A 55,460-nucleotide genomic window follows, 5' to 3' on the forward strand; every position below is an offset into this window, starting at 1 on the left:
GGGGTGGTGAGTCGCTCGGTCTCGGCCTTTCCCCGGTGGCGCAGACCACGCTCACCCATGCGCGGGGCCCGGTGGCCGTGGTCCCCGGCTGACCGCCCTCCTTCCGGGTCCCGCACCGCCTTCGGCGCCGCCCGCGCACGGCCGTTCCCGGCCCGCCGGGGGGTGCACGACACTTGGCCCCTGACGCCCGCGGGCACAGACTGACCCGATGACGCAGCGCGTGGATCTCTCGACCGTGATGGACCGGATCTCCATCGATGCCGTGATCACCGGCTACGCGGTGGCGGTGGACGACGGCGAATGGACGGACTACCAAGCACTGTTCACCCCGGACGGCCGCGCCGACTACCGCACCGCGGGCGGCATCGAAGGGCCCGCCTCCGAGGTCGCGCAATGGCTCTCCCGGACGATGCTGCTCTTTCCCGTACGGCAGCATCTGATCGTCAACCGCCGCCTCGACCTCCAGGATCTCGGCGGCTACCCGGGTGACGGCGCCCAGGTGCAGGCCGACTACATGAATCCGATGCGGCTCGGGAACGACGCCGAGGGCGCCGGGAACGGCGGCGGCGAAGCCCCGCCGACCGCACCGAACTTCGTCTCGGGCGGGCGGTACGTCTTCGATCTGCTCCGTACGGAGAGCGGCTGGCGGATCCGGGGCGTGACCGTGCACGAGAAGTGGCGGAGCCTGTCGGGCACCCTTGTCACCGGCTGATCCGCGCCGGTCCGCTTCCGCGGCCCCACACTGGGGGAGAACAGGGGAACGGGTTCCCGAAGGACCCTGGGATGCGGGCAGGACGAGGAGGCACGGCATGCGGATCGGGGCCGGGCAGCGGCACGAGTGGGGCGAACGAGTACTCGGTTCCGCCGTGTGGCGTGGCATCGTCGCGCTCCTCGCCGGTGCGCTGCCGGCGCTCGCGTTCCCCGCTCCTTCGCTGTGGTGGTTCGCCTACGTCGCCCTGGTCCCCCTGCTGCTGCTGATCCGGTCCGCCGGTACGGGCCGCCGGGCGGCGATCGACGGGTGGCTCGGCGGCACCGGTTACATGCTGGCCGTGCACCACTGGCTGATGCCGAGTCTCCATGTGTTCATCGTGGTGCTGGCGGCGCTGCTCGGTCTGTTGTGGGCCCCGTGGGGCCTGCTGGTCTTCCGCCTGCTGGGCCGGCCGTTGTCCGGAGCCGCTGTGGTGGCAGCCGTGATCGTGGTGGCGTGCGGCTGGCTGATGATCGAACTGGTCCGCTCCTGGGATGCGCTCGGCGGTCCCTGGGGGCTGCTGGGCGCGAGCCAGTGGCAGGTGACACCCGCGCTCCGGCTGGCCTCGGTGGGCGGGGTCTGGCTGGTGAGCCTGCTGGTGGTGGCGGTGAACACGGCGATCACCGTGCTGCTGATGGCCTCTGCCGCCCGCACGATGGCCGTCGTCTCACTTGTGGTGGGCGCCGTGGTGGTGGGCGCGGTGTGGATGTGGGCGCCGCAGCCGGAGCGGTCGGGAGTGGCCCGGATCGCCGTCGTACAGCCCGGTGTCGTCGAGGGGCCCGGCAGTGTGCAGCGCCGCTTCGCACGCAGTGAGGAGCTGACGCGCTCGCTGGCGGGCCGGGACCTCGACCTGGTCGTGTGGGGCGAGAGCAGCGTCACGGTGGATCCGGTCCGGCGGCCCGCTGTCGCGGCCCGGATCGCGGCGCTGTCAAGCCTGGTGGGCGCGGATGTGCTGGTGAACGTGGACGCCCGGCAGACCGATGCCTCGGGCCGGACCGGAATCTTCAAGCGCGCCGTGCTGGTGGGTCCGCAGGGGCTGACCGGAGACCGCTACGACAAGATGCGGCTGGTTCCCTTCGGCGAGTACGTCCCGGCCCGTTCGGCGCTCGGCTGGGTCACCTCGATGGGCAGGGCGGCGGGCGAGGACCGGCTGCGCGGCACGCGGCAGGTCATCATGACGCTGCCCCGTGCGAACGCACTGCGCATCGGCCCGCTGATCTGTTTCGAGTCCGCGTTTCCCGATATGAGCCGTCAGCTGACCCGGCACGGTGCGCAGGTGCTCATCGCCCAGTCCTCCACCACGTCCTTCCAGCACAGCTGGGCGCCCGCCCAGCACGCCTCGCTCGGAGCTCTGCGGGCCGCCGAGAACGGCCGCCCGATGGTGCACGCCACGCTCACAGGTGTCAGTGCGGTGTACGGCCCGCAGGGTGAGCGGGTCGGCGCTCCGCTCGGCACGGACACGAGCGGGGCCGCTGTGTTCGCCGTACCCCTGGCACGGGGCACCACCCTGTATGTCCGGCTGGGTGACTGGCCGTTGTACGGCGCGCTGGGTGTCCTTGCCGCGTTCTGCGCCTTCGAAGGGGTGCGGTCCGTGCGCGGACCCGGCCGGTCCGCACCGGTGGGCGCCGTCGCCGCGGACGGCGGAGCGGCGTCCGTGCGGCCCGACTGCCCGGCATCGGAGTCCGATCCGCCCGACGGCTCGTGAGGTCCCCGCGCCACTCGTGAGTTCCCCGCGCGGCGGCTCATGAGTAGTGCGCGTTCAGAACACGTTCCGGCCAGGGCCGTTCACGGAGACGATGTCGCCCATGGCATCGACGGTGAGCGCGATCCGTTCGACCTTGTTGGTCACCCCCAGCACCAGCCACACCACACCCCACAGGAAGCAGCTGAAGACCGTCAGAACGGCGTGCAGCACATGGTTCAGGGGGCGGCCCCGGATCATGACGACCTGGGTCTCGGAGCGGGACTCCACACGCCAGCCGCCGGCGATCCGCTGACTGACCGCCCAGTCGAGGATCAGGGCACGCTGCACGGCGTCGGGAGGACGGCCGTCCGCCGAGTAGTAGCCGGGCGGGGGCTGGAGCGGACTCCAGCCCTGCGGCTCATGGTGGCGTTTCACGAGGTCACCTCCACGGGCCGGTGGTCCATCTCCTCACCCTGCATCGGCTCCGGGCCACACGCATCCCGAGGAGCGGCGGACGGGGTCAAGGGGCCGGCCCGCGCCCGACCCGGACGACCAGCCCCGCACACGGTCGTGCGAGCAGCGCTACGGACAAGCCCGATGCCCAGCCCTGCCCTCACGCACAGCCTCAGCCTTACGCACAGCCTCAGCCTTACGCGCAGTCGAGGTCGCGCAGGATGCGCTCGCACAGCTCATGCGTCTCCAGGGCATCCCGGGCGCTCAGCAGCTTCCCGGCCCGCACGGCGTCCAGGAACGACAGCACGCTCTGCTCGATGCCACGCTGGCGGGCCACCGGTACCCAGTCGCCGCGCCGCCGTATGCTCGGCTGGCCCTTGTGGTCGATCACCTCGGCGAGGTTGACGACTTCGCGCTTGGAGTCCTGGCCGGAGACCTCCAGCCGTTCCTCGGTCGAGCCGCTGAGCCGGTTCATCGCCCCGATGGCCGTGAAGCCGTCCCCGGACAGCTGGAGCACCACGTGGTGCATCAGCCCCTCGCGGATCCTGGCCCGTACGACGGTGTGCTCGACGGGCCCGGGCACCAGGAAGCGCAGGGTGTCGACCACGTGGATGAAGTCGTCGAGAACCATGGTCCGCGGCTCCTCGGGGAGCCCGACCCGGTTCTTCTGCATGATGATCAGCTCCCGCGGGTGCTCGACGCACTGGGCGTAGCCGGGCGCCACGCGGCGGTTGAAGCCGACGGCGAGACCGACACCACGTGCCTCGGCCAGCTCCACCAGCCGCTCGGACTCAGCGAATCCGTACGCGAGGGGCTTGTCGACGTAGGTGGGAACGCCCGCCTCGATCAGCCGGCCGGTGATCTCCGGGTGCACGGCGGTCGGAGCGTGCACGAACGCCGCGTCCAGCCCCTGGGCGAGCAGCGAGTCAAGGTCGGTGTGGCACTGCCCGGGAGGGATCCGGTGGGTCGCCGCGACCGCGGCCAGGGTTCCGGGGGTGCGCGTCTGGAGGTGCAGTTCGACCCCCGGCAGGGTGGTGAGCACCGGCAGATACGCCTTCTGCGCGATGTCGCCGAGCCCGATACAACCGACCTTCACAGGGTCTCCTCCTCGCTGTTCAACGCCGTGCGTCGCGGTCCTCGTCCGTGGTGGTCCACCGCGGTTGCGCCGACGCGCCGTTCGTCCCGGCAGCATACGTGTGCTGCGGTGGCCGCCAGTCGGCGAAGCCGTCGAAGGTGCGCAGGACGAGACCCGGTCCGAGCCGGAGACCGTGGACATCACGAAGTCGCGCACCGCGACGGTCGCGGGCCCGGACAGGCGCATCAGCCGGGAGACCCGTTCCGCCCTGCGGACGACGGCCGTGGTCCGGGACAGCCGGTCGGCGGTGTACGCGGCGAGGCCCGCAACCAGGTCCGTACCCGGTGCCACGTGGTGGGCGAGCACGATCCCGTCCTCGATGGCCTGGTTGCCGCCCTGCCCCAGGGTGGGCGCCATGGCGTGGGCGGCGTCCCCGACGAGTACCGTGCGTCCCCGGTGGAAGGCGGGCAGCGGGTCCGTCATCCGGTACACGTCGTGCCGGAGCACGCCTCCGGGGGTCGGCGGCGTCGATGATCGCGGGGATCGGCCGGTGCCAGTCGCCGAACCGGCGCTGCAGTTCCGCCCGCTCGTCGTCGGCGGCCCGTGCTCCCGCCGGGGCGACGGCCGCCGCGTAGGCGTAGATCCGGCCGTCCTTGAGCGGCTGGGTGCCCCAGAGCGCCCCGCGGCCCCAGGTCTCGTGCGGGGCGAAGGGCTCGGCGGGCGCGGGCGCCAGGATGCGCCAGGTGGTGAAGCCCGCGCAGGACGGGCCGGGGTGGTCGGGGAAGAGCGCGCCCCGTAGGCATGTTCTCGTGCGCGGCAGGCTCCTACAGCCGTTCCGTGCCGTCCGAGGCGGAGTCGCGCACCGGCTTCGGCGAGTTGTTGCGCGGGATGCTCGGGCACTGACACACGGGTTCCGCACAGCCGCCGGACAATCACCGAACAGCCGCTGCGCAAGTTGCGACACGCGGGGCACTGCGCTGACCGGGGTCACTCGTGCGGACCAATCCGAGGGTTCCGCCTCACTCAATGACGGTTCGGCACCGCAGAGTTGATCAGGTGCATCGAACCAGAACCATCGTGAAGCTCCTGGTCGCCGTGTCGGTCACGGCCCTGTCCGGGTGTGTGTCCGTGCAGCCGCCGCCGAGCGACCCGCCAAGTCCGGCGACCGGCCGGCCGGCCCAGGACCTGGCCCCGCAGATCGGCCTGCCCCCGGTCCGCGACACCCTGGAAGCCGTACCGGCCCCGAAGCCGTCCCCCTCTTCTTCTCCCTCCGCCGCGGCCGGCCGGGGGTCCGCCGCCCCTCCGGCAGCGCGGCATGCCGGACCCCGCGTCCCGCAGCCACGGAACCAGCCCGTCCCGGAGCGCCCGCACCCACGGCCGCGCCGGGCCGTGCCCGTCGTCCCCGCGCCGGTCCTTCCGGCGCCGGTCACCGGGAGGGATGTCTGCACGCTCGGACGGGGGTACGGGCACTGGCCCGCGGGCAGTCCGCAGTCGCGGATCTGCGACCACACCTACGGCCGCTGACCGGGCCGGCCGACGGGAGGACGGCCGGGCAGGACCCGTCGGCACGGGCTGCCCCGCCGCTCCTCCTCACAGCCCCGCCGCTCCCCCTCACAGCTCCAGCAGCCGCAGCTCCAGCCGACCGATGGCCGCCCTGACGCCGCCCCCGTAGCCGTCGTCGACCCCGTCGTCCGCGAGGACGACGGAGGCGTCCCGGGCCCGGTTCAGATGGATCCGGGCCGCCGCCGGACGCCGGAGCTTCACGTAGTCCGCCGCGAGATTGAGGTGGAGCGACGGGTAGAAGGCCCGCACCGCGAGCGCGTCCCGGTGATCCGCCCCCCGTTCGTCCGTCAGCGACTGGGCGGCGGTCAGCGCCCGCAGGTCCCAGGCCAGCTCGTCACCGGGATCGTCCTGGGTGTCCGCCATGTAGTGCGCGAGGGTGCACCGGTGCAGGGCGTCACCGTCCTCACCGATCTCCTCCCAGAGCAGGCCGAAGCGGTTACGGGCCTCCTCCCGGTCACCGCCGTGCAGCAGCATGATCGCCTGGCCGATTCTGGTCATGACGACGTCCCGCGACGCCTCCTGCTGCTCCGTCACTGCGGTCTCCCTCGCACCCGTTCGTCTGCGCCCGGCCGAATCCAATTGATTCCGGACGGTTCCGGATGGTTCCGGCCGGTTCGACGCTAACCGCCGCGACCCGCAATCGCACCCAGGCTCCGGCGCGCCATCAGCCCAGGTCGGGGATGCGCCAGTCGATGGGCTGGTGTCCCTGCGCCGCGACGGCCTCGTTGATCCGGGTGAACGGGTGGGACCCGAAGAACTTCTTGGCCGACAGCGGCGAGGGGTGCGCACCCTTCACCACCACATGGCGCTCCTCGTCGATCAGCGGAAGCTTCTTCTGCGCATAGTTGCCCCAGAGCACGAAGACGGCCGGGTCGGGCCGGGACGCGAGCGCGCGGATCACCGCGTCCGTGACCTTCTCCCAGCCCTTGCCCTTGTGTGAGTTGGCCTCGCCCGCGCGCACCGTCAGGACGGCGTTGAGGAGCAGCACGCCCTGCTCCGCCCACGGCATCAGATACCCGTTGTCCGGGACCGGCAGGCCGAGCTCCTCCTTCATCTCCTTGTAGATGTTGCGCAAGGAGGGCGGGGTCTTCACGCCCGGCCGCACGGAGAAGCACAGCCCGTGCCCCTGGCCCTCGCCGTGGTACGGGTCCTGCCCCAGGACCAGGACCTTCACCTTGTCGTACGGAGTGGCTTCGAGCGCGGCGAACACCTGTTCCCGAGGCGGATAGACCGGCCCCGCGGCCCGCTCCTCCTCGACGAACTCGATGAGCTCCTTGAAATACGGCTTCTGCAGCTCTTCGCCGAGGACGCCACGCCATGACTCGGGCAGCAGGTCGGTGTCGGTCACGTCAACAACCTCCGGTAAACAATCAGTTCTTGACCTCAGAACCTACCGGCGACCACTGACAACGGAGCCTGGAGCCTGCGCCGAAGCCGCTGGGGAGGCCCGAGGGGCGGGCCCGGGAGGGCTACCAGCTGGCCTTGCGGTACAGCTCCCACATCTGCATGACCGTCTGCGGGTCCAGCGCACGCTCGCCGCCGCCGATGTCCTCGCCCGCCGCCACATACAGCTTGCCCTGCCACAGCGGCAGCAGCCGGACGTCGTCGACCAGGATCTTCTGGGCCCGCTCGAACTGCTGGCTGACCGCACCCCGGTCGCTCTTCTTGCGGGTCTGGGGCAGCAGCTGCTTCGTGATCTCGTCCTTCGCGTACGGCATGCCCGTGACGCTGTCCTTGCCGACGAAGGGGGCGATGAAGTTGTCCGGGTCCGGGAAGTCCGGGAACCAGCCGCGGCCGAAGACGGGGTACTCACCCTTGGTGAAGCCCTCCTGGAACTTCTTCCAGGGCTGACTCTTCAGAGTGATCCTGAAGAGCCCGGAAGACTCCAGTTGGCGCTTGAGCTCGGCGAACTCGGGGGCCGTCGAGGAGCCGTACCGGTCGGTGGTGAACCAGAAGGTCATCGCGACGGGCTCGGTGATGCCGGCGTCGGTGAGGATCTTCCGGGCCTTCTGCTTGTTCGGGTCGCCGAAGGTGTCGAAGAAGCTGGTCGTGTGCCCCGCGATGCCCTTGGGCACCATGGAGTAGAGCGGCTCGGCGGTGCCCTGGTAGACCTTGGCCACCAGTGCGTCCCGGTCCACGAGCTGGGCGATCGCCCGCCGCACGGCCGGGTTCCCGGCGGCCGGGTCCTTGGGGTTGAAGACCAGGAAGCGGATGTCCGCGCCGACCGTCTCGACGAGCTGGAGATCGCTCTTCTTGTCCTCGTTGTCCTCCAGGCTGACGACCTCCTCGGCGGACAGCCCTCGGTAGGTGGCGTCGATCTCGTTCTCCTTGAGCGCCTTCACCATGGCGCCGGACTCCTTGAAGTACCGGATGGTCACGGCGTCGTTCTTCCGGTCGGCGAAGCCCTTGTAGTCGGGGTTGCGCACCAGCTTGGAGCGGTCACCCGGCTTGTACTCGTCCAGCAGGTACGGCCCGGACCCGGTGACCTTGCCGTCGTCGCGGATCTTGTGCTCCGAGTAGTCGTTGGGGGCCACCAGCGACATGGCGGGCGTGGCGAGCACGAACGGGAAGGTGGCGTCCGGCTTGCTCAGATGGAAGATGACCTCGTAGTCACCCTTGGTCTCCACCCGGTCCAGCGAGCCGAGCATGCCGTTGGGGCCACCCTTGACCGCGATCGCCCTGATCCGGTCGATGGAGTACTTCACGGCCTCGGCGTCGAGCTTGTCCCCGTTGGAGAACTTCAGGCCCTCGCGGAGCGTGCAGCGGTAGGCGGTGCTGGTGTTGTCGGTGAACTTGCAGTGATCCGCGGCATCGGGCTCGGGGCTCGTACTTCCGGTGGGAAAGCTGACCAGGGTCTGGAACACGTTGCGCATCAGCTCCCAGGAGCCGTCCCACGCCGCCGCCGGGTCGAGGGTGGAGGGTTCACTGGTAGTTCCGACAACCAGCTTCTGCTGCACGGCCGAACCGCTGTCGGACAACAGCCCGCAGCCGGCCAGCAGAGACAGGGAAGCAAAGGCTGCAGCAGCCTGCAGACTGGCCCGGTAGAACACGTGCACGCTCCTCGATCAGCCATGGGTCGGCAGACCATACCGCAGCGCCCCGTCGGGTCAATCCGCAGGCCCGACGGGGCACTTGAACCAATCAGGGCCAAACCGGCTCAGGGTGTTCTCAACCCACACCCGCATTCAGGAAAATCCCGCCGTCGACCACCAGGGTCTGTCCGGTGATCCAGTCGGACTGGTGCGACGTGAGGAAGGCGGCGGCGCCGCCGATGTCCTCGGGGACACCGAGCCGGCCCAGCGGGTAGGCCGCGGCCGCCTCCGCCTCACGGCCCTCGTACAGCGCCTGGGCGAACCTTGTCTTCACGACCGCGGGGGCGATCGAATTGACCCGCACGACCGGCGCGAACTCGTGTGCCAGCTGCAGGGTCAAGTTGATCATCGCGGCCTTGCTCATGCCGTACGCGCCGATGAACGGCGAGGCGGAGACACCCGCGACGGAGGCGATGTTGACGATCGCCCCGCCGTTCTCCTTCTGCCAGGCCTTGTAGGTCTGCTGCGCGAAGCCGAGCGCCGAGATCACGTTCGTCTCGAAGACCTTGCGGACGACATTGAGGTCGAGCTCGGCGATCGGGCCGAAGACCGGGTTCGTACCGGCGTTGTTGACCAGGAAATCGACCCGGCCGAACGCCTCCATGGTGCGCTGGACGGCCACTGCCTGGTGCGCCTCGTCGTGCGCCTTGCCCGCAACGCCGATGACCCGGTCGGAGCCGAGCGCCTCGACGGCCTCCTTCAGGGCGTCCTCACCGCGTCCGGTGATGCACACCCGGTCGCCGCGGTCGACGAGCGCCTTCGCGATTCCGTAGCCGATGCCCCGGCTCGCACCGGTGATCAGCGCGGCCTTGCCACTGTCCTGCACAGTCATGATGTCCGCAGCCCTTCGGGTCAGTTGAGCGGTCCGCCGGCGACGTACATGACCTGCCCGGAGACGAAGCCGGCGTCGTCGCCGGAGAAGAAGGCGATGGCGTTGGCGATGTCCTCGGGGAAGCCGACGCGCTGCACCGGGATCTGGGTCGCGGCGGCCGCCTGGAACTCCTCGAAGCCCATGCCGACCCGGGCCGCGGTCTGCGCGGTCATCTCGGTGACGATGAAGCCGGGCGCGACGGCGTTGGCGGTGATGCCGAACTTGCCGAGCTCCTTGGCGAGGGTCTTCGTGAAGCCCTGCAGACCCGCCTTGACCGCGGCGTAGTTGGCCTGCCCCCGGTTGCCCAGGGCGGAGGAGGAGGACAGCGAGACGATACGGCCGAACTTCGCGTCCACCATGTGCTTCTGAACGGCCTTGGCCATCAGGAACGCGCCCTTGAGGTGCACGTTCATCACGATGTCCCAGTCCGACTCGCTCATCTTGAAGAGCAGGTTGTCACGGAGCACGCCCGCGTTGTTGACGAGGATCGTCGGGGCGCCGAGTTCGGCGGCGACCCGTGCGACGGCGGCCTCCACCTGGGCGCTGTCCGAAACGTCGCAGCCGACGGCGAGGGCCTTGCCCCCGGCGGCGGTGATCTTCTCGACGGTGTCCTTGCAGGCCCCCTCGTCCAGGTCGAGTACGGCGACGGCGCGGCCCTCGGCCGCCAGGCGTACCGCGGTGGCGGCACCGATGCCCCGTGCCGCTCCCGTCACGATGGCTACGCGCTGCTCGGTGGTGGACATGCTTGGTTCTCCTCGCCCTTGGATAGCGGCTCAGCGGACGTCAGGCACATTCCCTGCGAAATGATTCCCGATAGCTGAGCAACCGCTTAGTACCTTCAGTAGTCGAGACGCTAGAAGGCCTGGCACCCGGTGTCAACGGCCCACGGACTCAGCGGCGCATGTCACGCCGGACGACGCCGCCGCCGCAGGCTCGGCGGCGGCGTCGCACCGGTGGGGATCAGCGCACCAGCAGGTCGAGCAGTCGCTCCAACTCGGCTGCGGGGTCGGTGGTGAGACCGCTGTGCACGGGGCTCGGCTGGATGACGGTCGAGCGCGGGGCGATCAGCCAGCGGAAGCGCCGCCCGGCGTCGTCGCCCGCGGCCTGCCCCGCGTCCGTACCGCCGCGGCAGATCCCCTCGACTGCGTGCAGCGCGGCTCGCACCCCGGTCACGTCGGCGGTGCGGTCCAGCGCCTTGAGCTTCCCCTCGTCGAGTTCGGTGCGGGCGGCGACGAACCCCTTGGCGCGGCAGTAGACCACCACACCGGCGTTGAAGAACTCGCCGCGCTGGACCCGCGGCACCACACGCAGCAGGGCGTACTCGAAGACAACGCGTTCAGTCACGGCCGGCCGCTCTCGTCGCTGTTCTTGGTGTCATGCCGCGGGGCGAGGCGTTCGGTGAGCCAGCCAGGGGCCTGGGACGGCTTGGCGGCCGTGGGCGCGTCCAGGCTGATCCGCTCGTGGATGGTGGCCGCCCGCGGCAGCAGCGCCTCCACATAGGCGCGTCGGAGCTGATCGGTCGAGTCGAAGCCGGGCTCGTCCACCAGCCACTCGTCGGGAACGTCGGCCGCGACCTCGGTGAGCAGTTCCTCGGTGACCAGCGGGGCGAGCTCGGCGGCTGCCGCCGCGATGTCCGGTGCGAAGGGGGCCAGCGCATGGTCCGAGGCGTTGTACGGCTTGGCGGCGGAGGCCTGGGCACCCGGCCAGCTGTGGTGCCAGATCATCGTGGCGCCGTGATCGATGAGCCAGAGCTCACCGTGCCAGATCAGCATGTTCGGGTTGCGCCAGGACCGGTCGACGTTGTTGATCAGCGCGTCGAACCAGACGACGCGTCCGGCCTCGCGCGGATCCACCTGGTAGGCGAGGGCGTCGAACCCGAGGGAACCGGGGAGGAAGTCCATCCCGAGGTTGAGGCCGCCGCTCGCCTTCAGGAGCTCCTGGACCTCCTGGTCGGGTTCGGCGAGACCGATGACCGGGTCCAGCTGCATCTGCACGAGGTCGGGGACGCGCAGCCCGAGCCGCCGGCCGAGCTGCCCGCAGATCACCTCCGCGACCAGCGTCTTTCGCCCCTGTCCGGCGCCGGTGAATTTCATGACGTACGTGCCCAGGTCGTCGGCTTCGACGATCCCGGGGAGCGAGCCACCCTCACGCAAAGGCGTGACATAGCGGGTCGCTACGACCTCTTCCAACACTTTCCCAGGTCACCTATCTCTTCAGTCTTACAATCCACGGACGACCTCTTCGGGGCGTAGAGGCAGGGATCACCGGTCAACGGCACTGGGGAGAATCTGGGGAGTCTCGGCCGGCGAGCCGGTCCCCCGCTCCCCAAGCAGACCGTCGATGGCGCCGCGCCCCTTGCTGCCGGCCTCCGGCATGAGGTGAGCATAGTAACCGAGGGTGATCGCGGGCGAGGAGTGTCCAAGCCACCGTGCCAAGGTCACGACGGACTCTCCGGCTTCCGGCATGATCGAGGCCGGTAGGTGTGCCGAAGCGCATGGAAGCCGTCCTTCGGGGCCACCACCCACGGCCGGGCTTTCGCCCCCTCGGATCGCGCCGGGATGACACCGGCCTAGGCCAATGGGGCCCCGGTCGTGTCGCTGTCCATCGGCGAAACCTGCACGTTCCGCTTCGGCTGGTACGGCTGCCAGTGCCAGCCCAGACATACGGTGCGCACGGACATCTGGTGTCCGCGGACCCTTGCGGCGCGCAGGGGGACAGGGCCTCGCGCCCACTCGTGGAACCGGTCCGCGATCCGCTCCTGCTGTTCCGGGGTCAGCCAGTTCGGGACGTGGGTGGCGCCCGGGATAATCTCTCCCGCGTGGCGCTCGGGGAGTTGTGGGGTGAACAGCACTGTCATGGCCTGCCCTCCGTGCGGGTGGGGTGCTGGAGGGAGTCGTCCTCGACGAGCCAGGTGGTGCCGTGGGCGGTCGCGCCGGCCAGGCCGTTCAGATTGATCAGGCCGACGAGCGCGAGCGTGCGCGGATCGCCGATCGCGGCGGTCGCGAGGGTGCGTTCGGGACGCCACGGGGTCGACCACAACAGCCGCCGGGTCATCTGCGCCCAGCCGGTCGCCGGGCCGACCATCACCCAGAGGTCAGGGTTGGCGTCCGTGAACCGTGACGCGTGGCGCAGCCAGGAGGCCGCGGTCTCGGGCCAGGTGATCGCGGCGAGGGTTGCGCCTCCCGCGCGATACCAGGCCGATTCGATCAGGCGTGAGGTCTCGCGTGCGTGCGGGGTGCGGCCGGAGCCGATCACGATGGTGAGGGCCCGGCGGTCGCGAGCCAGTCGGACGATGGCCGCGACCTCGGCGTCGGTGGCCGTCAGGTCTGCGTCGTAGCTCGCCGGCCTCCTCAGCAGGGGGCTGGTCAGGGAGTCCATGGTCGGCCGTTCTCTCGGGCGGTCTTCCACCGCTGATAGCGGTCCTTGCAGCAGGCGCCGCAGGGGCGGAACCCGGCGGCGACCGCCGTGGCCTCGTCGGCGAAGAAGACCCGGTGCCTCACGTAGCCGCCGCGAACGATGGTGCGCAGTGCGTCAGGGCAGTCGAGTCGTCCGTAGATCTTTGAGCCACGGTGGCCGCCCCACTCTCCCTTGACCGGCGACCGGTAGGGACGGCCGTCGGCCCCGAGAAGGGTGCAGGTGTTCATCGCGTCGTTCATGCGGCGTCGTGGAAGACGAGGGCAAGGGTGTGACGTTCGCCGGACCGGATGGCGGACACGCCGTGGCGAACCGGCGCCGCGGACCATCCACGGGCGGACCTGACGGGCCGGTCACGGGTGGTGAACAGGTATCCGTGGCCGTGCGGCAGCAGCGTGGACGTGCCCCGGGACTGGGCACGCGGGCGCTGTTCCAGGAGCAGGAACTCACCGCCCGTGTGATCCACACCGGGCTCGTTGAGGTTGATCACGACCTGCAGCGGGAACACAAGGTCGCCGTACAGGTCGCGATGCAGAGCGTTCCAGTCCTTGTCCCTGTAGCGGAGCAGGATCGCCGTGGACTTGGTCTGGCCGGCGTCGTGGCACATCTGCAGCCATTCGTCGAACGAGTCCGGCCACGGCGCGGGCCGGCGGAGTTTGGTCCACCAGTCGCGGGCGATGGGCAGCAGCCTCGGGTACAGCGCCTGCTTGAGCCGTTCGACCGGCTGCGGGTATGGCGCGTTGAAGTACCGGTACTGGCCCTCACCGAAGCGGTGCCGGCCCATGTCGACGGTGCTGCGGAACAGGCCGTCCTGCTCGTACAGCTCCCTGATCTCCACGGTCTCCTCGGAGGTCAGCAGCTGCGGCAGCAGCGCGCCGCCGTACTCGTTGACCTCCGCAGCGATCGCCTCCCAGTCGCCGGACTCGACGCGACGGTGCCACCGATCCGTCTTCCGCCCGGTCGCCTCCGTGGTGCTCATGCCGCGGCCTCCAGGTCCAGCAGCGTGGTCTTGGCCTCGATCCCGCCGACGTAGCCTCCGAGCGTGCCGTCGGCGCGCAGCACGCGGTGGCACGGGACGACGATCGGCAGCGGGTTGGTCGCACAGGCGGTGCCCACCGCCCGGACAGCCTTGGGGTTGCCGACGAGCTCGGCCATATCGCGATAGCTGCGGGTCTGGCCGTACTCGATCTCGGGCAGATGCGTCTGCACCAGGCGCCGGAACCCGTGCGACAGGGACAGGTCCAGCGTCACGTCGAAGACCCGGCGGCGCCTGGCGAAGTACTCGTCGATCTCGCGAGCCGCCTCCTCCAGCCGCTTCGGGGCGTGCAGGATCCGCGGGCTGAGCTTCTGGCCGAGGGCTTCCAGAACCCGGTCGTGGTCCTCGCCCGCGTACGCCACACGGACCAGCCCCTTCGGGGTGGCGGCGAGCAGCAGCTTGCCGACAGGCGAGTCGATGGTCGTGTAAGCGACATCGATCAGGTCGGCTTGTTCTGCGGCCTGCTCCAGACGGCGGTGGAGGCGACGGAGAGTGTCGGCGTCCACGGGCGTCGACAGCAGGACGGCCATGTCGTCATCGTTGCGAATGTCGCTCACGACGATGCTCCTTTCGTGATCGCGCCCGGATAATGTTTCCTGAGATTCTTGAGCCCGTCCGCGGAAGCTCTTCGGGCCGCCTCGACGGTGCCGCCGAGGATCTCCGCGATCTCGGCGTACGCCAGCCCCGCCACATACCGGTAGGCGACAGCCTGGCGCTGCTTGCTGGGGAGTTCCTTCACCGCAGCCCACAGGCCGGCGGCCTCGACGTCCGGGACGCCCTGCCCTGCCGGCGCCTCCGGCACCTCGTCGACCGGCAGGGGGTTCCTCTTCGCGGCACGCAGCACGTCGATCGCCTTGCGGTGCGCGATCGTCACCAGCCACGCCTCCACGTTCGCCGTCTCCGGCAGATCGGGATAGGCGCGCATGGCGGAGAGGAACGTCTCCGACCACGCGTCGTCCGCATCGTGCGGGCCGAGGACGACCCGGCAGACGCGCAGCACGGTCGCGCCGTGCTGCGCGACCATACTTTCGAATGGTTGTTTCATGTTCATCCCATTGAAGACGTACGTGCGTGACAAACGTGAAATTTCCGGTCAGAACAACCGTCCGACATCACCTGCGAGCGGCTCCTCGATTTCCAGCAGCGCCCGCTTGCGCTTCAGCCCGCCGGCGTATCCGGTCAGGGCCCCGTTGGAACCGACGACGCGATGACATGGGACGAAGATGCACAGCGGGTTCGCACCGACGGCCTGTCCGACCTTCTGTGCGAGACCGCGGCCGCCGACCTGCTCGGCGATACGGCCGTAGGTGACCGTGCCACCGCACTGAATGCTCTTCACGATGTCCCAGACAGCGCGCTGGAACGAGTCGCCCTCGGCCTCCAGGGGAAGATCGAACTGCCTACGCCGCCCCGCCAGGTAATCGCACAACTGGCAGGCCGCTTCGCTCAGCAACGCGTCCGTCGAGTCGCTGATCGCGGGGCCGAACGTCTCCTGCGGGGGCCGGCGGACGTGGTGCCTGAAGTACAGGCCGGCGATCGCCTCGCCCTTGGCAACGATCGTGATCGGCCCAAGGTGCGTCTCGATGACGACATGTCGAGTACTCATCTGCGTCTCCCCTCTCCTGACCGGTAGACGCGTGCCACCCGCAGAACGTGAGATCTCGCTTTGGAGCGGCCACAGATCGCCGTGCCGGAGCATGCGGCGCAGGCGTTCCAGGCGATGCCCACCCCGCCCCCGAGACTCTTCGCATCATCGAGCAGGGCCGCACCGACTCCGTCGACAGCACCTCCCTGCACGTGCCGGCGATCGACCTCTTCGACGGCGGGGGACGTCCTCTACAACCAGTGCCACATGTTCGTCGACGCCACCACACCCGAGAGCCGGAACGAGTGGATCGCCGAACTGGACCGCCTGGCGGCACTGAACCCGAAGACCGCCGTCGCCGGCCACAAGAAGCCCGGTGCCCCGGACGGACCGGAGATCATCGACGCGACGAAGCGCTACCTCGTCGACTTCGGCCGGGTCCAGGAAGAAACGTCAAGCGACCGCGAACTCTACGATGCCATGGCCAAGCTGTACCCCGACTGGGTCAGCCAACAGGCGTGGTTGATGTTCGGTCTGTAGCCCGCGGATCAGTAGGTACGCCGGCCACTCCACGCACACCGCACCACACCGAGGCTGTGACCGCGCGGCGCCCCGGCCTGACTGCTTCGCCGCGGTGTTCTTACGGCGGCGGGCCTGCTGCTCCCGACGCGCGATCCTCTCGCCGATCTTCTCGGCGACGGTACGCAGGAAGGCGAGTTCGGCGGGGTCGAGCACGTCGAAGACGAGCTCGCACACCCGGGCCACGTGTCCTGGAGCCGGTCCGCCGGGACGGGACTCCCCCCTCGACCCAGGCTGATCGGTTCGCTGGGCGGACCTGTCCGACCGGGGCGCCGAGGGTCCGGTGAAAGTGCCGCAGGGATCAGAGCGTGAGTACGGGCCGGGTGGAGAAATCCTCGCAGAGGCCTTCGCCGTCCGGGCCGTACACGAACTCGGGCATAAAGGGGTTGCGGTTGGCAGTGGCCAGGGGCAACCATGCCAGCACCTGGCCGTAGCCCCCGCACACCGACTCACCGCCGTCCCCGCCGTGGACCACCGCGGTGTCGCTCGTCACCTCCGCACGGTATGTGTCATAGGCGATGCGCAGGCCAAAGGCGTTCAGCTGCTGCTCCGGGCCGGTGCGGTCCCCGTACGGGATGCGGTCGAGGGGACAGTCGTCGCCCCATCGGAACAGGGTGTCCGCGCCGGCTCCGCAGGCGTGCTCCCACTCGTCGGAGCTCGGCATCCGCAGGCCGCGAGCCGCGAGAACCTCCGGCATGTCGGCAGGACTCTCGATCAGGTTCTCGTCCTCCACAGCCATGAGTACCGTGGCCAGAGTGACGCACCGGCGTGGGCTGAGCACCTGTGCGAGGTGGGCCCGCAGATCGGGGCCATGGCCGAAGCCCTGTTGCAGGCTCTCCGCGTAGTCGGCGGTTGTCACCATCGCGGTTCCCGGCACGGAGGTGCCGGCGCAGGTGACGACCGCGTCCACCACTTGGACGGCCGCCCGGAGTCCCCCGATCTGCTGGCCCGAAGGGTACGCGGGGAACCTGCGGGGTCCGGAACAGACTCTGCGGCGGACGTTCGGTGATGATCCGTCACCGAATCTCCACCGCGGCCGCGTCCCCCTGGGGCCACGGCTACGGCGTCAGCGCGCCCCGTAGACCGGCTGCGGAGTCTCGGCCTCGGCGAGCAGTCCCGATACGACCGCCCCGGCCTCGGCCGGGCTCCAGCGGGCGCCCTTGTCGGCGGTGGGGCCGGGGCGCCAGCCCTCCATCACCGTGATCCGGCCGGCCTCGGCCTCGAAGACCCGGCCGCTGACCCCGGCACACGCCGCGGAGCCGAGCCACACGACGAGCGGCGAGACGTTCTCCGGAGCCATCGCGTCGAAGCCGCCCTCAGCGGGCGCCGCCATGGTCTCGGCGAAGGTTTCCTCCGTCATCCGGGTACGGGCGGCCGGGGCGATCGCGTTGACCTGGACCCCGTAACGGCCCATCTCTGCGGCGGCCACCAGGGTCAGGGCGACGATCCCGGCCTTGGCGGCGGAGTAGCTGCCCTGGCCGACGCTGCCCAGCAGCCCGGCCCCGGAACCGGTGTTGACGACCCTCGCCTCGGGCACCCGCCCGGCCTTCGCCTCGGCGCGCCAGTACGCCGCCGCGTGCTTGAGCGGCAGGAAGTGGCCCCTGAGGTGGACGCGTGTCACGGCGTCCCAGTCGTCCTCGTCCAGGTTCACGAGCATCCGGTCGCGGAGGAATCCGGCGTTGTTGACCAGGGTGTCGAGGCGGCCGAAGGAGTCGAGCGCGGTCGCGACAAGGGAGGCCGCACCGTCGGCGGTGGCTATGTCCGCGTTGTGCGCGACGGCCTCACCGCCGGCCGCGCGGATCTCCTCGACGACCTTTTGGGCGGGGCCGGTTGCCGTACCGGAACCGTCGAGGCCCACACCGAGGTCGTTGACGACGACTTTCGCACCCTCGGCGGCGAAGGCCAGGGCGTGGGTGCGGCCGAGTCCGCGGCCCGCGCCGGTGACGACGGCGACGCGTCCGGCACACAGAGTTGTCGATGAGGTCATGACGGGTGTCCTTTCGATGGGCGAATGGTCGGTGGCGAAGGGGCGAGGGTCGGTGGCGAAGGGGCGGTGGGCGAAAGGGCGGGGAACGGGGCGCCGGGTCCGCCGAGTGGCATGACGCTCTCCCGCGGCGTCCGTATCACTGCTACGTTGAATCTAACAAACGTTTGGTGGAAGGTAGCTGATCTGCTCATGGGTGTCTCCACCTCCGCCCCGGAAGAGGGCGTCGCCGTCGTCACCGTGGACTTCCCCCCGGTCAACGCCCTGCCCGTACAGGGCTGGTACGACCTCGCCGCCGCGGTGCGCGCCGCCGGGGCCGACCCGGACGTCCGGTGCGTGGTACTCACTGCCGAAGGCCGCGGATTCAACGCGGGCGTGGACATCAAGGAGATGCAGCGTGCGGACGGGCCCGAGGCGCTGATCGGCGCCAACCGGGGCTGCTTCGAGGCGTTCGCGGCGGTCTACGAGTGCGAGGTTCCGGTGGTCGCCGCCGTGCAGGGCTTCTGCCTGGGCGGCGGCATCGGCCTGGTGGGCAACGCGGACGCGATCGTGGCCAGTGACGACGCGTCCTTCGGACTGCCGGAGCTGGACCGCGGTGCGCTCGGCGCGGCCACTCATCTGGCCCGGCTGGTCCCGCAGCATCTGATGCGGACCCTGTACTACACCTCGCGCACCGTGACGGCCCAGGAACTGCACCGGCACGGCTCGGTGTGGAGCGTCGTCCCGCCCGACCGGCTGTCCGGGGCCGCCCTGGAGCTGGCCCGGGAGATCGCCGCCAAGGACGGATACCTGATCCGGCTGGCCAAGGCCGCCATCAACGGCATCGACCCGGTCGACGTACGCCGCAGCTACCGCTTCGAGCAGGGCTTCACCTTCGAGGCCAACCTCAGCGGCGTCGCCGACCGCGTGCGCGACACCTTCGGCACGGACAAGGAGCGGCAGGCGTGACACAGGACAAGACGATGACGGCCGACGACGTCGTCGGCCGGCTGGAGAGCGGTATGACGGTCGGCATCGGCGGCTGGGGTTCGCGCCGTAAGCCGATGGCCCTGGTCCGGGCGCTGCTGCGCTCGGACGTCACCGATCTGACCATGGTGTCGTACGGCGGCCCGGACGTCGGTCTGCTCGCCGCCGCGGGCAGGATCCGCAAGCTGGTCGCGGCGTTCGGGACCCTGGACTCGATACCGCTGGAGCCGCACTTCACCGCCGCCCGGCAGCGCGGTGCGTTCGAGATGGTCGAGCTCGACGAGGCGATGCTGATGTGGGGCCTGACGGCGGGGGCGCAACGGTTGCCGTTCATGCCGGTGCGGGCCGGTCTCGGCTCGGACCTGATGGAGGTCAACCCCGCTTTGCGTACGGTCACTTCGCCGTACGAGGACGGGGAGATCCTGGTCGCGGCACCGGCCCTGCGGCTGGATGCCGCCCTGGTCCACCTCAACCGCGCGGACGTTCAGGGCAACGGTCAGTACCTGGGCCCCGACCCGTACTTCGACGACCTGTTCTGCGAGGCCGCCGACCACAGTTACGTCTCCTGCGAGCGGATCGTGGAGACAGCGGACCTGCTCAAGGAGCACGGGCCGCAGACGCTGCTGGTCAAGCGGCTGTTCGTGGACGGGGTCGTCGAGACGCCGAACGGTGCGCACTTCACGTCCTGCGTGCCCGACCACGACCGGGACGAGAGCTTCCAGCGCGCCTACGTCCGGGCCGCCCGTGATCCCGAGGCGTGGCCCACCTTCGTCGAACGGTTCCTTTCCGGGGACGAGGCCGCCTACCAGGCCGCCGTCACCGCGTTCCACCAGGAGGAAGCATGAGCGGCACCGAGACCACCGGCATCGCGACGGCGAGCCGCGCCGAGTACTGCGTGGTGGCCTGCGCGGAGGCGTGGCGGGACGCGGGCGAGATCCTCGCCAGCCCAATGGGCACCGTCCCGGCCATCGGGGCGCGCCTGGCGCGGCTCACCTTCTCGCCGGACCTGCTGCTGACCGACGGGGAGGCGCTGCTGATGGGCGACACCCCGGCGTTGGGGTCCGGGCCGGGGAGCGTCGAGGGCTGGCTGCCCTTTCGCCAGCACCTGACGCTCACCGCCACCGGCCGCCGGCACGTGATGATGGGCGCCAGTCAGATCGACCGGCACGGCAACCAGAACATCTCATGCATCGGTGACTGGTCCCGGCCCACCCGGCAGCTGCTCGGGGTGCGCGGCGCCCCCGTCAACACGCTCAACAACCCGACGAGTTATTGGGTGCCCAAACACTCGGAGCGGGTGTTCGTGGAGCACGTCGACATGGTCAGCGGGGTCGGGTACGACCGGGCGGCTGCCGCCGGTCCCTCCGCGACGCGCTACCACCGCATCTCCGAAGTCGTCAGCAATCTGGGCGTCTTCGACTTCGAGACCCCCGACCGGACGATGCGGCTGCGTTCCCTGCACCCCGGGGTGAGTGTCGAACAGGTCGCCGAGGCCACCGGGTTCGCCCTCACCGTCCCGGGCGAGGTACCGCTCACCCGGGATCCCACGGAGGCAGAGCTCCGGCTGATCCGGGAGATCATCGACCCGCAGGGGCTGCGCGATCGCGAGGTCCCGGCATGACCGGGCCCTCGCCACTGCCGACCGCGCTCACCGAACTGACCGGGGTGCGGTACCCGATCGTGCAGACCGGGATGGGATGGGTGGCCGGTCCCCGGCTGGTGTCCGCCTGCGCGAACGCGGGGGCGCTCGGCATCCTGGCCTCCGCGACGATGACCGTCGAGCAGTTGCGCGCGGCGGTCCGCGAGGTCAAGTCCCGTACGGACGAACCGTTCGGCGTCAATCTGCGGGCGGACGCGGGTGACGCGGGCGAGCGGGTGCGGATCATGATCGACGAGGGGGTGCGGGTGGCGTCGTTCGCGCTCGCCCCGTCGAAGGAGCTGATCGCGCGGCTCAAGGACGCGGGCGTCGTCGTCATCCCGTCCGTGGGTGCCCGGCGGCACGCGGAGAAGGTCGCCGCGTGGGGCGCCGACGCGGTGTTGGTGCAGGGCGGCGAGGGCGGCGGCCACACGGGCGACGTGGCCACCACCGTGCTGCTCCCCCAGGTCGTGGACGCCGTCGACATCCCGGTCATCGCGGCGGGCGGATTCCACGACGGCCGCGGCCTGGTCGCCGCGCTCGCCTTCGGAGCGGCGGGCATCGGGATGGGGACGCGCTTCCTGCTCACCTCCGACAGCACCGTCCCGGCGGCGGTGAAGGCGAAGTACCTGGCCGCCACCGTCAAGGACGTCACGGTCACCGACCGGGTCGACGGCCTGCCGCACCGGATGCTGCGCACGGAGATGGTCGACTCGCTGGAGCGCGCCGGCCGGGCGGCCTCACTGCTGGCGGCGGTCCGGCACGCCTCGGCCTTCCGGAAGGAGACCGGCGCGAGCTGGCGCGGGCTGGTCCGCGACGGGCTCTCGATGAAGCACGGCAGGGAGCTGACCTGGAGCCAGGTGCTGCTGGCCGCCAACACACCGATGCTGCTCAAGGCCTCGATGGTCGAGGGGCGTACCGATATCGGGGTGATGGCCTCGGGGCAGGTGGCGGGTCTGATCGACGATCTGCCGTCCTGCGCGGAGCTGGTCGAGCGGGTCGTGGCCGAGGCGCTGACCGCGCTGAAGTCGCTGCCGGGGGCGGACCGAAGCTCCTGATGTACCCGGACGAAGGGGGCGGTCCGGACCCACGGGCCGTCCCCTTGCGGCGTCGATGGCGGTGAACTCGCCTGTTGCGGACGTGATCTTGGCAGACGGTGCGCCGGTCCCCTCGCCAGGACGCTGTCCGTGGCCTTCGCCCGGAAGGACGGGGGCGGCTACTACGACATCACCGTATGGAGCCGGTCCGGAGCCTTCCCCGACGACGGCGCTCTCCTCAACATCGCCGTGGAGGTTCTGCCGACGATCCCGGACCGGACGGCTCGCTGAGACACCGGACCCGGCCGGGGCGTCCCGGTGGACCCTCAGCGGTACGCCGCACCGCCGGTCCGTCAGAGGCGCTCGATGATCGTCACGTTGGCCTGGCCGCCGCCCTCGCACATGGTCTGGAGGCCGTAGCGGCCGCCGGTGCGCTCCAGTTCGTGGAGCAGGGTCGTCATCAGTTTGGTGCCGGTGGCGCCGAGCGGGTGGCCGAGCGCGATGGCGCCGCCGTTGACGTTGACCTTGTCCGGGTCGGCGCCGGTCTCCTTCAACCAGGCCAGGACGACCGGGGCGAACGCCTCGTTGATCTCGACGAGGTCCATGTCGTCGATGGACATCCCGGCCTTCTTCAGCGCGTACGCCGTCGCCGGGATCGGCGCCGAGAGCATCCGGATCGGGTCCTCGCCGCGCACCGAGAGGTGGTGGACGCGGGCTCGGGGCGTGAGGCCGTGTTCGGCGACGGCCCGCTCGGAGGCGATGAGCAGCGCGGAGGCGCCGTCGGACACCTGTGAGGAGACTGCGGCGGTCAGCCGGCCGCCCTCGACGACCGGCTTGAGACCGGCCATCTTCTCCAGCGAGGTGTCGCGGCGCGGCCCCTCGTCGACCCGGACGTCTCCGTAGGCGACGGTCTCGCGGTCGAAGCGGCCCTCGTCGATGGCGTGCAGGGCCCGCCGGTGCGAGCGCAGGGCGAACTCCTCCATGTCCTGGCGGCTGATCCCCCACTTCTCGGCGATGAGTTCGGCGCCGTGGAACTGGTTGACCGGCGCGTCGCCGTAGCGGGCGCGCCAGCCCACGGAGCCCGCGTACGGGCCGTCGGTGAGCCCCAGGGGTTCGGCGGCCTGACGGCTGGCGAAGGCGATGGGGATCATCGACATGTTCTGGGTGCCGCCCGCGACGACCAGGTCCTGGGTGCCGGACAGCACGCCCTGGGCGGCGAAGTGGACGGCCTGCTGGGAGGAGCCGCACTGCCGGTCGACGGTGGTGCCGGGCACCTCCTCGGGGAGGCCCGCGGCGAGCCATGCGGTGCGGGCGATGTCCCCGGCCTGCGGGCCGACGGTGTCCAGGCAGCCGAAGACGACGTCCTCCACGGCCGCCGGGTCGACCCCGCTGCGCTCGATCAGTGCCTTGATGACGTGCGCCCCGAGGTCGGCGGGGTGGACGGCGGACAGTCCGCCCTTGCGCCGGCCGACCGGGGTGCGTACCGCGTCGACGATGTAGGCCTCGGCCATGACTGCTCCTTCGTGGAGAGGTTGACGGCATGTCAGGTATGGGGGGTGATGCCTTCGAGGACCATGGACAGGTACTGGCGGGCGATCTCCTCCGGGCTGTGGGTACCGCCGGGGCGGTACCAGGAGGCGGCCACCCAGACGGTGTCGCGGACGAAGCGGTAGACGAGGCGGACGTCCAGGTCGCCGCGGAAGGCCTGCTCGGCGACGCCGCGTTCCAGGGTGCGCAGCCAGGCGTCCTCGAACTTCGCCCGCGAGTCGGTGAGGTAGGCGAAGCGCGACTGGGCGGAGAGGTGCCTGGACTCCCTCTGGTAGATGGCGACCGCGGGACCGTGCCGGTCGATCTGCCGGAAGGACTGGGTGACGAGCGACTCGATGGTCTCCCGGGGCCCGAGTCCGGCGGTGAGGACGGTGCCGTAGCCCGCCCACAGCTCGTCCAGGAAGGCCGAGAGGATCTCGTCCAGCATCGACTCCTTGGAGTCGAAGTGGTAATAGAGGCTGCCCGCGAGCAGCCCGGCCTCGTCCGCGATGCGGCGGACGGTGGTGGCGTTGTAGCCAAGGGCGGCGAACACCTCGGCGGCGGTCGCCAGGAGTTCGGCGCGTCGTTCGGCGTTGGCGTTCCCGGCGATCGCGTTCACGCCCTCTGGCTGCTGACGGAGACGGTCTCCCCGGTCATGTACGAGGAGTAGCCGCTGGCCAGGAAGACGATGACGTTGGCGATCTCCCAGGGCTCGGCGTACCGGCCGAAGGCCTCGCGCTCGGTGAGTTCGGCGAGTAGGTCCGGGGTGGTGACCTTCACCAGGTGCGGGTGCATGGCCAGGCTCGGGGCCACGGCGTTGACGCGTACCCCGAAGTCGGCGGCCTCCAGGGCGGCGCACCGGGTGAGGGCCATGACGCCGGCCTTCGCGGCGGCGTAGTGGGCCTGGCCGCGCTGGGCACGCCAGCCTATGACGGAGGCGTTGTTGACGACGATGCCGCCGGTGTCGCTGTCCTTGAAGTGGCGCAGGGCTGCGCGGGTGCAGCGGAAGGTGCCGTTCAGGGTGACGTCGAGGACCTTCGACCACTGGTCGTCGGTCATGTCGACGAGGTCGGCGGTGCCGCCGAGGCCGGCGTTGTTGACGACGATGTCGAGTCCGCCGTGGCGCTGCGCGGCGAACGCGAACAGGGCGTTCACCTGCTCCTGGTCGGTGACGTCGCAGGGCAGGGCGGCGACGTTGTCCGCGCCGAACTCCTCGGCGAGTGCGGCGGCGCTCTCTCCCAGGCGGCGTTCGTGGGCGTCGCCGATGACGATCCGGGCGCCCTCCTCCAGGAATTTGCGGGCTGTGGCTCCGCCGATGCCGGCGCCCGCGGCGGCGGTGATCACCGCGGTGCGTCCGTTCAGGAGGAAGTGACCTGCTACATAAGTCGGCTGGGTGGTCACGGGCGGATCTCCTTGGGCAGGCCGAGGACGCGCTCGGCGATGATGGTGCGCTGGATCTCGTTGGACCCGGCGTAGCTGGTGTCGGAGCGGGAGCAGAGGAACAGCCGCTGCCGGTCGTCGAGTTCGTACGGCTCTCCGGCGGCGGTCATGCCCCCGGCACCCAGGACGCTCATGGCCAGTTCGCCGAGTTCCCGGTGCCAGGTGGCCCAGAAGATCTTGCCGATGGACGCATCGGGGCCGGGTGCGCCTGCGGCTACACCGTCGAGCATGCGCAGGGCGTTGCACCGGATGGTCTCAAGTCCCGTCCAGGCGCGGGCGAGCCGGTCGCGGATCAGCGGGTCGTCGGCGGCGCCGTTGCCCCGGGCCAGGCCGATGAGGGTTTCCAGTTCGCGCCGGAAGCCGACCTGCCGGCCGAGGGTGGAGACGCCGCGTTCGAAGCCGGGGATGGCCATGGCCACGCGCCGGCCGTCGCCCGGGGCTCCGACGATGTGCTCGGCGCGGGTGCGGGCTCCGTCGAAGAAGACCTCGTTGAACTCACCGGTGCCGGTCAGCTGGGTGATCGGCCGGATCTCCACGCCGGTCCCGTCCAGCGGGACCAGGAGGTAGGACAGGCCCCGGTGACGGGACGAGCCCGGCTCGGTGCGGGCGACCACGAAGCACCACTGCGCCTCGTGGGCGAGTGACGTCCAGGTCCTCTGCCCGGTGACGACCCAGTCCTCGCCGTCCCGCACGGCCCTGGTCCGTACGTTCGCCAGGTCGGACCCGGCGTCCGGCTCGCTGCAGCCCTGGCACCACAGCTCCTCGACGGCGACGATCGGCGGCAGGAACCGGGCCCGCTGCCCGGGTGTGCCGAAGGCCACCAGCGTCGGGCCGAGCAGTCGCTCCCCGATGTGGTTGACCCGAGCGGGGGCGTCGGCCAGGGCGTACTCCTCGTGGAAGGCGACCTGCTGCGCGACGGTCGCGCCCCGGCCGCCGTGCTCCTCGGGCCAGCCCACGCAGGTCCGGCCCGCGGCGGCCATGTGCCGTTCCCAGCCGAGCCGTTCGGCGAAGGCCTCGTGCTCGCGTCCGGGTCCGCCGCGGTCGCGGAGGCCCGCGAAGGAACCGGTGAGGTTGGCGGCCAGACAGCCGCGGATCTCGGTGCGGAACTCCTCGACGCTGCTCACGGGGGTACGTTAATCTACCAAACACTTGTTAGGGAAGGAGGGGCCGATGTCCGCTGCCCACGACGAACCGGTGCGCTACGAGAAGCGGGGTCCGGTCGCGACGGTGACCATGAACCGGCCCGACTACCGCAACGCGCAGAACTCCGCGATGACGTACGCCCTGGACCGGGCGTTCTACCGCGCGGCCGACGACAGCGAGGTGAAGACCGTCGTGCTGGCCGGGGCGGGCAAGCACTTCTCCGCCGGCCATGACATCGGCACCCCGGAGCGGGACGCCCATCTGCCGTTCGAACGCCGGGCGGGACTGTGGTGGGACCACTCGGACAAGGAGGGCGCGGAGGGCCGCTTCGCCCGGGAGTCCGAGGTGTATCTGGGGATGTGCCGCCGGTGGCGGGAGCTGCCCAAGCCGGTCATCGCGTCCGTGCAGGGCGCGTGTGTGGCGGGGGGCCTGATGCTGGCCTGGGTGTGCGATCTGATCGTGGCGTCGCAGGACGCGTTCTTCGCCGATCCCGTGGTGCGCATGGGAATCCCCGGTGTCGAGTACTTCGCGCACCCCTGGGTGATGCCGCCGCGGATCGCCAAGGAGTTCCTCTACACCGGCGACCGGATGAGCGCCCGTCGCGCGTACGAGGTCGGCATGGTCAACCGGGTCGTGCCCAGGGAGGAACTGGCCGAGCGTACCCGGGAACTGGCGCTGCGGATCGCCGAGATGCCGCGCCTGGGCCTCGCCCTGACCAAGCGCGCCGTCAACCAGGCCGAGGACCTGCAGGGCATGCACACCGGCATGGACTCGGTGTTCGGCCTGCACCACCTGGCGCACGCCCACAACGCCGAGACCGCACCCGACGCGCTCGGCGGCATGGACATCCGGGCGATGAAGGAGGCGGGTGCCTGATGGACCTCGATTTCGACGCGGCCGACGAGGTGTTCCGTGCCGAGGTGCGCGACTGGCTGGCCGCCCATGTACCGAGCGCTCCCCTGCCGTCCCTGGAGACCGCCGCGGGATTCGCCGCCCACCGGGAGTGGGAGGCCACGCTGGCCGCCGACCGCTGGTCGGTGGTGTCCTGGCCCGAGGAGTTCGGCGGACGCGGCGGTTCCCTGCTGCGCTGGCTGGTCTTCGAGGAGGAGTACTACGCCGCCGGGGCGCCCGGCCGGGTCAGCCAGAACGGCATCAGTCTGCTGGCCCCCACCCTCTTCGAGAACGGCACCGCCGAGCAGCGGGCCCGGATCCTGCCGGCGATGGCGCGCGGTGAGGTCATCTGGGCGCAGGCCTGGTCGGAGCCGGAGTCCGGCTCCGACCTGGCCTCGCTGAGGTCGACGGCGGTGCGGACCAAGGGCGGCTGGCTGCTCGGCGGCCAGAAGACCTGGTCCTCCCGGGCCGCCTTCGCCGACCGGGCCTTCGGCCTGTTCCGCAGCGACCCGGACGCGGACCGGCCGCACCGCGGACTGACGTATCTGATGTTCCCGTTGGACGCCGAGGGGGTCACGGTACGGCCCATCGGGCGGCTCGACGGGAAGCCCGCCTTCGCCGAGCTCTTCCTGGACGAGGTGTTCGTCCCGGACGAGGACGTCATCGGCGAGCCCGGCCAAGGCTGGCGGGTCGCGATGAGCACCACCGGCAACGAACGCGGACTCACCCTGCGCAGTCCGGGCCGGTTCACGGCCGCCGCGGACCGGCTGACCACCCTGTGGCGCGAACACGGCGCCCCGGCGGACACGGCGCTGCGCGACCGGGTCGCCGATGCCGTGATCGGGGCCCGCGCCTACCGGCTGTTCTCCTACCGGGGCGCCTCCCACGTACTGCACGACGAGGGCGGACCCGCCGGGGCCGCCTCCAGCCTCAACAAGATCTACTGGTCCGAACTGGACATCGCCCTGCACGAGACGGCGCTCGACCTGCTCGGCCCGTACGGCGAACTCGCCGACCACGCGGGCGAATCACCCTCCGACGGCGGCTGGGCGGAGGGCTACACCTTCTCCCTGGCCGGCCCCGTCTACGCGGGCACCAACGAGATCCAGCGCGACATCATCGCCGAGCGGCTGCTCGGCCTGCCGAAGGGACGCCGTTGATGCGCTTCTTCCTCGATGCCGAGCAGCGCGAGTTCGCCCGCTCCCTGGACGGCCTGCTCGCGTCCTGCGACACCCCGGCCGCGATACGGTCCTGGGCCGACGGCGATCACGGCCCGGGGCGGTCCGTCTGGGCCCGGCTGGCCGAGGCCGGGGTGTTCGCACTCGCGGTACCGGAGACGTACGACGGATTCGGCCCGCTGCCCCTCGAACTGGCGGTCGCCTTCGAAGGGCTGGGGCGCCACGCCGTCCCCGGACCGCTGGTCGAGACGGTGGCCGCCGCGGCCCTGCTGGACCGCCTGGCCGACGAGCGCGTGGCCGCCGACCGGCTGCCCGGTATCGCCTCCGGCAAGTCCATCGCCTCGCTCTGCCTGACCTCGCTCGGCCCGTACGCCCTGGACGCCGACCTGGCCGACCCGGTGTTCGTGGTGGAGGGCGACACCCTGAGCGTCGCCGCCGGGTCCGGTCCTGTACAGCCGTCGGCCGATCCGGGGCGGCGGCTGTCGCGGCCGGCGGGCGGGACGGTCCTCGCCCGGGGCCCGGCGGTGACCGCCGCCGCCGGGTACGCGGCCGATGTCGCCGCGCTCGCCACGGCGGCCCAGGCGCTCGGGGTCGGCCGGACCCTGCTGGCCCGTACCGTCGCCTACGTCACGCAGCGCACCCAGTTCGGTGTGGTGATCGGCTCCTTCCAGGCGGTCAAGCACCGGCTGGCGGACACCCTGCTGGCCCTGGAGTTCGCCGAGCCGCTGGTGCACGGGGCCGCCCTCGCGCTTGCCGCCGGCGACGACGGGGCGGGGCGCGACATCGCCGCGGCCAAGGTCACGGCGGGCGAGGCCGCGTACGGGGCGGCGCGCACGGCCCTCCAGCTGCACGGGGCCGTGGGGTACACCGATGAGCTCGACCTGTCCCTGTGGATCCGCAAGGCCCGGCCGCTGCGCGACGCGTGGGGGACCCCGGCCGCGTGCCGGGCCCGCGTACTGGCCGGGTGACCGCACAGCGAGGGCGGAACAGGGAGGCGTGCGGGCGGCTGCTGCCGGGGCACGCCGAGGGCACTTCGGTGGGCGCACTGGCCTGGGCGGGCGCACGGTGCGGGCGAGCTGTTCGGCCCGCCCGCACAGCACCGGAAGCGGCTCGCCGCCCGGCTCGGGCTGACCGCGCACTGAGCCCGCGGCGCCGGGCCGTCAGCCGTGAGCACCGGGCGCCGGGCACGGGACCAAGCCCCGATCACAGCCGTCCTGCAGAAAGAGAGGCCTCAAGTCATGTATATCGACAGCGTGTTGGACTTCACGGGGCGCGCGGTGCTGGTCACCGGCGGCACCAAGGGCATCGGGGCCGCCATCGCCGGGGCGTTCCTGGGCGCCGGGGCGGATGTGGTGGTCTGCGGCCGCGACACCCCGGACACCCTGCCCGCGGCCGGGGGCCGGGAGGCGGTGTTCGTCGCGGCCGATGTGCGCGACCCGGCGGCGGCGTCCTCGCTGGTGGACGCCGCGGTGGAACGGTTCGACAGGCTCGACGTACTCGTCAACAACGCGGGCGGCTCCCCGGACGCCGACGCGGCCACCGTCTCGCCGCGGTTCGTGGAGAAGATCGTCGCGCTCAATCTGCTCGCGCCGTTCTATGTGGCGCAGGCGGCCCACCGCGCCATGCGGGCGCGGGACGGCGGTGGCTCGATCATCAACATCGGCAGTGTCTCCGCCCATGACCCGCAGCCCGGCACCGCCGCGTACACCGCCGCCAAGGCCGGGCTGCTGGCCCTCACCAAGGCACTGGCCCTGGAGTGGGCGCCCGCGGTCCGGGTCAACCACATCACCACGGGGCTGATCCGCACCCGGAGCGCGGCGTCCGTCTACGGCGCGGACGGCGGGGAGTCGGTGGCGGGCGTCATCCCGATGCGGCGGATGGCCGTGCCCGAGGACGTCGCCCGTGCCTGCCTGTTCCTCGCGAGCGAACTGTCCGGGTACGTCAACGGGGCGGACCTGGCAGTGCACGGCGGCGGTGAGTTCCCCGCCCGCTACCTCGCGGCCAGGACGGCCGGCCAGACCGACTGAGGAGGACACGAGACGGTCCCCGCCCCTTGCGAAGGGGGCCGGGAACATCTCGGGCGCTCAGACCAGGTTGTCCTCGACCGTCAGGCCGAAGGCCCCGCGGCCGTACATGGCGAGGGCGCGTTCCACGTCGTTGGCGACATGGACGCTGCCCGCGTGGGCGTCGCGCCAGGCCCGTTCGACGGGGTTGCCGCGCCGCAGCGCGTTGCCGCCGGCGGTCTTGAACAGCAGGCCGGGGGCAGGGCCGGTCCCGCTGACCGGTACGGCGCGGCGGACCGAGCCTGACTCGGGCCCGGGCCCGGCGTATTGTCTGAGCAGCCGTGGACACAATCGAGCGCCGGGAGGGGGAGCGTGCCCAGAATCGCCGAGGACAGGGCGGGGGCCGAGCCCACTTCGCCCCGGCAGCGCGCACGCCGTCAGAGCATCCTGAAGGTGGCGGCGGACATCGCCGCCTCGACGGGTCTCGAGCGGGTGCAGATGCACGAGGTGGCCAAGTCCGCAGGGGTGGCGATCGCCACGCTGTACCGGTACTTCCCCTCGAAGACCCATCTGTTCACCGCGCTGATGGCCGACCAGATCGAGGGGCTCGCGGCCCGGGTGCCCGACCGTGCGCCGGACACCCCTCCCGAGGACGCCGTCTTCGAGACGCTGGGCAGCGCCACCCGCAATCTGCTGCGCAGGCCGGCCCTGGCCACCGCGATGATCCAGTCGGCGAACGCGGCCCGCGCCTCGACCGTCCCGGACCTGGCCCGGATCGACTCGGGTTTCATCGATGTGCTGCTGCGGGCCTGGGGCGTGGAAGAGCCCACGGATCACCACATCACCCGGCTGCGGCTGCTGATCCTGCTCTGGTACGGGGTGCTGCAGTCCCGGCTCAACCAGCGGATCACTCCGCAGGACGCCGACGCCGATCTGCGGATGGCGTGCCATCTGCTGCTCGCCCCCGAGCCGGCCGCCGGCTGACCCGGGCAGGTGCGCCCGCCCGTTCAGGGGATCTGTTGCGTACCCGTCGTGTCGAGGCTCGCGACGCCGTGGGCGGCGTAGGTCCGGTGCGGGTCACGGCCGCTGAAGTTCCGGCCGGCTGTCTTCCCGCTCCTCTCCCGCACCGCCTCCACCACCATCGACTGCACCTGCGGATCGTCCCAGCGGGCCGTGCACCTGATCGCCGCCGGCGCCGTCGAGACCGGCATCGGCTGCGGCGTCGAGTCCATGAGCCGCGTCTTCCTCGGCGCCGCGCTCACCCCCGACAACGGCGCCCCGGTGCCCGACGACCGGTCCCTGGACATGCCCGACCAGTTCACCGCCGCCGAACGCATCGCCCGCAACCGGGGCATCACGTCGCAGTGGCCACCATCCCGCCGACGGTGCGGCGAGGTGAACGGCGGCTGGCGGCTGATCACCGCGCAGCTCAACCACGAACGCAACAGCGCCCCCCGAGGTCAGCGAAGAGATGCGCACACCCTCTTTTCGCCGCGCCGGGCACGCCGCCCCGCGGACCGTCACCGCCGTGCGCCCGCGCCCCTCGATGGCGGTCAGCCGGCGGATCGGTGACAAACCGCCAGGAACCGGTTGGCCGCCGGGCCCGCCCTACGTGACGCAGGCCATCTCGTGTGTCCGCGATCTGTGGGTAGGTCTCCGGTACGGTGTCGAACGCTTCGGGCCCGAGAAACCACGGAGCACTTCGCCGCCGCCGAGTGACCACGGGACGCCGACCGGCGTATCCGTGCGACATCGCCCGTCCTGACGCCACGCGCTCGTGACATGACTGGGGAGTTTGATGTTCGACAAGGTATTGGTCGCCAACCGTGGGGAGATCGCGATCCGCGCGTTTCGCGCGGCGTTCGAGCTCGGAATCTCCACGGTGGCCGTGTATCCCCACGAGGACCGTAACTCCCTCCACCGGGCCAAGGCCGACGAGGCCTACCGGATCGGGGAGCCAGGACATCCCGTGCGGGCCTATCTCTCCGTGGACGAGGTCATCAGGGCCGCCCGCAAGGCGGGCGCCGACGCGATCTACCCGGGCTACGGCTTCCTGTCGGAGAACCCGGACCTCGCGGCCGCCTGCTCCGAGGCCGGCATCACGTTCGTCGGGCCGCCGGCCCCGGTGCTGAACCTGACCGGGAACAAGTCCCGGGCGGTCACCGCCGCCCGGGAGGCCGGCGTACCGGTGCTGAAGTCCTCCGAACCCTCGGAGGACGTCGACGCGCTCGTCGCCGCGTCCGAGGACATCGGCTTCCCGGTCTTCGTCAAGGCCGTCGCGGGCGGTGGCGGGCGCGGCATGCGCCGCGTCGCCGAGGCGGGCGAGCTGCGCGAGTCGATCGACGCGGCCATGCGCGAGGCACGCTCCTCGTTCGGCGACGCGACGGTCTTCCTGGAGCAGGCGGTGATCAACCCCCGCCACATCGAGGTGCAGATCCTCGCCGACGCCGACGGCAACGTCGTGCATCTGTACGAGCGGGACTGCTCGTTGCAGCGCCGCCACCAGAAGGTCGTCGAGATCGCGCCCGCCCCGAACCTCGACCCGGAACTGCGGGACCGGATCTGTGCCGACGCCGTCGCCTTCGCACGCCACATCGGCTACGTGAACGCGGGCACCGTCGAGTTCCTCGTCGACGAGCGCGGCAACCACGTCTTCATCGAGATGAACCCGCGCATCCAGGTCGAGCACACCGTGACCGAACAGGTCACCGGGCGCGACCTGGTGATCGCCCAGCTGCGCATCGCCGCGGGCATGACCCTGCCCGAACTGCACCTCGCCCAGGACGACATCACCCTCAACGGCACCGCGATGCAGTGCCGCATCACCACGGAGGACCCGGCCAACGGCTTCCGGCCGGACACCGGCACCATCTCCGCCTACCGCTCACCCGGTGGGCCCGGCGTGCGGCTGGACGGCGGCACCGTCCACACCGGTGCCGAGGTGTCCGCCCACTTCGACTCGATGCTCGTCAAACTCACCTGTCACGGGCACGACTTCACCAACGCGGCCCGCAGGGCGCGCCGGGCCATCGCGGAGTTCCGCATCCGCGGGGTGGCGACCAACCTGCCGTTCCTGGGCGCCGTGCTGGACCAGCCCGACTTCCGGGCGGGGCACATCACGACGAGCTTCATCGAGGAGCACCCGGAGCTGATCCGGGCCCGCCCCTCGGCCGACCGCGGCAGCCGCATGCTCGGCTATCTCGCCGAGATCACCGTCAACCGGCCGTACGGTGCCCGGCCCGCCGTCATCGACCCGGCCGCCAAGCTGCCCGCCCTGCCGACCGGGACACCGCCGGCCGGTTCGCGCCAGCGCCTCGCGGCCCTCGGCCCGGAGGCCTTCGCCGCCGAACTCCGCGCCCAGTCGGCCGTCGCCGTCACCGACACGACGTTCCGCGACGCCCATCAGTCGCTGCTGGCCACCCGCGTGCGGACCCGTGACCTGCTGACCGTCGCACCGCACGTCGCCCGGACCGCTCCGCAGCTGCTGAGCCTCGAATGCTGGGGAGGCGCCACCTACGACGTGGCGCTGCGCTTCCTCGCCGAGGATCCGTGGGAGCGGCTGGTGAAGATCCGGGAGGCCGTCCCCAACATCTGCACGCAGATGCTGCTGCGCGGCCGCAACACGGTCGGCTACACGCCCTATCCCACCGAGGTCACCGAGGCGTTCGTCGCCGAGGCCGCCAGTGCCGGAATGGACATCTTCCGGATCTTCGACGCCCTCAACGACGTGTCCCAGATGCGCCCGGCGATCGACGCCGTACGCGCCACCGGCACCTCGGTGGCCGAAGTGGCGCTCTGTTACACCGCGGACCTCTCCGACCCCGGCGAGACCCTGTACACGCTGGACTACTACCTGCGTCTCGCCGAACAGATCGTGGCGGCGGGCGCCCATGTGCTCGCCATCAAGGACATGGCCGGGCTGCTGCGGCCGCCCGCCGCCCGCACCCTCGTCACCGCGCTGCGCGAGCGGTTCGACCTGCCGGTTCATCTGCACACCCACGACACCGCGGGCGGGCAGCTCGGCACGCTGATCGCCGCCATCGACGCGGGCGTGGACGCGGTGGACGCGGCGGTCGCCTCCATGGCCGGAACGACCAGCCAGCCCCCGCTGTCCGCGCTGGTGGCCGCCACCGACCACACCGAGCGCGCGACAGGCCTCTCGCTCCAGGCGGTCGGCGACCTGGAGCCCTACTGGGAGGCGACCCGCAAGGTCTACGCCCCCTTCGAGTCCGGGCTCGCCTCGCCGACCGGCCGGATCTACCACCACGAGATCCCCGGCGGGCAGCTGTCCAACCTGCGCCAGCAGGCCATCGCCCTCGGTCTCGGCGACCGCTTCGAACTCATCGAGGACTGCTACGCCGCGGCCGACCGGATGCTCGGCCGGCTGGTGAAGGTGACGCCGTCGTCCAAGGTGGTCGGGGACCTGGCGCTGCACCTGGTGGGCGCGGGGGTCGAGGCGGCGGACTTCGAGTCCGACCCCGGCAAGTTCGACGTACCGGACTCCGTGATCGGCTTCCTGCGAGGCGAGCTGGGTGACCCGCCGGGCGGCTGGCCCGAGCCGTTCCGCACCCGCGCGCTGCAGGGCCGCCCGGCGAAGGCGCAGACCCCGCGGTTGTCGGACGAGGACCGCGAAGGCCTGGAGCGGTCGCCGCGCGCGACGCTGAACCGGCTGCTGTTCCCCGGTCCGACCAAGGAGTTCGAGGCCCACCGCGAGGCGTACGGGGACACCTCCGTCCTGCCGACCCAGGACTTCCTGTACGGGCTGGAGACGGAGACCGAGCACACGGTCACGCTCGAACCCGGTGTCACCCTGCTGATCGAGCTGGAGGCCATCTCCGAGGCCGACGAGCGCGGGTTCCGCAGCGTACTGGCCACTCTCAACGGGCAGTTGCGGCCGGTGTCGGTACGGGACAGGTCCATCGCCACCGAGGTCAAGGCTGCCGAGAAGGCCGACCGCGGCAACGAGGGCCATGTCGCGGCGCCGTTCGCCGGGGTCGTCACCCTTCAGGTGGAGGAGGGCGCCTCGGTGTCGGCCGGTCAGACCGTCGCCACCATCGAGGCGATGAAGATGGAGGCGTCGATCACCGCCCAGGCCGCCGGGGTGGTGCGCCGTCTCGCGATCGGCAGGGTCCAGCAGGTCGAAGCGGGCGATCTCCTCATCGTGATCGCCTGACACACCTGAGGACCCGAAACACCCGACACATCTGACACACCTGCAATATCTCAACCACACCATGGATGTCCTTCATCCCCCAGCGGCTACGATCGCCTCGCGCCCGGGCAGGACTACGGGTGGGCGGACGGTTGAGGGGGAGGATGCGTGCCGACACCGGAAGAGGTTCGACTGCGCTTCAACATTCTCGGGCCGATCGAGGGGTGGTCGAACGGGACGCGGCTCCGGCTGGGGGGAATCATTCAGAAGCGAGTCCTGGCCACTCTGCTTATGGAGCCGGGAAAGGTGCTTCCGATTTCCCGGCTGATCGAGGCGGCCTGGGAGGAAGAACCCCCGCCGACGGCACCACATCAAGTGCGCAAGGCGGTTGCGGACCTCCGAAGGCGGATACCCGGGGGCGCCCGCGTCCTGCTCACCGATGGGCCCGGATATCGCGTCGCCGATGAGCGATGCGAAATCGACCTGTCCGAATTTGGCCTACTGATACGGAAATCGAAGCAGACCGCTTCCGAGGGCCGTACGGCCGAAGCCGCCGAGATGTTACGCGGCGCCCTTGCCCTGTGGCGCGGGCCTGTTCTTTCGGGCGGCGGCGGCCCGGTCGTCGAGGCCGCTGCGACCTCGATCGATGAGCGCCGGCTGACCGCGGCGGAACAGCTCTTCGAGCTCCGCCTGGGACTGGGAGAGGCCGCCGCACTCGTCGTCGAAATACGTGAGTTGGTCCAGCAGTACCCGTTGCGCGAGTCCCTGCGCGGCCAGTTGATGATCGCGCTGTACCGGTCCGGGCGGCAGGCCGAGGCACTCGAGGAGTACGGCAGGGTGCGCGTGCTCCTCGTCGAGGAACTCGGCATCGATCCCGGCCCCCACCTGACCAAGCTGTACGAGGGAATCCTCCGGGAGAGCCCCGATCTGACCGGTCCCGAGCCGGCCGGTCCCGATCTGACCGGTCCCGAGCCGGCGGCCGCCCGGGGCCTTCCGGTGGTGCTGCCCGCCGAACCCCCCAGCACCCTCCCGTACGACCTCGCGGATTTCACCGGCCGGGACCGGGAACTGGCCGAGATCCTGCGTGCCGCCGAGGACGGCGGTGAACAGGGCCCGCAGATCGTGGCCATCGACGGCATGGGCGGCTGCGGCAAGACCTCGCTCGCCGTGCGGGCGGCGCGCCGGCTCGCACCGGAGTACCCGGACGGCCGGCTCCACATCGACCTGCGCGGATACACGCCGGGCGACCAGCCGGTGACCGCGGGCATGGCGCTCGACAGCCTGCTGCGGGCCCTCGGTGTCCCCGGCACCCTCATCCCCGACGACGTACCCGCCCGCATCGCCCTGTGGCGCGCCACCCTGGCCGGCAAGCGGCTGCTGATCCTCTTCGACAACGCCGCCGACGCCGGTGCCATCCGACCGCTGCTGCCCGCCACCCCCGGCTGCCTGGTCATCGTCACCAGCCGGGCCCGCCTGGTCGATCTGGACGGCGCGCGGTGGATCTCCATCGGGGTGATGCCGCCCCAGGACAGCGCGATGCTGGTGGCCAAGACGCTCGGCGCCCGGCGCGTCGCCGCCGAGCCCGAGGCGGCCGCCGAGCTCGCCCGGCTCTGCGGTCATCTCCCCCTCGCCCTGCGGATCGCCACCGCCCGCCTGCGCAACCGCCCGCGCTGGACCCTCCAGTACCTGGCCGAACGGCTGCGCGACGAGACCAGAAGACTCGACGAGCTCAGCTCCGGCGCCCGCAGCGTTTCCGCCACCCTGCGCCTGTCCTACCAGGCTCTGGACGAGGAGTGCCGACACGCGTTCTCGACGCTGGCACTGCACCCGGGCAGCGACATGGACATCCACGCCGCCGGTGCGCTGCTCGGCTCGGGCGCGCGGGACGCGGAGAACCTGCTGGAGATGCTGCTCGACGTCCATCTCGTGCAGCAGCCGGAGATCGGCCTCTACACCTTCCACGATCTGGTCCGCAGCTTCGCGCAGAGCCTGCTCGACGAGGCCGGCGAGGACTCCGGTGCGGTGGAGCGGCTGCTGGGCTACTACCTGACCGCCACCGAGGTGGCATGCGATCTCCTCTATTCCGGTCGGCGCCGGCGCAGCACCGGCATCCCGCCCTCCACGGCCGAACTGCCCGACCTCGCTACCACCGAGCGGGCGCGCAAGTGGTTCCTGCGCGAGCAGTCGGCGCTCCTCGCGGCCGTCACGCTGGCCGAGCGCAGGGGCCACGACCGTTATGTGGTGTGCCTGGCCCGCAATCTCGTCTTCCAGCTCAACGACCTCGGGCTCCTGGAGGAGTTCGGCGAGCTGAGCCGGGTCGCGGTCGCCGCCGCCGGGCGGCTGCAGGATCTGGCACTGCTGGGGGTGAGCCTTTCCAACCTGGCCGTCGCCGGCTGGAAACTCGGCCGTCTCACCGAGGGGCTCGAAGCCGCCCGGGAGAGCCGGGATGTCGCGATCCGTCTCGGTGACCTGCACACCCGGGCCCACAGCGAGAGCATCCTCGGCCAGTTCAACAGCCTGCTCGGCGAATTCTCCGATGCCCTGGGTCACATGGAGACGGCGATCGCGCACGAGCGCGACCTGGGCATCCCGCGCGCGGAGGCCGAGAGCCTGACCATTCTCAGCACGCTCTACGAACAGTGGGGACGGTACGAGGAGGCGCGCGACGCGGCCCTGCGGTCGGCCGCGCTGAGCCGGCGGCTGGGGCAGCACGAGGGGCTGCCCGGCGCCATCACCGACCTCGCGTTCGCCCATGTCGGCCTGGGTGCCTACGAGGAGGCCGACCGCTGCCTGGCGGAGGCCCGCGAACTGTACGGGGACGCGGGCAACGAGGTGAACCTCGCCCTGACCCTGGCGTTGTCCGCCGATGTGGACGACCTGCTGGGCAGGCCTCCCCGGGAGCCGGACCAGGCGGAGCTCGCCCTCGCCCTGATGCGTGCGAACTCCTCGCCCCTGCGCCGGGCCAAGGTGGAGAACATGGTGGGCCGGCTGCGCCGCCGTCAGGGCGACGTGGTGGCGGCGCTCGCGCTGCACACCCATGCCCATGAGCTCTCCTCGTCCCTCAGCTATCGCATCGAGGAGGCCTACGCCCTCGCGGGCATGGCCGACGCCCTCGGTGACACACCGGACGCGGTCCGGCACCGGGTCGCGGCCGAGGAGCTCTTCGCCGGGATGGGTGTGCCGGAGGGGCGACGCCGCGGCCATGGCTGACCTCGGGCCGCCACCGTGGCACCCCGCTCACGGCTGGGCCCCGGCGCGGTGCCCCGTCACCGCATGTGCGCGCCGACCGCCCGGCCGGGCCTCCTCGTCGGCCTGTTCCTGACCCGATTCCGCCCCCGGGAACTGCCGCGGGAACGGACCGGCGTCGCCCGCTCCACCGGCCCTCAGGTCACCATCCAGCCGACAGGCGGCGACGCGGGGGCCGGCGGACGTGAGCACCACGCGGGTGCGGGCTGCTCCCGACTCGTGGCCGGCCAGGTCGAGCAGTGATCGCACGAGGGAGCGGAGCACCGTACGCTCCGTCTCGGCCAGGGCGGCAACCCCGCCGTCACCCCCGGGCGGCCACGCCTCGATCCCGGCCACCGTGTGCATGCCGTCCTCGGTTCTGGTCTCGACGCTGAACTGGGGACCGTCCCAGGACTCCGGCGCGGCGTACGGGTGGCGATGATCACCGGACGCGACATGTTCGGCCCACCGTTCCACGGTGGACAGGTCCTGGAAGGCCTGGCGCAGCTCCGTCCCGTCGGGGGAACGGTCGCTGGGGTCCTTCACTTGAGTGCTCCTCGCTGCAGACGGCTACCCAACGAACCTTGCTGTCCCGGCTCCCGGTTCCTTCCCGGTTCCTTCCCGATCCGTTCCCGCTCCGTTCCCGTTCCCACGTTCGCCGAGGGAGCGCATCGGTATTCGGTGACCGCATGCTGACCCCGTTCGATTCGGACAGGGATCCGTGGTGATCCGCGGTAGATGCGACATTCGGGAGATTGAGGCGTGGTAATCACATCATTCAACGGCGGCGGCACGATACGCCGGATGCCGGTGCACAACGGATCCGAATTCTGATGGGCGCCCGGATATCGACGGCCACTCCTGGTCGTTTCTCGGGAATGGGCCCCTTCCTCCTTGTCTGGTCCGGTCAGGCGGTTTCCCTGGCAGGCAGCGCGGCGGTCCGGTTCGCGTTCATCGTCGAGGTGTGGTCGTCCGGTGAGCAGGCGACCGCCGTCACCCTTCTTTCGCTGTGCGCCATGCTGCCGCAGGCCGTATTCAGTCCCCTCGCCGGCGCAGTCGTCGACCGGATATCCAAGCGCACCGCGCTTCAGATAGCCGATGCCGGCGGACTCCTCGTCGTGGGCTCGCTGGCCCTGCTCCACTACCTCGACGCATTCCAGTCCTGGCAGGTCTATCCGGCCGCCGTGCTGCTCGGCGTCTGCGCCGCCTTCCAGTTCCCGGCCCTGGCCTCGGCCGTGCCGCTCCTGGTCCGCAAGGACCAACTGGACCGCACCAACGGCCTGCTGGCCGGTGCGAAGAGTGCCGCCGGGATCGGTGGCCCGGCGCTGGGCGGCCTCCTCCTCGCGCTCTTCGGGATCGGCCCGACTCTCCTGGTGGACGTGGCGAGCTATGCGTTCGCCCTCGTCGGCGTCCGGATCGTGCGCTTCGCCGGTGACCGGGTGACGGCGAAGCCTGGCGCACCGCGGCCGCGGATCACCGCCGACTCCGTCGAGGGGCTGCGTTACCTGTTCCGGATACCCAGCCTGCGCGACCTGATCATCAACTTCTGCGTCGTCAACCTGGTCATGGTTTTCGGCTTCGCCCTGATCTCACCGATGGTGCTGCTCCGGGCCGGTAACGGCGCACTCGCCGCTGTCAACACCTCGGTGGGCGTCGGCGGAGTGGCGGGCGCTCTGCTCATGGCGGCCTGGGGCGGACCTGCGAACCGGGGCCGGGGCATGATGCTCGGCGTGGTCGGCATGTGCCTGTCCGGCCTGGTGGCGATGGGCCTGGTGGGCGGGGTGACCGGCTGGTGCCTGACCATTCTGGTCGCCGCTCTGCTCATGACCCTGGTCAACGCCTCGATGCAGACGATCGTGCAGACCAAGGTCCCCCACGAATGGCAGGGCCGGGTCTTCGGCGCGGTGATGTTCCTGTCGCAGATCTCCGTACCCGTGGCCATGGCGGTCGCCGGACCGCTCGCCGACCACGTCTTCGAACCGCAGGCCGCCCGGGGCTCCGGACTCTTCACCGTGCTCGGCCCCCTCGTCGGTGACGCTCCGGGCAGCGGCATGGCGGCCATGCTGTTCCTGGCCGGCATCGGCGGGACCGCGGTCGCCCTCTGGGGACTGGCCAGCCGTCCGATCAGGGACATCGACATCCTGCTGCCCGACCTCGACGCACCGCCGGAGCCGGTCGAGCGGAGCGGCCAACGGGGAGGTGAACGCGATGAGGTACGCGCTTGAGCCGTTCGAGCAACAGCTGACGCCGCACGGGACGGCCCGCCGGATCATCGCGGTCCGGGAGGGCGACGACTCCCTCCACGCGCTGCCTGCGGGGTTCGCTTCGCGGTGAGTGACCGCATCCGGCAGGACTTGTCCCCCGGCCCGGAAGGGAGCCGGGGCCCAAGTCCTGTCGGATGCGCGGTGTCAGACGCCCGTACGGGCCGCCCGGCCGGGCACGTATGCGGCGACGAGCTCCGCGAAACGGGCCAGGTGGTCGCCCAGGAAGAAGTGGCCGCCGGGCAGGACATGCCGTTCGAAGGAGCCCTCGGTCTCCCGCTCCCAGGCCTGTACTCCCTCGACGGATACCCGGGGGTCGCTGTCACCGGTCAGCGCGACGACCGGGCAGCGCAGCGGCGGCCCGGGAACGTGGGTGCGGGAGAAGAGCATGCGGAAGTCGGCACGCAGCGGCGGCAGTGCGAGCTGGAGGATCTCGGGATCGGCCAGCAGTTCCTCGTCCGTACCGGACAGCAGCCGCAGCTCCCCGATCAGGTCCTCGTCACTGGGCGGGCAGGGCAGCCGTGCCCGTCGTGGCAACGACGGGGCCTCGCTTCCGGAGACGAACAGAGCGGCGGGCTCCCGCCCTTCGGCCGCGAGCCGCCGTGCCGTCTCGAACGCCAGGAGCGCGCCCATGCTGTGGCCGAACAGCATGAGCGGCCGGCCCCCGCTCGTGGGGAGCGAGGCCAGCACCGCGTCCACGACATCGACGAGCCGTTCGGCGAACGGCTCGCCGATGCGGTCGTGCCGCCCGGGGTACTGCACGATCAGCGTCTCCGCCGTCCCCGCGACCTGGGTCGACAGCGGATGGTAACCGGTGGCCGAACCACCTGCGTGCGGGAAGCACAGCAACTGCGCTCCGGCGCCGGGGGCGGGGCGGAAGCACCGTATCCAGTTGTTCACGACATCCCTTCTCTTGTGCTCGGTCCGGTCCGTGACCGACTCCGTGGACGGCCCCCGCTCACGGAGCGGCGGCGATCCAGCTCTCCAACTGTTCACGGGCGGTCGACGGGGTCCTCCACGAGAACGGCGAGTTCGCCGTCGCGGGGTTCCAGCGTACTGAGGGCGGGGCGGCGGTGGCGGACCTCGACGCCGGCCCGGCTCCCGACGAGAGACTTCCCCAGTTGCCTTTAAAAACAGACCTGTTGGTCTAGGCTCGGCATGCTCCCGGTGCCGCAAGGGAGTTCGACGTGTCCGGAAGGGTTCATTGTTCGTGGCTGGGGCTGTGGTCTGCAAGGTCGCCGGGTCGAGGCCGACGTGGTGAGCCGTACCCGTAGCGGGCCGGGGGCCCGCCCGGCGGTCGTCTGGCCGGTGGCCATGGTGCTCGCGGCGGCCTGTGCGGTGTCGGCCGCCCTTGCCGCGGATGCCGAATGGCGCCGGATCCTGGCGGCCGGCTGCGCCGCCGCCACCGTCCTGTTACTTGCCCGGGTGCTGCTGCTCGGCCGGGAGCTGGCCGTCGAGCGCACCCAGCACGCCTCGGCGGCCGGGATCGCCGCCGCCAGGGGCGCCGAGGTGGCCCATCTCGCCACGGTCCGGGTCCCGGTGATCGCCCAACGGCTGCGCACCGGGCAGCGGTTGGACGGTGCGCCGGGGCCGCTGGCCCCGCCGTGCGACACCGGCGAGCAGTTCGCCGGGGCCCTGGCCTCGGTGGTCGTCGCACTCGGGTCGGACGAGGCCGTGCAACGGGAACGCGCCTTACGCGACTCGGTGCAGGCCGCCTTCGAGTCCGTGGCGCGCAACATGCACGTGATGGCCACGGTGCAGCAGCAGGTACTCGACCAGGTCGAACGCTCCATCGACGACCCCGCCCTGATGGCCGATGTGATGAAGGCCGATCACGCGGCCTCGCAGATGACCCGTAAGGCGCAAACCCTCCTGGTGATGTGCGGCATCTGGCCCGCCCGTCGGGAGACCCGGCCGGTCTCGCTCTACGACTGTGTACGGGGCGCGCAGTCGCGCATCGTCGAGTTCGGACGGATCGAGGTCCACGGCGGGCAGACGCTGTTTGTGGTGCCGCCGGCGGTGGAGGGGCTGATGCACGCCGTGGCCGAACTCCTGGAGAACGCCACGGTCTTCTCGCCCTCGCCTTCCCACGTCGTGGTCAGCGTGCGGGAGGTGGGCGCCGGTGCGGTCGTCGAGATCGACGACGCCGGGCTCGGAATGCCGCCGGATGTGCTCCGGAACGCGCTGGGCCAGCTCCGCGACGACCTGGACCTGACCCGTCTGGGGGCGGTGCCCCGGCTCGGTCTGGCCTGTGTCGGGCGCTGGAGCCGGGAGCTCGGCTTCAACGTGGAGCTGAGCGGGGCCTCGGCGTACGGCGGCACCCGGGCGGTGATGTTCGTACCCTTCCGGCTGCTGACCGAGCCGTTGTCGCAGCTCACCGCGGACCGTCGGCCGGAGGCCGAACCGACCGCACCGCCACCCCGGCCTCGACCACAGCCACAGCCACAGCCACAAGCTCAGCCTCAGCCTCAGCCGCAAGCTCAGCCTCAGCCTCAGCCGCAGCCGCAGCCGCAGCACGACGACTTCGTTCCCGCGGACGAGGCAAGTGCGCCGGGCCGAAGCACGGTAGGCCTCCCCCGGCGGCGCAGCCGACGCGGTTCCGTTCCGGCCGCGCCTCAGCAGTCAGCGACGCGACAGCAACCGGAAAGCGGGTCCGCGACGCCGTGGACACCGGAAGCGGCACGCGCGTCGATCGCCAGTGTGGTGTCCGGCACGGCGCGCGGCCGCGCGGCCCTCGACGCGGACGAGACGCGAGCGGCACAGCCCCCCGGCCCGTCAGCGGCGCCCCCGCCGCACGGTGAACAGTCCCTGCACAGCTCCCCCCACAAGCGCGACGGAGGCCGGTCGTGACCGGAACCATCACCCGACTCCCCGACCTGGGCTGGATGCTCCGCCCGCTCACGGAGATCCCTGGCGTCCGGCACGCCGTGGTCGTCTCCGAGGACGGCCTGCGGCTCGGGCACGCGTCCGCGGAGAGCCTCTCGGGCCCCGTGGCCGCCCTGAGCGTCGCCGAGGCGGAATCTCTCTCGGCGGCCTGCGCGGCGATGACCATGACGGGCCGGTCCACGACCGCGCTGCTGTTCGGCGCCGGCGCCGGTGTGCGTCAGCTGATGCTGGAGTCGGACCACGGGTTCGTCCTGTTCACCCATGCCGGGGTGGGCGCGCAACTGGGTGTGGCGACCGACCTGGAGGCTGACGTGGGCCTCGTGGCACAGCAGATGCAGCTGTTGGTGGCGAAGATCGGCGCGCACCTCACCAGCCTGCCGCGGGATCAGGCCGCCGCGTCGTCATGACGGACCGGCCCGAGGAGCCGAGGGCCTCGGCGATCCGCCCCTATGTGATCACCGGCGGCCGCGCGGAGACCGGCGGTGAGCCGCTGTCCTGGGAGTCCCTGGTGATGGCGACGGAGGAGGCGTTCCCCGCTTCGCTCCAGCCGGAGCACCTCGCCATCCTTGCGCACTGCGAGGGGCTCATCTCGGTAGCGGAGGTGGCCGCCCACATCGGTCAACCACCCTCGGTCATCCAGGTGTTGCTCTTCGATCTCCTCGAATGGGGGCTGATCGTGACCCGCCCGCCCATTCCCCCGGCCGAACGCGCCGATGTGACCATGCTCAGAAAGGTCCTCCATGGTCTCGAAAGCAACCTCTGAAGCCCCCTCGGAGGCCGGTGAAGCCCCCTTGACGACCGGTGGAGCTCCCTTGATGACCGACCCGCCGCGTGCCCCCGCCTCGGTCTCCGCGCCCGACTCCGGGAAGTACCTCACCTCAAGCGTCGCGGGCGCGGCGAAGATCCTGGTCGTCGGCCCGCTGGGGGTGGGCAAGACCACGCTGGTCGGAACCGTGTCGGAGATCAAGCCGCTGTTCACCGAGGCCGCGATGTCCCAGGCGGGGGCCGGCGTCGACACCGCCGTGGACTGCGCCAAGACGACCACGACGGTCTCCCTGGACTTCGGTCGGCTGACCATCGACGGCGACCTGGTCCTCTATCTGTTCGGCACACCCGGTCAGCAGCGGTTCCTGCCGGCCTGGCGGGACCTGGCCAAGGGCGCGCTCGGCGCGCTCGCTCTGGTGGACACCCGGGATCTGACCGCGTCGTTCGACGCCCTGGGCAATCTTGAGGACCTCGACCTGCCGTTCGCCATCGCGGTCAACACCTTCCCCGGGAGCCCCCGGTACGGCGTGGACGACCTGCGCTCGGCGCTCGATCTGCTCCCCGGGACACCCCTAGTGACCTGCGACGCGCGTGACCGGGCGTCGTCGATCCGGGCCCTGGCCGCTCTCGTGCGCCACCTCATCGACACCGCCACGGAGCCCTCATGAGTACGCCGCACCCCACGACCGGGCCCGCCACCCACTGCCCCGTGACCGGGACCTCGACGACCGCACTGTACGGACCCGGCCTCGACGGCGACGCGATGCCCGCCCTGTACGAGGAGATGCGCCGCGCGCACGGCCCGGTGGTGCCGGTCTCCATCGCCCCCGGCATCGACGCCTGGCTCGTGGTGAGCCACCGCGAGCTGCTCCGGCTCACCCGCGAGGAGCAGGACTTCTCGCACGACCCGCGCCACTGGAGCCTGCTGCGGGAGGGGCGGGTACCCGCCGACTCGCCGCTCCTGCCGCTGGTCGGCTGGCGGCCCGCGCTGCTGTTCGCCGACGGACAACAGCACCGCAGGATGCGGGCCGCCGTCTCGGACGCGCTGGCCGGCATCAACGGACACGAACTGCGCCGCAGCGTCCGGGGCGCCGCCGAAGAACTGATCGTGTCGTTCGCGGGGCACGGCGAGGCGGACCTTGTCGCCGACTACGCCCGCAGACTGCCGATGCAGGTGATCACCGGGCTGCTGGGCGTGGACGACCGGACCGGCCGGGAACTGGTGGAGGCCGTCGCCGGAACGGTGGCAGCCAGCAGCGTGTCCGCCGACGCCAGCAGGCGGATGGGCGCCATCCTGCTCGCGTTGATCGAGGAGAAGCGACGTCACCGCGGCGACGACATCACCTCGGCCCTGCTGCACCACCCGGCGCGACTCACCGATGAGGAGGTACTGCACAACCTGGTCGTGATGTTCGTCGCGGGCAACCAGACCACGGTCAACTGGATCGCCACCACGCTGCGCATCCTGCTCTGCGATCCCGCGTTCCGCTCCTCGCTGACCGGCGGGCACCTCAGCGTGGACGACGCGCTCGACCTGGTCCTGTGGCGCTTCCCGCCCACCCAGAACTTCCCCGCCCGCTACGCCACCCGCGACATGCGCTTCGGCGGCCAGGACATCCGCACGGGCGACATGCTGATCCTGGGCCTGGCAGCGGCCAACGCGGATCCGGAGATACTCCCCGGCGACGGCGCACCGGTGGTCGGCAACCGTTCCCACCTGGCGTTCGGCGCGGGCCCGCACACCTGTCCCGCACAGGACCCGGCGCGGCTGATCACCCGGACCGCGGTGGACACGATCCTGCACCGGCTGCCCGATCTGGAACTCGCCATCCCGGAGAGCGAACTGGAATGGATCAAGTCGCCCTGGAGCAAGGGCCTGGGCGCGCTGCCCGTCCGCTTCAGCGATCCGCAACTTCCACAGAGCCCGGTGCCTCCGCCCCTGGCCTCGCCGACCGCGCCCCACTGACTCGTCACACACGGCCCGGCGCGGCGTGCTCCGCGATTCCCCTCACCGCATCCCTCAGTCTGGAGAACCCTGTTGAACACGTCCCCGGTCAACTCCGCAGCCGAAAGCCGCCACCGCATGGACCCGGCGGGCGGCTGTCCGCACGCGGCCAACGCCCGCCTGCTGGCCCAGGGCGCCGTCACGCCGGTGATCCTCCCCGGCGAGGTGGAGGGCATGGCGGTACTGGGTCACGACGCGCTCAAGGAGTTCCTCTCGCACCCCGACGTCGCGAAGAACGCACAGCACTTCGCGGCGCTCCAGGCCGGTGAGATCCCTGACGGCTGGCCGCTGAAGACGTTCGCCACGGTGCAGGGGATGACGACCGCCGACGGCGTCGACCACCGGCGGCTGCGGTCCCTGATGAGCAAGGCGTTCACCGCGCGCCGCGTCGAGGAACTGCGGCCACGCATCGAGGCGTTGACGGCCTCGCTCCTGGACGAGCTCGAGGAGGCGGCCGCCGCAGGTGACGGTGTCGCCGATCTGCGTACGCACTTCGCGTTGCCGTTGCCGATGGGCGTCATCTGCGAGCTGCTGGGCGTGGATGCCGGACACCACGACCGGCTGCACGAGCTGTCCAACCAGATTGTCGCCACGGACATCGGCCCCGAGGAGGCGACGGCGGCCAACCGCGAGATGGTGGAGGTGCTGAGCGCGGTCGCCGCCGCCCGGACGGAGAGTCCGGGGGACGATCTCACCAGTGCGCTGATCGCGGCCCGAGAGGAGAACGGCGACCGGCTCAGTCCGCACGAGCTGATCGGCACCCTGATGCTCACGATCATCGCCGGCCACGAGACGACGCTCAATCTGATCACCAACGCCGTCCGGGCCCTGTGCACGCACCGCGACCAGCTCGCCCTGGTTCGGTCGGGCAGCGCGAGCTGGGCGGACGTGGTCGAGGAGACGCTGCGCTGGGACAGCCCGGTCAGCTACTTCCCGTTCCGCTACCCGACACGCGACCTCAGGATCGGCGGCACCGTGATCCCCAAGGGGACCCCGGTGCTCGCCGGTTACTCGGCGGCGGGCCGCGACACGTCGGCCCACGGTCCCGATGCCGGACGCTTCGACATCACCCGCACCGACGCGGCCCGGCATCTGTCCCTGGGCCATGGCGCGCACTACTGCATGGGCGCCCCGCTGGCCCGGATGGAAGCCACCGCCGCGCTGGAGCAGCTCTTCACGCGCTTCCCCGACCTCGATCTCGCCGTCCCCGAGTCCGAACTGCCGCGGCACGCAACGTTCGTGGGCAACAGCGTGCAGCGGCTTCCGGTACGGCTGCGCGGCTGAGGCCGGTCCTTCCGCCGCACGCCCGGGAAGGAACCTCCGGTCACGCAGGGCCGATCGCCGGCGGATCCGGCGGAGTTCGACCTGTCAGTGTCGCCATGCCCCCCTTGGACGCACCGGCCGATGCCTCCGCGACCGCCGCGGAACGGTTCCCTCTCCAGTTCGCCCGTACCCGGCGCTTCTCGCTCGGAAAGCGCGCACCTGGTGGGTCGCGGTCGCCCAGTGGTTCGCCGAGCAGGGGTTCGCGGTCCTGGTGACCGACGGGCGGGGCACACCGGGGCGCGGTGAGGCCTGGGAGAAATCGGTGCACGGCGACCGGCTCACCGTCGTGCTGGAGGACCAGATCGACGCGTTGCACGCGGCGGCGGCGCACCGCCCCGACCTGGACCTGACGCGGGTGGCGATGCGTGGCTGGTCGTTCAGCGGCTTTCTGGCGGCGGCTGCCGTGCTGCGTCGTCCGGAGGTCTTCCATGCCGCGATCGCGGGCGCGGCGTCAATCGACCGGCGGCTCTACGACACCCATGGGGAGGAAAGGTTCCTGGCCCACCCGGATTGGTTTCCGGACAACTACACCCGCAATTCCCTCCTGGGCGAGCCGGGGATCTGGTCCGGCCGCTCATGCTGGTGCACGGACTTGCCGATGACAATGTGGCCGTGGCTCACACACTGCGGTTCTCCGCAGCGCTGCTGGCCGCCGGCCGGCCGCATACGGGGCTGCCGCTGTCGGGCGCCGGTCATCTGGTCGGCCAGGAGTGGATGGCGAGCAATCCGCTGCTGCTGGAGCGGGACTGCCTGAGGAAGTCCCTGGGGCTTTGAACACGGGGTGCCGGCTGCGCCTGCCCCTGGACGAAGCGCCGGCGCTCCGGAGCCAAGTACACCGTGAACAAGTAGACCGTGGAAGGGAAAGCCATTATGAGCACATCGCAGGACCCCGAGGTCCGTCCCGGACGCCGGACCGTCGTCACAGCCGCCGGCGCTGCTTCCGTGGCTGCCGTACTCACCGCGTGCGGCGGCTCGAAGGAGGCGGCCGATTCCGGTCGCGTCAAGCAGACCGACGGCAGCGAGGCCGACGGCGGCCGGGCTGACGTCGGGGGCACCGTTCTCGCGAAGACCACCGACATCCCGGAGGGCGGCGGCAAGATCTTCACGCGGCAGAAAGTCGTGGTGACGCAGCCCACGGCCGGTGAGTTCAAGGCATTCTCGTCGAAGTGCACACACATGGGCTGCGCGGTGTCGAGCGTCACGGACGGCACGATCAACTGCCCCTGTCACGGCAGCAAGTTCGACATGGCGACGGGCAGCGTCAAGGTCGGCCCCGCCACCGAGCCCCTGCCGGCCACCCCGATCACGGTCCAGGACGGCTCGATCAGCCTCGCGTCCTAGAGCGGCCCCTCAGCCAGCAGCCGAGCACATCGTCCGTGGTGGCGACCGTGGCGACCAGGGCGAGAGTGTTGCGGATCATCGCGGGGGTGTAGTCGGCAGGCACCCCCGCGATGGCATCGGACGGCACCACCGCCGTATAGCCGAGGTTCACCGCGTCGAACACCGCGTTGGGAATGGCCACGTTGGCCGACACCCCGGTGACGACGAGCGTGCGACAGCCGAGGTTACGGAGCAACGCGTCCACATCCGTGCCCGCGATGGGCGAGAGACCGTGCAGCCTGCGGACGACGAGGTCCTCGTCCGCCACCTCGATCGGCTCGGCGATCCGAACCGCCGTGGTACCGGAGTGCTGCTGCACGGGCAGTCGCCCGGCGGCGCGGAAGAGCCGGGCGTTGCGGTTGGCGCCGCGGCCGTCGGGGCGGCGTTCGGCCACGGCGTGCAGTACCTGGACACCGGCCTCGTGGGCGGCGGCGACCAGCCGGGCCACATTGTGCAGCGCCCCCGAGGACCTGGCCTCCTTGGCGAGTTCGGGCAGCGCGCTGCCGGGTCCCACCACACCCTGCTGACACTCCACCGTCAGCAGGACGGTGGAGTCCGGATCGATCTGCTCGGCGAGCTGTTCCACGGACGGCACGACTGCCCCTCTCGGCGACGGAACGGGCGCGCGAGGCTAACCTCCATTGCGCGATGAGGGAAGAGGCTCCATGATTCCTGACACATAGTCAGCTATCAGGAGGGGCTTCTCATGGCCGTCATTCAGCGACGGGGCCGCCGGATCATGATGACGGACGAGGAACGTGACACCTACCTCGCAGAACAGCGCACCTGCCGGGTCGCCACCGTCGGCCCGGACGGCCGTCCGCACGTCGGGGCGCTCTGGTTCTGCTGGGACGGCACGTCGCTGTGGCTCTACTCGATCACCCGCAGCCTGCGCTGGTCGCACCTGGGCCACGACCCGCACATCGCCGTGGTCGTCGACGACGGGGTGGAGTACGGGGAACTGCGCGGCATCGAGCTCTCCGGCGAGGTGGCGTTCGTCGGCGAGGCACCGCGTACCGGCGAACCCTGCCCCGAACTCGCTGTCCCCGAGGAGCTGTTCGCGGCGAAGTACTTCGGCATGGAGGTGATGCCGCACGACGGCCGGCACGCGTGGCTGCGGCTCACCCCCAAGGCCGTCACCTCATGGGACTTCGGCAAACTCTCCGATCCGCCGACCGTCTGACAGCCCCCGCGGCCATCGGAGCCGCGGGCGGTGACGGGTGGCGGGCTCGGGCGGATGGTGGGCACGGGCGGCCTGCGGTCAGCGACGAACGGCGGGCAGTGGCGGGCGCGGGCGGCATCGCGCACCGTCCCCGCCCCCGTCACCGCCGCCGGGCCCTACCTGTCCTCCCCCAACGGCTCGTCCAGCGCCCGGCCCGCCTCCCGCAGCGCCGCGACCGCGGCCCTGATCGACGGCCGCCGGTCCGCGTCCGCCCGCCAGACGGCATGGACGTGACGCCGCATCTTCTGCCGTACGGGCACCAGCCGCACCCCGTCCGGCACCGGTCCACGGCCCAGCCGGGGCGCCACACAGACCCCCATCCCAGCTGCGATCAGAGCGAGTTGGGTGTGATGTTCGCCCGCCAGATGGGCGATACGCGGTTCGATACCCTTGGAACGGAGGGTGAACATCAGCCACTCATAACAGAATTCGCCCTCGGGCCAGGACACCCAGTCGTCGTCGGCGAAGTCCTCCAAGTCCACCTCGGCCCGGTCCGCGAGCGGATGACCGACAGGCATCGCGATGTCCGGCGCGTCGTCGAGCAGTTGCGCCGTGGCGAGACCACCCGGTACCGGCAGCCGCTTGTTACTCCAGTCCAGCACCACCGCGAGGTCGATGTCGCCCCTGAACACGGCATGGATTCCGGCCTCGGGCTCCAGCTCCCGGGTGCGCACCCGGAGTTCTGGGTGATCCGCGCGCAGGGCGAGCAGGGTGGACGGGAAGAGTCCGCGGGCCGCGGTGGGGAACGCGCCCAACCGGATCTCGCCCACCACCTCGCCCCGCTGTGCCTCGATGTCGGACTGGGCGAGCTCGACCTGGGAGAGGATCCGGGCGGCGTGATCGGCGAGTAGTTGTCCCGCGTCGGTGAGCCGGACCCCGCGGCCGTTCTTGGCGAGCAGTTGCTGCCCCACCTCGCGCTCCAGCTTCGCCATCTGCTGTGAGACGGCCGACGTCGTGACGTGCAGCCCCTCGGCGGCGCCACTGACCGAACCGAGCCGGGCGAGGGCATCCAGGGTGCGCAGGCGCTCCAGGTTCAACATATAAGCGATACTACGCGGACGATCGCACAAACTCTCACTTGTGCTACGAGATTGAATTCGTCATCGTGGAGCCCATGAGCGCACCGCCCGTACCGCCCGCATTGCCCGCACCGCCGGTACCACCTGCACCAACGGCCCCGTCGGCGGCCCGGGCTGCCGACACACCGACCCCCTCCCCCGCCTCCCTTTCCTCCTCTTCCTCCTCTGCCGGCCCCGCCCACCGTCCGGCGCTGGACTGGCGGCTGCGCTTCGCGGCACTCTCGCTCATCTGGGGATTCAGCTTTCTCCTGATCAAGGTCGGCACCGACGGGTACGCCCCGTTCCAGGTCACTCTCGGCCGACTGCTGTCGGGCACGGCCGTGCTCGCCGTGGCGATGGCGGTGAAGCGGGAGCGCCTGCCGCGCACCGCCCGCACCTGGGGCCATCTGGCCGTCGCCGCGTTCTTCCTCAACGCGCTGCCATTCTCGCTCTTCGCGTACGCCGAACTGACCATCCCCTCGACGCTGGCCGGTATCTGCAACGCGACCTCACCGCTGTGGGGCATGGCGCTGTCGCTGGTCGCGCTCTCGGAGGACCGGCCGACCCGCCGACGGGTGGCCGGCCTCGGGCTCGGCTTCCTCGGGGTACTGACCGTGCTGGGTGCCTGGCAGGGCTTCTCCGGCCTGGACTTCACCGGCACGGCGATGGCGCTCCTGGCCTCCCTCAGCTATCCGATCGGCTGGATCTACGTCCGCCGGACACTGGCGGGCAGCGGTTCCTCGACACTCGCGCTCACGGGCAGCCAGCTCTTCCTGGGGACCGTGCAACTCGCCCTGGTGACTCCACTGTTCACCTCGGCCCCGGCCGGATTCCCCTTGCTGCCCACCCTCGCCGTGGTCGCCCTGGGGGCCCTCGGCACGGGACTCGCCGTGCTCCTCCAGTACGGGCTGGTCACCGAGGTCGGCCCGACGACCGCGCAGATGGTCACCTACTTCATCCCGGTGATCGCCACCGCCGCCGGGGTCACCCTGCTCGGCGAAGATCTGAGCTGGAACACCCCGGTCGGCGCCCTCGTGGTCCTGGCGGGGGCCGCCCTGACCCAGAGCAGGCCACGGGCCGGCAAGGTACCCACCTTGCCGGAGCCCGCCCCCGTCCGGCGGTAGCTCAGCCGTAGCTCAGCGGCTTGGCGGGCCCCGCCGCTGCCGCCACCGCATCCGCCAGCGGCCCGATGTCCGCGTCCTCGAGCGGTGACACGGTGATCCGGATCCCCTGGGGCGCGGACATCCGGAACCGGGCTCCGGGCGCCACCGCCCAGCCCGCGTGCAACAACCGCGCCACGGCCCCGGTCTCGTCACTCACAGGGACCCACACGTTCATCCCGCTGCGGCCGTGCGCCTCGACGCCCCGGGCCTCCAGCGCCCGCACGAGGGCGTCCCGGCGATGCGCGTAGGACCGGGCCACCGCCCGTGAGTCCACGGCGCCCGCGGTCCACAGGTGCACCATCGCCCGTTGCAGCAGCCTGCTGACCCACCCGGGTCCCAGCATCTGCCGCCCCGAGACCCGGTCGGCCGTGACGGCGTCGCCCGTCAGCACGGCGACCCGCAGATCCGGCCCGTACGCCTTGGCGACCGACCGTACGAACGCCCAGCGGTCCGTGGCGCCCGCCAGGGGGTGCAGTGGCAGATCGACGATGGCGTGCCCGTGGTCGTCCTCGATCAGCAGCACGCCCCGGTGGCCGGCGAGCACCGCGCGCAGTTCGGCCGCCCGCGCGGCGCCGATCGCGGCCCCGGTCGGATTCTGCGCCCGGTCGGTGACGACGACCGCACGGGCGCCGGCCTTCAGTGCCGCTTCCAGGGCGTCCGGCAACGGCCCGTCGTCGTCGAGCGCGACGGGTACGGGACGCATTCCCAGCGCCGGCACGAGATCCAGCAGGCTGCCCCAGCCCGGGTCCTCGACGGCTACCGCGTCGCCGGGTCTGAGATGGGCGGTCAGCACCCGTTCGATCGCGTCGAGCGATCCCGAGGTGGCGATCACCGGCCCGGCCGGAACGCCGTCGGCGTCCAACTCGCTTCGTGCGAGCGCGGCGAACTCCGGGTCCACGGGCGCCTGCGCGTACATCCCCGGCGCCTGCGCATACGCCTCGGCGACCGCGGCGAACGCCTCGCCCAGGGCGGGCAGCAGCGCCGGGTCAGGATTCCCCTTCCCCAGGTCCCGCACCCCGGGCGGCGCCTCGATCCGCAGCGATCCACGCACGGTGTTCGCGGGGCGCGGCCGGACCCGACTGCCCTTGCGCCCGGCGGTCTCGATCACCCCGCGCTCGCGCAGGGTGCGATAGGCGGCCGCCACCGTATTGGGGTTCACCTCCAGTCGAGCCGCCAACTCCCTCATGGGCGGCAGCACTTGACCGGGAGCCAGCTCCCCGGAGCCGACCGCCTGCTCCACGCCGGCCGCAATTTCCGATGCACGCCGTCCCGCGATCCGATACTCTCCTAGCACAAACAAGAGTATGCACTAGTGCAATGGAGTACGCAATGCCGGACACCGAACGGCCGCAGACCCCGGGCCCGGACGCCGCAGCCGCTTACGAACCGACCGGGCGCACGGTCCCGACCCGCTCCCGCGAACGGGCCGGCTACGACCGCGCACAGATCCACTCGATACTCGACGAGGCCTACGTCTGCCATCTCGGCTTCGTGCGCGACGGCGCCCCCGTCGTCCTGCCGACACTCTTCGGCCGGGTCGGCGAGCGGCTCTACGTGCACGGCTCCACCGGCTCCCGCCCGCTGCGGGCGGCGGGCAAGAGCTCCGACGGCCTCGCCGTGTGCCTGACGGTGACACATGTCGACGGCCTGGTGCTGGCCCGCTCCGCCTTCCACCACTCGCTCAACTACCGCTCCGTGGTGGTCCATGGCATCGCTCACGCGGTGACCGACCCCGAGGAGCGGCGCACCGCGCTCGACGCGATCGTGGAGCAGGTGGTTCCGGGGCGCTCACGGGACTCACGGCCGGCCGACGAGAAGGAGCTGGCCGCCACCGCCGTGCTCCGGCTGGATCTGCGGGAGGTGTCCGCGAAGGTCCGCACCGGCGGCCCGGACGACGACCCAGAGGATCTCGGCCTGCCCCACTGGACGGGCGTCGTCCCCCTCACGCACGGCTTCGCCGCCCCGGTCCCCGCGGCCGACCTCGATCCCGCCATCCCGGTTCCGGACTATCTCAAGGCACTCTGAACCACCGGCAGGCTCTCATCGCTGTGTTCCAGGCGCTCCGAACCACCCGGAGGCGGCGGGCCCTCATCAAAACCGAGCGGCCCGCCACCCGGCGGTCAGACGTGGACGGCCGCCTCGCGGCGGGCGTTCGCGGCGACGCGGGTCTCGGCCACCGCCAGCCCGGCCACCGCCGTGAGCAGCAGCAGGGTCCCGGCGACGGTGGCCGCGGTGAGCTCCTCGTGGAGGACCACGACGGCGATCACCGCCGCACTCACCGGTTCGAGAAGCATGATCACCGACACGGTGGCAGCGCGCACCACGGCGGCCCCCGCGAAGTAGAGCGCGTAGGCGAGCGCGGTCGGGATCGCCGCCACGTACACGAGCAGGATCACCACCTGTGCCGTGTGCGCGGTCTGCGGCACGAGCCCCTCACCGGCCGCCATCGGCAGCAGCACGACCGCGGCGACCGCGAACGCCCAGGCACTGGTGGCGAGCGCGTCCGTACCGCCACCGTCACGGCCGAGCCAACGGGTCAGCAGGGTGATCGCCGCGTAGCCGGCGGCGGAGAGCAGCGCCAGCGCGACACCGGCGGGCCGCACCGTACCCGCGTCGCCGCCGAGCACCAGTACGGCGAGCCCGGTCAGTGCTCCCACCACCGCGGCGATCCCGCCGCCGCCCAGCCGCTCGCCCATGCCCAGCCGGGCGCCGACGGCGATGAGGACGGGGCCCGCCCCGAGTGTGACGACGGTCCCGACCGCGAGGCCGGTGACCTGGACCGCGGCGAAGTACGCGGTCTGGAAGACGGTGAGCCCCACACCGGTGCCGACGATGCGCAGCAGTCGGCGACGACGGGACTCGGTAGCGGTGACCACCCGCGCGGGCCGCAGCGCCAGCGCGGCGAGCAGGAGTACCAGGCCGCCCGCGCAGCGCCAGAACGACAGCGCGAGGGGGCCGAGATCACTGGCCTCGAAGATCAGCGAGGCGGCGGCACCGGCCGTGCCCCAGGCCACTCCGGCGATGATCAGATAGGACAGGCTCCGCCCGACGGACAGGCCGGAAGCAGGATTCGACACGTGACTTCTCCAAGGAAGACGGGAGGGTGGTCGCTCGG

Annotated in this window: 59 protein-coding genes and 3 pseudogenes (1 of these 62 running past the window's edge); 31 read left to right on the forward strand and 31 right to left on the reverse strand. The window is 71.2% G+C overall.

The genetic code is table 11. From position 1 onward, the window contains the following. The 3 genes from FHX80_RS00265 to lnt all read left to right on the forward strand — a co-directional run. Positions 1-92, forward strand: the 3' end of a protein-coding gene (locus FHX80_RS00265; RefSeq protein WP_145762231.1) for a universal stress protein. It extends 772 nt beyond the left edge of the window; 92 of the gene's 864 nt are visible here — the last part of the coding sequence; its start codon lies beyond the left edge, outside the window; its stop codon occupies positions 90-92. Between the two features lie 116 nt (positions 93-208). Further along, the gene (locus tag FHX80_RS00270; RefSeq protein WP_145762232.1) at positions 209-712 is read left to right on the forward strand and encodes a nuclear transport factor 2 family protein; all 504 of its coding nucleotides are present in this window, start codon (positions 209-211) and stop codon (positions 710-712) included. Between the two features lie 97 nt (positions 713-809). Then, positions 810-2,453 carry an apolipoprotein N-acyltransferase gene (gene lnt, locus FHX80_RS00275; protein ID WP_145762233.1) on the forward strand — a complete coding sequence of 548 codons (1,644 nt, stop codon included), beginning with the start codon at positions 810-812 and terminating at the stop codon, positions 2,451-2,453. A gap of 54 nt (positions 2,454-2,507) precedes the next feature. Here the strand turns inward: lnt and FHX80_RS00280 are convergent, their stop codons facing one another. The 3 genes and pseudogenes from FHX80_RS00280 to FHX80_RS00290 all read right to left on the reverse strand — a co-directional run. Then, positions 2,508-2,867 (reverse strand): hypothetical protein, encoded by a 360-nt coding sequence (locus tag FHX80_RS00280; RefSeq protein WP_145762234.1) that lies wholly within the window; start codon positions 2,865-2,867, stop codon positions 2,508-2,510. Positions 2,868-3,081: 214 nt separating this feature from the next. Beyond that, complete coding sequence (locus tag FHX80_RS00285) at positions 3,082-3,981, reverse strand: Gfo/Idh/MocA family protein (RefSeq protein WP_145762235.1); 900 nt, start codon at positions 3,979-3,981, stop codon at positions 3,082-3,084. Positions 3,982-4,000: 19 nt separating this feature from the next. Next, positions 4,001-4,756, reverse strand: a pseudogene (locus tag FHX80_RS00290) (FAD-dependent monooxygenase); the annotation flags it as partial. A gap of 260 nt (positions 4,757-5,016) precedes the next feature. Between FHX80_RS00290 and FHX80_RS00295 the strand changes: the two are divergent. Then, positions 5,017-5,484 carry a hypothetical protein gene (locus FHX80_RS00295; protein ID WP_375884706.1) on the forward strand — a complete coding sequence of 156 codons (468 nt, stop codon included), beginning with the start codon at positions 5,017-5,019 and terminating at the stop codon, positions 5,482-5,484. A gap of 87 nt (positions 5,485-5,571) precedes the next feature. Here the strand turns inward: FHX80_RS00295 and FHX80_RS00300 are convergent, their stop codons facing one another. The 14 genes from FHX80_RS00300 to FHX80_RS00370 form a co-directional block, all read right to left on the reverse strand. After that, positions 5,572-6,057, reverse strand: coding sequence for a hypothetical protein (locus tag FHX80_RS00300; protein WP_145762236.1), 486 nt, complete (start codon positions 6,055-6,057; stop codon positions 5,572-5,574). Positions 6,058-6,187: 130 nt separating this feature from the next. Next, positions 6,188-6,871: a uracil-DNA glycosylase gene (locus FHX80_RS00305; protein ID WP_145762237.1), complete on the reverse strand. Its 684-nt coding sequence runs from the start codon at positions 6,869-6,871 to the stop codon at positions 6,188-6,190. A gap of 121 nt (positions 6,872-6,992) precedes the next feature. Then, complete coding sequence (locus tag FHX80_RS00310) at positions 6,993-8,573, reverse strand: ABC transporter substrate-binding protein (protein ID WP_145762238.1); 1,581 nt, start codon at positions 8,571-8,573, stop codon at positions 6,993-6,995. A gap of 118 nt (positions 8,574-8,691) precedes the next feature. After that, positions 8,692-9,447: an SDR family oxidoreductase gene (locus FHX80_RS00315; protein ID WP_145762239.1), complete on the reverse strand. Its 756-nt coding sequence runs from the start codon at positions 9,445-9,447 to the stop codon at positions 8,692-8,694. A gap of 20 nt (positions 9,448-9,467) precedes the next feature. Continuing rightward, a complete protein-coding gene (fabG, locus tag FHX80_RS00320) occupies positions 9,468-10,229 on the reverse strand; it encodes a 3-oxoacyl-ACP reductase FabG (protein WP_145762240.1) in 762 nt (253 codons plus the stop codon). Between the two features lie 217 nt (positions 10,230-10,446). Continuing rightward, a complete protein-coding gene (locus FHX80_RS00325) occupies positions 10,447-10,830 on the reverse strand; it encodes a DUF3037 domain-containing protein (RefSeq protein ID WP_145762241.1) in 384 nt (127 codons plus the stop codon). Next, the gene (locus FHX80_RS00330; RefSeq protein ID WP_208764550.1) at positions 10,827-11,678 is read right to left on the reverse strand and encodes a HipA family kinase; all 852 of its coding nucleotides are present in this window, start codon (positions 11,676-11,678) and stop codon (positions 10,827-10,829) included. The genes FHX80_RS00325 and FHX80_RS00330 overlap by 4 nt, the downstream gene beginning before the upstream one ends. 377 nt (positions 11,679-12,055) lie before the next feature. After that, complete coding sequence (locus tag FHX80_RS00340) at positions 12,056-12,343, reverse strand: 2OG-Fe(II) oxygenase family protein (protein ID WP_208764551.1); 288 nt, start codon at positions 12,341-12,343, stop codon at positions 12,056-12,058. Further along, positions 12,340-12,864, reverse strand: coding sequence for a hypothetical protein (locus tag FHX80_RS00345; protein ID WP_208764552.1), 525 nt, complete (start codon positions 12,862-12,864; stop codon positions 12,340-12,342). The genes FHX80_RS00340 and FHX80_RS00345 overlap by 4 nt, the downstream gene beginning before the upstream one ends. After that, positions 12,852-13,142: an Ada metal-binding domain-containing protein gene (locus FHX80_RS00350; protein WP_208764553.1), complete on the reverse strand. Its 291-nt coding sequence runs from the start codon at positions 13,140-13,142 to the stop codon at positions 12,852-12,854. The genes FHX80_RS00345 and FHX80_RS00350 overlap by 13 nt, the downstream gene beginning before the upstream one ends. Then, complete coding sequence (locus FHX80_RS00355; protein ID WP_145762243.1) at positions 13,139-13,879, reverse strand: 2OG-Fe(II) oxygenase; 741 nt, start codon at positions 13,877-13,879, stop codon at positions 13,139-13,141. The genes FHX80_RS00350 and FHX80_RS00355 overlap by 4 nt, the downstream gene beginning before the upstream one ends. Further along, on the reverse strand, positions 13,876-14,493 hold the full coding sequence (locus FHX80_RS00360) for a methylated-DNA--[protein]-cysteine S-methyltransferase (RefSeq protein WP_244318103.1): 618 nt from the start codon (positions 14,491-14,493) through the stop codon (positions 13,876-13,878). Before FHX80_RS00360 ends, FHX80_RS00355 begins: the two co-directional genes overlap by 4 nt. Next, positions 14,490-14,960 carry an RNA polymerase sigma factor gene (locus FHX80_RS00365; RefSeq protein ID WP_244318104.1) on the reverse strand — a complete coding sequence of 157 codons (471 nt, stop codon included), beginning with the start codon at positions 14,958-14,960 and terminating at the stop codon, positions 14,490-14,492. Before FHX80_RS00365 ends, FHX80_RS00360 begins: the two co-directional genes overlap by 4 nt. 69 nt (positions 14,961-15,029) lie before the next feature. Beyond that, entirely contained in the window at positions 15,030-15,542 is a 513-nt protein-coding gene (locus tag FHX80_RS00370) for a methylated-DNA--[protein]-cysteine S-methyltransferase (protein WP_145762245.1), read from the reverse strand. Between the two features lie 246 nt (positions 15,543-15,788). On the opposite strand from FHX80_RS00370, the gene FHX80_RS00375 reads away from it, so the two are divergent. After that, positions 15,789-16,061, forward strand: coding sequence for a hypothetical protein (locus FHX80_RS00375; RefSeq protein WP_145762246.1), 273 nt, complete (start codon positions 15,789-15,791; stop codon positions 16,059-16,061). Positions 16,062-16,401: 340 nt separating this feature from the next. Here the strand turns inward: FHX80_RS00375 and FHX80_RS00380 are convergent. Together FHX80_RS00380 and FHX80_RS00385 are read right to left on the reverse strand one after the other, a co-directional pair. Continuing rightward, positions 16,402-16,950: pseudogene (locus tag FHX80_RS00380) on the reverse strand (hypothetical protein); the annotation flags it as partial. 216 nt (positions 16,951-17,166) lie between these two features. Then, positions 17,167-18,087, reverse strand: coding sequence for an SDR family oxidoreductase (locus FHX80_RS00385; protein WP_145762247.1), 921 nt, complete (start codon positions 18,085-18,087; stop codon positions 17,167-17,169). Between the two features lie 189 nt (positions 18,088-18,276). Between FHX80_RS00385 and FHX80_RS00390 the strand changes: the two genes are divergently transcribed. The 5 genes from FHX80_RS00390 to FHX80_RS34565 all read left to right on the forward strand — a co-directional run bounded on the left by FHX80_RS00390 (position 18,277) and on the right by FHX80_RS34565 (position 22,014). Further along, positions 18,277-19,032: an enoyl-CoA hydratase family protein gene (locus tag FHX80_RS00390; protein ID WP_145762248.1), complete on the forward strand. Its 756-nt coding sequence runs from the start codon at positions 18,277-18,279 to the stop codon at positions 19,030-19,032. Between the two features lie 14 nt (positions 19,033-19,046). Beyond that, positions 19,047-19,895: a CoA transferase subunit A gene (locus tag FHX80_RS00395; protein WP_145767008.1), complete on the forward strand. Its 849-nt coding sequence runs from the start codon at positions 19,047-19,049 to the stop codon at positions 19,893-19,895. Continuing rightward, entirely contained in the window at positions 19,892-20,671 is a 780-nt protein-coding gene (locus FHX80_RS00400; protein WP_145762249.1) for a CoA-transferase subunit beta, read from the forward strand. Before FHX80_RS00395 ends, FHX80_RS00400 begins: the two co-directional genes overlap by 4 nt. 14 nt (positions 20,672-20,685) lie before the next feature. Then, positions 20,686-21,744, forward strand: coding sequence for an NAD(P)H-dependent flavin oxidoreductase (locus FHX80_RS00405; protein WP_341874038.1), 1,059 nt, complete (start codon positions 20,686-20,688; stop codon positions 21,742-21,744). Positions 21,745-21,873: 129 nt separating this feature from the next. Next, the gene (locus tag FHX80_RS34565) at positions 21,874-22,014 is read left to right on the forward strand and encodes a hypothetical protein (RefSeq protein WP_167523341.1); all 141 of its coding nucleotides are present in this window, start codon (positions 21,874-21,876) and stop codon (positions 22,012-22,014) included. A 62-nt stretch (positions 22,015-22,076) separates the two neighbouring features. On the opposite strand, the gene FHX80_RS00410 is transcribed toward FHX80_RS34565, so the two are convergent. From FHX80_RS00410 to FHX80_RS00425, 4 genes are read right to left on the reverse strand one after another with little or no spacing between them, the layout of a single operon-like run. After that, a complete protein-coding gene (locus FHX80_RS00410; protein ID WP_145762251.1) occupies positions 22,077-23,234 on the reverse strand; it encodes an acetyl-CoA C-acetyltransferase in 1,158 nt (385 codons plus the stop codon). A 32-nt stretch (positions 23,235-23,266) separates the two neighbouring features. Next, a complete protein-coding gene (locus FHX80_RS00415; protein ID WP_145762252.1) occupies positions 23,267-23,869 on the reverse strand; it encodes a TetR/AcrR family transcriptional regulator in 603 nt (200 codons plus the stop codon). Continuing rightward, positions 23,866-24,651, reverse strand: coding sequence for an SDR family oxidoreductase (locus tag FHX80_RS00420; protein ID WP_145762253.1), 786 nt, complete (start codon positions 24,649-24,651; stop codon positions 23,866-23,868). The genes FHX80_RS00415 and FHX80_RS00420 overlap by 4 nt, the downstream gene beginning before the upstream one ends. Then, a complete protein-coding gene (locus tag FHX80_RS00425) occupies positions 24,648-25,814 on the reverse strand; it encodes an acyl-CoA dehydrogenase family protein (RefSeq protein WP_145762254.1) in 1,167 nt (388 codons plus the stop codon). Before FHX80_RS00425 ends, FHX80_RS00420 begins: the two co-directional genes overlap by 4 nt. Positions 25,815-25,860: 46 nt before the next feature. Between FHX80_RS00425 and FHX80_RS00430 the strand changes: the two genes are divergently transcribed. The 4 genes from FHX80_RS00430 to FHX80_RS00445 all read left to right on the forward strand — a co-directional run bounded on the left by FHX80_RS00430 (position 25,861) and on the right by FHX80_RS00445 (position 29,929). Continuing rightward, on the forward strand, positions 25,861-26,709 hold the full coding sequence (locus FHX80_RS00430) for an enoyl-CoA hydratase (RefSeq protein ID WP_145762255.1): 849 nt from the start codon (positions 25,861-25,863) through the stop codon (positions 26,707-26,709). Then, on the forward strand, positions 26,709-27,884 hold the full coding sequence (locus FHX80_RS00435) for an acyl-CoA dehydrogenase family protein (RefSeq protein ID WP_145762256.1): 1,176 nt from the start codon (positions 26,709-26,711) through the stop codon (positions 27,882-27,884). Before FHX80_RS00430 ends, FHX80_RS00435 begins: the two co-directional genes overlap by 1 nt. After that, complete coding sequence (locus tag FHX80_RS00440) at positions 27,884-28,870, forward strand: acyl-CoA dehydrogenase family protein (RefSeq protein WP_145762257.1); 987 nt, start codon at positions 27,884-27,886, stop codon at positions 28,868-28,870. The genes FHX80_RS00435 and FHX80_RS00440 overlap by 1 nt, the downstream gene beginning before the upstream one ends. A 270-nt stretch (positions 28,871-29,140) precedes the next feature. Next, on the forward strand, positions 29,141-29,929 hold the full coding sequence (locus FHX80_RS00445; protein ID WP_145762258.1) for an SDR family oxidoreductase: 789 nt from the start codon (positions 29,141-29,143) through the stop codon (positions 29,927-29,929). 57 nt (positions 29,930-29,986) lie between these two features. Here the strand turns inward: FHX80_RS00445 and FHX80_RS35350 are convergent, their stop codons facing one another. Continuing rightward, positions 29,987-30,256, reverse strand: coding sequence for a hypothetical protein (locus tag FHX80_RS35350; RefSeq protein WP_244318105.1), 270 nt, complete (start codon positions 30,254-30,256; stop codon positions 29,987-29,989). Positions 30,257-30,277: 21 nt separating this feature from the next. Between FHX80_RS35350 and FHX80_RS00455 the strand changes: the two genes are divergently transcribed. Then, entirely contained in the window at positions 30,278-30,889 is a 612-nt protein-coding gene (locus tag FHX80_RS00455; protein ID WP_145762259.1) for a TetR/AcrR family transcriptional regulator, read from the forward strand. Positions 30,890-30,912: 23 nt separating this feature from the next. On the opposite strand, the gene FHX80_RS00460 is transcribed toward FHX80_RS00455, so the two are convergent. After that, a complete protein-coding gene (locus tag FHX80_RS00460) occupies positions 30,913-31,137 on the reverse strand; it encodes a hypothetical protein (protein ID WP_145762260.1) in 225 nt (74 codons plus the stop codon). On the opposite strand from FHX80_RS00460, the gene FHX80_RS35055 reads away from it, so the two are divergent. From FHX80_RS35055 to FHX80_RS00475, 3 genes are all read left to right on the forward strand, one after another. Next, positions 31,136-31,477 (forward strand): hypothetical protein, encoded by a 342-nt coding sequence (locus tag FHX80_RS35055; protein ID WP_208764554.1) that lies wholly within the window; start codon positions 31,136-31,138, stop codon positions 31,475-31,477. The two genes, FHX80_RS00460 and FHX80_RS35055, sit on opposite strands and share 2 nt — an antisense overlap. Positions 31,478-31,703: 226 nt before the next feature. Next, on the forward strand, positions 31,704-35,078 hold the full coding sequence (locus FHX80_RS00470) for a pyruvate carboxylase (protein WP_145762261.1): 3,375 nt from the start codon (positions 31,704-31,706) through the stop codon (positions 35,076-35,078). Positions 35,079-35,225: 147 nt separating this feature from the next. Next, positions 35,226-38,267 carry an AfsR/SARP family transcriptional regulator gene (locus FHX80_RS00475; protein ID WP_145762262.1) on the forward strand — a complete coding sequence of 1,014 codons (3,042 nt, stop codon included), beginning with the start codon at positions 35,226-35,228 and terminating at the stop codon, positions 38,265-38,267. A gap of 27 nt (positions 38,268-38,294) precedes the next feature. On the opposite strand, the gene FHX80_RS00480 is transcribed toward FHX80_RS00475, so the two are convergent. Further along, positions 38,295-38,828 (reverse strand): hypothetical protein, encoded by a 534-nt coding sequence (locus FHX80_RS00480; protein WP_145762263.1) that lies wholly within the window; start codon positions 38,826-38,828, stop codon positions 38,295-38,297. 332 nt (positions 38,829-39,160) lie between these two features. Here FHX80_RS00480 and FHX80_RS00485 point away from each other — a divergent pair, with 332 nt between their 5' ends. Together FHX80_RS00485 and FHX80_RS36305 are read left to right on the forward strand one after the other, a co-directional pair. Continuing rightward, the gene (locus FHX80_RS00485; protein WP_167523342.1) at positions 39,161-40,507 is read left to right on the forward strand and encodes an MFS transporter; all 1,347 of its coding nucleotides are present in this window, start codon (positions 39,161-39,163) and stop codon (positions 40,505-40,507) included. Further along, positions 40,491-40,616, forward strand: a complete 126-nt coding sequence (locus FHX80_RS36305) for a hypothetical protein (RefSeq protein ID WP_280118734.1) — start codon at positions 40,491-40,493, stop codon at positions 40,614-40,616. The genes FHX80_RS00485 and FHX80_RS36305 overlap by 17 nt, the downstream gene beginning before the upstream one ends. 74 nt (positions 40,617-40,690) lie before the next feature. Here FHX80_RS36305 and FHX80_RS00490 read toward each other — a convergent pair whose 3' ends face one another. Further along, entirely contained in the window at positions 40,691-41,443 is a 753-nt protein-coding gene (locus FHX80_RS00490) for a thioesterase II family protein (RefSeq protein ID WP_145762265.1), read from the reverse strand. Positions 41,444-41,857: 414 nt separating this feature from the next. Between FHX80_RS00490 and FHX80_RS00495 the strand changes: the two genes are divergently transcribed. The 8 genes and pseudogenes from FHX80_RS00495 (at position 41,858) to FHX80_RS00530 (ending at position 48,863) form a co-directional block, all read left to right on the forward strand. Next, positions 41,858-43,393: an ATP-binding protein gene (locus tag FHX80_RS00495; RefSeq protein ID WP_208764758.1), complete on the forward strand. Its 1,536-nt coding sequence runs from the start codon at positions 41,858-41,860 to the stop codon at positions 43,391-43,393. Further along, the gene (locus tag FHX80_RS00500) at positions 43,390-43,836 is read left to right on the forward strand and encodes a roadblock/LC7 domain-containing protein (RefSeq protein ID WP_145762267.1); all 447 of its coding nucleotides are present in this window, start codon (positions 43,390-43,392) and stop codon (positions 43,834-43,836) included. The genes FHX80_RS00495 and FHX80_RS00500 overlap by 4 nt, the downstream gene beginning before the upstream one ends. Then, positions 43,833-44,192 carry a DUF742 domain-containing protein gene (locus tag FHX80_RS00505; protein ID WP_145762268.1) on the forward strand — a complete coding sequence of 120 codons (360 nt, stop codon included), beginning with the start codon at positions 43,833-43,835 and terminating at the stop codon, positions 44,190-44,192. Before FHX80_RS00500 ends, FHX80_RS00505 begins: the two co-directional genes overlap by 4 nt. A gap of 52 nt (positions 44,193-44,244) precedes the next feature. Then, positions 44,245-44,862 carry a GTP-binding protein gene (locus FHX80_RS00510; RefSeq protein WP_145762269.1) on the forward strand — a complete coding sequence of 206 codons (618 nt, stop codon included), beginning with the start codon at positions 44,245-44,247 and terminating at the stop codon, positions 44,860-44,862. Beyond that, positions 44,859-46,160 carry a cytochrome P450 gene (locus FHX80_RS00515; RefSeq protein WP_145762270.1) on the forward strand — a complete coding sequence of 434 codons (1,302 nt, stop codon included), beginning with the start codon at positions 44,859-44,861 and terminating at the stop codon, positions 46,158-46,160. Before FHX80_RS00510 ends, FHX80_RS00515 begins: the two co-directional genes overlap by 4 nt. A gap of 117 nt (positions 46,161-46,277) precedes the next feature. Beyond that, positions 46,278-47,483, forward strand: a complete 1,206-nt coding sequence (locus tag FHX80_RS00520; RefSeq protein WP_145767009.1) for a cytochrome P450 family protein — start codon at positions 46,278-46,280, stop codon at positions 47,481-47,483. Positions 47,484-47,670: 187 nt separating this feature from the next. Next, a pseudogene (locus tag FHX80_RS00525) lies at positions 47,671-48,296 on the forward strand (prolyl oligopeptidase family serine peptidase); the annotation flags it as partial. Positions 48,297-48,392: 96 nt separating this feature from the next. Further along, positions 48,393-48,863 (forward strand): Rieske (2Fe-2S) protein, encoded by a 471-nt coding sequence (locus tag FHX80_RS00530; RefSeq protein WP_145762271.1) that lies wholly within the window; start codon positions 48,393-48,395, stop codon positions 48,861-48,863. Here FHX80_RS00530 and FHX80_RS00535 read toward each other — a convergent pair. After that, a complete protein-coding gene (locus tag FHX80_RS00535) occupies positions 48,847-49,497 on the reverse strand; it encodes a cysteine hydrolase family protein (protein ID WP_145762272.1) in 651 nt (216 codons plus the stop codon). The two genes, FHX80_RS00530 and FHX80_RS00535, sit on opposite strands and share 17 nt — an antisense overlap. Positions 49,498-49,608: 111 nt before the next feature. Between FHX80_RS00535 and FHX80_RS00540 the strand changes: the two genes are divergently transcribed. Next, a complete protein-coding gene (locus FHX80_RS00540; protein ID WP_145762273.1) occupies positions 49,609-50,085 on the forward strand; it encodes a pyridoxamine 5'-phosphate oxidase family protein in 477 nt (158 codons plus the stop codon). A 155-nt stretch (positions 50,086-50,240) separates the two neighbouring features. On the opposite strand, the gene FHX80_RS00545 is transcribed toward FHX80_RS00540, so the two are convergent. Continuing rightward, a complete protein-coding gene (locus FHX80_RS00545) occupies positions 50,241-51,164 on the reverse strand; it encodes a LysR family transcriptional regulator (protein WP_145762274.1) in 924 nt (307 codons plus the stop codon). A 74-nt stretch (positions 51,165-51,238) separates the two neighbouring features. Between FHX80_RS00545 and FHX80_RS00550 the strand changes: the two genes are divergently transcribed. Next, complete coding sequence (locus FHX80_RS00550; protein WP_208764555.1) at positions 51,239-52,306, forward strand: DMT family transporter; 1,068 nt, start codon at positions 51,239-51,241, stop codon at positions 52,304-52,306. Position 52,307: 1 nt separating this feature from the next. Here the strand turns inward: FHX80_RS00550 and FHX80_RS00555 are convergent, their stop codons facing one another. After that, positions 52,308-53,639, reverse strand: a complete 1,332-nt coding sequence (locus FHX80_RS00555) for an aminotransferase class I/II-fold pyridoxal phosphate-dependent enzyme (protein ID WP_145762276.1) — start codon at positions 53,637-53,639, stop codon at positions 52,308-52,310. Positions 53,640-53,674: 35 nt separating this feature from the next. On the opposite strand from FHX80_RS00555, the gene FHX80_RS00560 reads away from it, so the two are divergent. Further along, on the forward strand, positions 53,675-54,370 hold the full coding sequence (locus FHX80_RS00560) for a pyridoxamine 5'-phosphate oxidase family protein (RefSeq protein ID WP_145762277.1): 696 nt from the start codon (positions 53,675-53,677) through the stop codon (positions 54,368-54,370). A gap of 95 nt (positions 54,371-54,465) precedes the next feature. Here FHX80_RS00560 and FHX80_RS00565 read toward each other — a convergent pair whose 3' ends face one another. Beyond that, complete coding sequence (locus tag FHX80_RS00565; protein WP_145762278.1) at positions 54,466-55,422, reverse strand: DMT family transporter; 957 nt, start codon at positions 55,420-55,422, stop codon at positions 54,466-54,468. Between the last annotated feature and the right edge of the window lie 38 nt (positions 55,423-55,460).

Source organism: Streptomyces brevispora (assembly GCF_007829885.1).
Lineage (GTDB): Bacteria > Actinomycetota > Actinomycetes > Streptomycetales > Streptomycetaceae > Streptomyces > Streptomyces brevispora.

Coding starts and splice junctions, on each gene's coding strand:
- FHX80_RS00510 (WP_145762269.1), top strand. CDS start 44,245: ATGACCGACCCGCCGCGTGCCCCCGCCTCGGTCTCCGCGCCCGACTCC.
- FHX80_RS00345 (WP_208764552.1), bottom strand. CDS start 12,864: ATGGACTCCCTGACCAGCCCCCTGCTGAGGAGGCCGGCGAGCTACGAC.
- FHX80_RS00470 (WP_145762261.1), top strand. CDS start 31,704: ATGTTCGACAAGGTATTGGTCGCCAACCGTGGGGAGATCGCGATCCGC.
- FHX80_RS00495 (WP_208764758.1), top strand. CDS start 41,858: ATGGTGCTCGCGGCGGCCTGTGCGGTGTCGGCCGCCCTTGCCGCGGAT.
- FHX80_RS00460 (WP_145762260.1), bottom strand. CDS start 31,137: ATGGACTCGACGCCGCAGCCGATGCCGGTCTCGACGGCGCCGGCGGCG.
- FHX80_RS00430 (WP_145762255.1), top strand. CDS start 25,861: ATGTCCGCTGCCCACGACGAACCGGTGCGCTACGAGAAGCGGGGTCCG.
- FHX80_RS00355 (WP_145762243.1), bottom strand. CDS start 13,879: ATGAGCACCACGGAGGCGACCGGGCGGAAGACGGATCGGTGGCACCGT.
- FHX80_RS00485 (WP_167523342.1), top strand. CDS start 39,161: ATGGGCCCCTTCCTCCTTGTCTGGTCCGGTCAGGCGGTTTCCCTGGCA.
- lnt (WP_145762233.1), top strand. CDS start 810: ATGCGGATCGGGGCCGGGCAGCGGCACGAGTGGGGCGAACGAGTACTC.
- FHX80_RS00270 (WP_145762232.1), top strand. CDS start 209: ATGACGCAGCGCGTGGATCTCTCGACCGTGATGGACCGGATCTCCATC.
- FHX80_RS00395 (WP_145767008.1), top strand. CDS start 19,047: ATGACGGCCGACGACGTCGTCGGCCGGCTGGAGAGCGGTATGACGGTC.
- FHX80_RS00520 (WP_145767009.1), top strand. CDS start 46,278: ATGGACCCGGCGGGCGGCTGTCCGCACGCGGCCAACGCCCGCCTGCTG.
- FHX80_RS36305 (WP_280118734.1), top strand. CDS start 40,491: ATGAGGTACGCGCTTGAGCCGTTCGAGCAACAGCTGACGCCGCACGGG.
- FHX80_RS00445 (WP_145762258.1), top strand. CDS start 29,141: ATGTATATCGACAGCGTGTTGGACTTCACGGGGCGCGCGGTGCTGGTC.
- FHX80_RS00385 (WP_145762247.1), bottom strand. CDS start 18,087: ATGACCTCATCGACAACTCTGTGTGCCGGACGCGTCGCCGTCGTCACC.
- fabG (WP_145762240.1), bottom strand. CDS start 10,229: ATGTCCACCACCGAGCAGCGCGTAGCCATCGTGACGGGAGCGGCACGG.
- FHX80_RS00350 (WP_208764553.1), bottom strand. CDS start 13,142: ATGAACGACGCGATGAACACCTGCACCCTTCTCGGGGCCGACGGCCGT.
- FHX80_RS00365 (WP_244318104.1), bottom strand. CDS start 14,960: ATGGTCGCGCAGCACGGCGCGACCGTGCTGCGCGTCTGCCGGGTCGTC.
- FHX80_RS35055 (WP_208764554.1), top strand. CDS start 31,136: ATGAGCCGCGTCTTCCTCGGCGCCGCGCTCACCCCCGACAACGGCGCC.
- FHX80_RS00550 (WP_208764555.1), top strand. CDS start 51,239: ATGAGCGCACCGCCCGTACCGCCCGCATTGCCCGCACCGCCGGTACCA.
- FHX80_RS00375 (WP_145762246.1), top strand. CDS start 15,789: ATGTTCGTCGACGCCACCACACCCGAGAGCCGGAACGAGTGGATCGCC.
- FHX80_RS00410 (WP_145762251.1), bottom strand. CDS start 23,234: ATGGCCGAGGCCTACATCGTCGACGCGGTACGCACCCCGGTCGGCCGG.
- FHX80_RS00400 (WP_145762249.1), top strand. CDS start 19,892: ATGAGCGGCACCGAGACCACCGGCATCGCGACGGCGAGCCGCGCCGAG.
- FHX80_RS00560 (WP_145762277.1), top strand. CDS start 53,675: ATGCCGGACACCGAACGGCCGCAGACCCCGGGCCCGGACGCCGCAGCC.
- FHX80_RS00370 (WP_145762245.1), bottom strand. CDS start 15,542: ATGAGTACTCGACATGTCGTCATCGAGACGCACCTTGGGCCGATCACG.
- FHX80_RS00540 (WP_145762273.1), top strand. CDS start 49,609: ATGGCCGTCATTCAGCGACGGGGCCGCCGGATCATGATGACGGACGAG.
- FHX80_RS00530 (WP_145762271.1), top strand. CDS start 48,393: ATGAGCACATCGCAGGACCCCGAGGTCCGTCCCGGACGCCGGACCGTC.
- FHX80_RS00515 (WP_145762270.1), top strand. CDS start 44,859: ATGAGTACGCCGCACCCCACGACCGGGCCCGCCACCCACTGCCCCGTG.
- FHX80_RS00505 (WP_145762268.1), top strand. CDS start 43,833: ATGACGGACCGGCCCGAGGAGCCGAGGGCCTCGGCGATCCGCCCCTAT.
- FHX80_RS00545 (WP_145762274.1), bottom strand. CDS start 51,164: ATGTTGAACCTGGAGCGCCTGCGCACCCTGGATGCCCTCGCCCGGCTC.
- FHX80_RS00435 (WP_145762256.1), top strand. CDS start 26,709: ATGGACCTCGATTTCGACGCGGCCGACGAGGTGTTCCGTGCCGAGGTG.
- FHX80_RS00390 (WP_145762248.1), top strand. CDS start 18,277: ATGGGTGTCTCCACCTCCGCCCCGGAAGAGGGCGTCGCCGTCGTCACC.
- FHX80_RS00315 (WP_145762239.1), bottom strand. CDS start 9,447: ATGACTGTGCAGGACAGTGGCAAGGCCGCGCTGATCACCGGTGCGAGC.
- FHX80_RS00440 (WP_145762257.1), top strand. CDS start 27,884: ATGCGCTTCTTCCTCGATGCCGAGCAGCGCGAGTTCGCCCGCTCCCTG.
- FHX80_RS00340 (WP_208764551.1), bottom strand. CDS start 12,343: ATGACAGTGCTGTTCACCCCACAACTCCCCGAGCGCCACGCGGGAGAG.